At 71.6% G+C, this 53612-nt stretch carries 59 protein-coding genes and 3 pseudogenes (2 of these 62 cut by a window edge); 23 read left to right on the top strand and 39 right to left on the bottom strand.

Translation table 11 applies throughout. The features are described from left to right. The 5 genes and pseudogenes from ACGFYN_RS31195 to ACGFYN_RS31175 form a co-directional block, all read left to right on the top strand. On the top strand, positions 1 to 948 hold the 3' portion of the coding sequence (locus ACGFYN_RS31195) for a sensor histidine kinase (RefSeq protein ID WP_393869243.1). Its footprint begins 165 nt before the window's first position; the window shows 948 of its 1113 coding nt (coding positions 166–1113); its start codon lies off the left edge, out of view; its stop codon occupies positions 946 to 948. Beyond that, the gene (locus ACGFYN_RS31190; RefSeq protein ID WP_393869242.1) at positions 945 to 1385 is read left to right on the top strand and encodes a hypothetical protein; all 441 of its coding nucleotides are present in this window, start codon (positions 945 to 947) and stop codon (positions 1383 to 1385) included. Before ACGFYN_RS31195 ends, ACGFYN_RS31190 begins: the two co-directional genes overlap by 4 nt. Before the next feature lie 329 nt (positions 1386 to 1714). Next, positions 1715 to 2049: pseudogene (locus ACGFYN_RS31185) on the top strand (phytanoyl-CoA dioxygenase); the annotation flags it as partial. Between the two features lie 96 nt (positions 2050 to 2145). Further along, positions 2146 to 2589 (top strand): helix-turn-helix transcriptional regulator, encoded by a 444-nt coding sequence (locus ACGFYN_RS31180; protein WP_393869241.1) that lies wholly within the window; start codon positions 2146 to 2148, stop codon positions 2587 to 2589. Positions 2590 to 2622: 33 nt separating this feature from the next. Next, a complete protein-coding gene (locus tag ACGFYN_RS31175) occupies positions 2623 to 3057 on the top strand; it encodes a VOC family protein (protein WP_393869240.1) in 435 nt (144 codons plus the stop codon). Positions 3058 to 4324: 1267 nt separating this feature from the next. Here ACGFYN_RS31175 and ACGFYN_RS31170 read toward each other — a convergent pair. From ACGFYN_RS31170 to ACGFYN_RS31125, 10 genes are all read right to left on the bottom strand, one after another. Beyond that, positions 4325 to 4702 (bottom strand): fic family toxin-antitoxin system, toxin component, encoded by a 378-nt coding sequence (locus ACGFYN_RS31170; protein WP_393869239.1) that lies wholly within the window; start codon positions 4700 to 4702, stop codon positions 4325 to 4327. Further along, entirely contained in the window at positions 4702 to 4941 is a 240-nt protein-coding gene (locus ACGFYN_RS31165) for a hypothetical protein (protein WP_393869238.1), read from the bottom strand. Before ACGFYN_RS31165 ends, ACGFYN_RS31170 begins: the two co-directional genes overlap by 1 nt. Before the next feature lie 43 nt (positions 4942 to 4984). Further along, positions 4985 to 5755 carry a S8 family serine peptidase gene (locus ACGFYN_RS31160; RefSeq protein ID WP_393869306.1) on the bottom strand — a complete coding sequence of 257 codons (771 nt, stop codon included), beginning with the start codon at positions 5753 to 5755 and terminating at the stop codon, positions 4985 to 4987. 98 nt (positions 5756 to 5853) lie between these two features. Continuing rightward, positions 5854 to 6045, bottom strand: coding sequence for an aroma-sacti cluster domain-containing protein (locus ACGFYN_RS31155; RefSeq protein WP_393869237.1), 192 nt, complete (start codon positions 6043 to 6045; stop codon positions 5854 to 5856). A 79-nt stretch (positions 6046 to 6124) separates the two neighbouring features. After that, positions 6125 to 6313 carry an aroma-sacti cluster domain-containing protein gene (locus ACGFYN_RS31150; RefSeq protein ID WP_384254494.1) on the bottom strand — a complete coding sequence of 63 codons (189 nt, stop codon included), beginning with the start codon at positions 6311 to 6313 and terminating at the stop codon, positions 6125 to 6127. Between the two features lie 64 nt (positions 6314 to 6377). Continuing rightward, positions 6378 to 7679: an MFS transporter gene (locus ACGFYN_RS31145; protein WP_393869236.1), complete on the bottom strand. Its 1302-nt coding sequence runs from the start codon at positions 7677 to 7679 to the stop codon at positions 6378 to 6380. A 25-nt stretch (positions 7680 to 7704) separates the two neighbouring features. After that, positions 7705 to 8400: an iron-containing redox enzyme family protein gene (locus ACGFYN_RS31140; protein ID WP_393869235.1), complete on the bottom strand. Its 696-nt coding sequence runs from the start codon at positions 8398 to 8400 to the stop codon at positions 7705 to 7707. Further along, positions 8397 to 9389 (bottom strand): radical SAM protein, encoded by a 993-nt coding sequence (locus ACGFYN_RS31135; RefSeq protein WP_393869234.1) that lies wholly within the window; start codon positions 9387 to 9389, stop codon positions 8397 to 8399. Before ACGFYN_RS31135 ends, ACGFYN_RS31140 begins: the two co-directional genes overlap by 4 nt. After that, a complete protein-coding gene (locus ACGFYN_RS31130; protein WP_393869305.1) occupies positions 9377 to 10465 on the bottom strand; it encodes a radical SAM protein in 1089 nt (362 codons plus the stop codon). Before ACGFYN_RS31130 ends, ACGFYN_RS31135 begins: the two co-directional genes overlap by 13 nt. Before the next feature lie 151 nt (positions 10466 to 10616). After that, positions 10617 to 11270 carry a DNA alkylation repair protein gene (locus ACGFYN_RS31125; protein ID WP_393869304.1) on the bottom strand — a complete coding sequence of 218 codons (654 nt, stop codon included), beginning with the start codon at positions 11268 to 11270 and terminating at the stop codon, positions 10617 to 10619. A 168-nt stretch (positions 11271 to 11438) separates the two neighbouring features. Here ACGFYN_RS31125 and ACGFYN_RS31120 point away from each other — a divergent pair, with 168 nt between their 5' ends. Then, entirely contained in the window at positions 11439 to 11795 is a 357-nt protein-coding gene (locus ACGFYN_RS31120) for a PRC-barrel domain-containing protein (protein ID WP_393869233.1), read from the top strand. Between the two features lie 42 nt (positions 11796 to 11837). Continuing rightward, entirely contained in the window at positions 11838 to 12011 is a 174-nt protein-coding gene (locus tag ACGFYN_RS31115; RefSeq protein WP_393869232.1) for a hypothetical protein, read from the top strand. A gap of 83 nt (positions 12012 to 12094) precedes the next feature. Here the strand turns inward: ACGFYN_RS31115 and ACGFYN_RS31110 are convergent, their stop codons facing one another. From ACGFYN_RS31110 to ACGFYN_RS31095, 4 genes are all read right to left on the bottom strand, one after another. Then, positions 12095 to 13162, bottom strand: coding sequence for a YihY/virulence factor BrkB family protein (locus tag ACGFYN_RS31110; protein WP_393869231.1), 1068 nt, complete (start codon positions 13160 to 13162; stop codon positions 12095 to 12097). A 66-nt stretch (positions 13163 to 13228) separates the two neighbouring features. Then, positions 13229 to 13981: a hypothetical protein gene (locus ACGFYN_RS31105; protein WP_393869230.1), complete on the bottom strand. Its 753-nt coding sequence runs from the start codon at positions 13979 to 13981 to the stop codon at positions 13229 to 13231. A 74-nt stretch (positions 13982 to 14055) separates the two neighbouring features. After that, complete coding sequence (aguA, locus tag ACGFYN_RS31100) at positions 14056 to 15147, bottom strand: agmatine deiminase (protein WP_393869229.1); 1092 nt, start codon at positions 15145 to 15147, stop codon at positions 14056 to 14058. Then, the gene (locus ACGFYN_RS31095) at positions 15144 to 15836 is read right to left on the bottom strand and encodes a VC0807 family protein (protein WP_393869228.1); all 693 of its coding nucleotides are present in this window, start codon (positions 15834 to 15836) and stop codon (positions 15144 to 15146) included. The genes aguA and ACGFYN_RS31095 overlap by 4 nt, the downstream gene beginning before the upstream one ends. Positions 15837 to 15944: 108 nt before the next feature. Between ACGFYN_RS31095 and ACGFYN_RS31090 the strand changes: the two genes are divergently transcribed. After that, entirely contained in the window at positions 15945 to 16532 is a 588-nt protein-coding gene (locus ACGFYN_RS31090) for a TetR/AcrR family transcriptional regulator (RefSeq protein WP_393869227.1), read from the top strand. Between the two features lie 13 nt (positions 16533 to 16545). Here ACGFYN_RS31090 and ACGFYN_RS31085 read toward each other — a convergent pair whose 3' ends face one another. The 5 genes from ACGFYN_RS31085 to ACGFYN_RS31065 all read right to left on the bottom strand — a co-directional run bounded on the left by ACGFYN_RS31085 (position 16546) and on the right by ACGFYN_RS31065 (position 22012). Continuing rightward, positions 16546 to 17820 carry an MFS transporter gene (locus tag ACGFYN_RS31085; RefSeq protein ID WP_393869226.1) on the bottom strand — a complete coding sequence of 425 codons (1275 nt, stop codon included), beginning with the start codon at positions 17818 to 17820 and terminating at the stop codon, positions 16546 to 16548. Positions 17821 to 18065: 245 nt separating this feature from the next. Then, positions 18066 to 18998: a YbhN family protein gene (locus ACGFYN_RS31080; RefSeq protein ID WP_393869225.1), complete on the bottom strand. Its 933-nt coding sequence runs from the start codon at positions 18996 to 18998 to the stop codon at positions 18066 to 18068. After that, on the bottom strand, positions 18995 to 20506 hold the full coding sequence (locus ACGFYN_RS31075) for a hypothetical protein (RefSeq protein ID WP_393869224.1): 1512 nt from the start codon (positions 20504 to 20506) through the stop codon (positions 18995 to 18997). Before ACGFYN_RS31075 ends, ACGFYN_RS31080 begins: the two co-directional genes overlap by 4 nt. Before the next feature lie 98 nt (positions 20507 to 20604). Beyond that, entirely contained in the window at positions 20605 to 21612 is a 1008-nt protein-coding gene (locus tag ACGFYN_RS31070) for a M56 family metallopeptidase (RefSeq protein WP_393869223.1), read from the bottom strand. Next, entirely contained in the window at positions 21587 to 22012 is a 426-nt protein-coding gene (locus tag ACGFYN_RS31065; protein WP_393869222.1) for a BlaI/MecI/CopY family transcriptional regulator, read from the bottom strand. Before ACGFYN_RS31065 ends, ACGFYN_RS31070 begins: the two co-directional genes overlap by 26 nt. Positions 22013 to 22273: 261 nt before the next feature. Between ACGFYN_RS31065 and ACGFYN_RS31060 the strand changes: the two genes are divergently transcribed. The 3 genes from ACGFYN_RS31060 to ACGFYN_RS31050 are packed head-to-tail and all read left to right on the top strand — an operon-like array spanning position 22274 to position 24997. After that, positions 22274 to 22984, top strand: coding sequence for a phosphatase PAP2 family protein (locus tag ACGFYN_RS31060; RefSeq protein ID WP_393869221.1), 711 nt, complete (start codon positions 22274 to 22276; stop codon positions 22982 to 22984). Next, on the top strand, positions 22959 to 23621 hold the full coding sequence (locus ACGFYN_RS31055) for a response regulator transcription factor (RefSeq protein ID WP_393869220.1): 663 nt from the start codon (positions 22959 to 22961) through the stop codon (positions 23619 to 23621). Before ACGFYN_RS31060 ends, ACGFYN_RS31055 begins: the two co-directional genes overlap by 26 nt. Beyond that, positions 23618 to 24997: a sensor histidine kinase gene (locus ACGFYN_RS31050; RefSeq protein WP_393869219.1), complete on the top strand. Its 1380-nt coding sequence runs from the start codon at positions 23618 to 23620 to the stop codon at positions 24995 to 24997. Before ACGFYN_RS31055 ends, ACGFYN_RS31050 begins: the two co-directional genes overlap by 4 nt. A gap of 20 nt (positions 24998 to 25017) precedes the next feature. Here ACGFYN_RS31050 and ACGFYN_RS31045 read toward each other — a convergent pair whose 3' ends face one another. Further along, positions 25018 to 25908 carry a hypothetical protein gene (locus ACGFYN_RS31045; RefSeq protein ID WP_393869218.1) on the bottom strand — a complete coding sequence of 297 codons (891 nt, stop codon included), beginning with the start codon at positions 25906 to 25908 and terminating at the stop codon, positions 25018 to 25020. A 176-nt stretch (positions 25909 to 26084) separates the two neighbouring features. Continuing rightward, positions 26085 to 26591, bottom strand: a complete 507-nt coding sequence (locus ACGFYN_RS31040) for a MarR family winged helix-turn-helix transcriptional regulator (RefSeq protein WP_393869217.1) — start codon at positions 26589 to 26591, stop codon at positions 26085 to 26087. 121 nt (positions 26592 to 26712) lie between these two features. Here ACGFYN_RS31040 and ACGFYN_RS31035 point away from each other — a divergent pair, with 121 nt between their 5' ends. Beyond that, positions 26713 to 27216: a cupin domain-containing protein gene (locus ACGFYN_RS31035; RefSeq protein WP_393869216.1), complete on the top strand. Its 504-nt coding sequence runs from the start codon at positions 26713 to 26715 to the stop codon at positions 27214 to 27216. Positions 27217 to 28147: 931 nt separating this feature from the next. Here ACGFYN_RS31035 and ACGFYN_RS31030 read toward each other — a convergent pair. From ACGFYN_RS31030 to paaN, 11 genes and pseudogenes are all read right to left on the bottom strand, one after another. Then, positions 28148 to 28945, bottom strand: coding sequence for a transglutaminase domain-containing protein (locus ACGFYN_RS31030; RefSeq protein WP_393869215.1), 798 nt, complete (start codon positions 28943 to 28945; stop codon positions 28148 to 28150). Between the two features lie 95 nt (positions 28946 to 29040). Beyond that, complete coding sequence (gene paaE, locus ACGFYN_RS31025; protein ID WP_393869214.1) at positions 29041 to 30159, bottom strand: 1,2-phenylacetyl-CoA epoxidase subunit PaaE; 1119 nt, start codon at positions 30157 to 30159, stop codon at positions 29041 to 29043. Further along, positions 30159 to 30674 carry a 1,2-phenylacetyl-CoA epoxidase subunit PaaD gene (paaD, locus tag ACGFYN_RS31020; RefSeq protein WP_393869213.1) on the bottom strand — a complete coding sequence of 172 codons (516 nt, stop codon included), beginning with the start codon at positions 30672 to 30674 and terminating at the stop codon, positions 30159 to 30161. Before paaD ends, paaE begins: the two co-directional genes overlap by 1 nt. Then, positions 30668 to 31501, bottom strand: coding sequence for a 1,2-phenylacetyl-CoA epoxidase subunit PaaC (gene paaC, locus ACGFYN_RS31015; RefSeq protein ID WP_393869212.1), 834 nt, complete (start codon positions 31499 to 31501; stop codon positions 30668 to 30670). Before paaC ends, paaD begins: the two co-directional genes overlap by 7 nt. Positions 31502 to 31510: 9 nt before the next feature. Further along, positions 31511 to 31804 (bottom strand): 1,2-phenylacetyl-CoA epoxidase subunit PaaB, encoded by a 294-nt coding sequence (paaB, locus tag ACGFYN_RS31010; RefSeq protein ID WP_365588838.1) that lies wholly within the window; start codon positions 31802 to 31804, stop codon positions 31511 to 31513. Further along, on the bottom strand, positions 31801 to 32787 hold the full coding sequence (gene paaA / locus ACGFYN_RS31005; RefSeq protein ID WP_393869211.1) for a 1,2-phenylacetyl-CoA epoxidase subunit PaaA: 987 nt from the start codon (positions 32785 to 32787) through the stop codon (positions 31801 to 31803). Before paaA ends, paaB begins: the two co-directional genes overlap by 4 nt. An 82-nt stretch (positions 32788 to 32869) precedes the next feature. After that, positions 32870 to 33679: an enoyl-CoA hydratase/isomerase family protein gene (locus ACGFYN_RS31000; RefSeq protein ID WP_393869210.1), complete on the bottom strand. Its 810-nt coding sequence runs from the start codon at positions 33677 to 33679 to the stop codon at positions 32870 to 32872. Continuing rightward, positions 33670 to 34484 (bottom strand): annotated as a pseudogene (locus tag ACGFYN_RS30995) (3-hydroxyacyl-CoA dehydrogenase family protein). The gene ACGFYN_RS31000 and the pseudogene ACGFYN_RS30995 overlap by 10 nt, the downstream one beginning before the upstream one ends. Then, positions 34481 to 35230, bottom strand: a complete 750-nt coding sequence (locus ACGFYN_RS30990; RefSeq protein ID WP_393869209.1) for an enoyl-CoA hydratase/isomerase family protein — start codon at positions 35228 to 35230, stop codon at positions 34481 to 34483. The pseudogene ACGFYN_RS30995 and the gene ACGFYN_RS30990 overlap by 4 nt, the downstream one beginning before the upstream one ends. After that, complete coding sequence (locus ACGFYN_RS30985; RefSeq protein ID WP_393869208.1) at positions 35227 to 36450, bottom strand: thiolase family protein; 1224 nt, start codon at positions 36448 to 36450, stop codon at positions 35227 to 35229. Before ACGFYN_RS30985 ends, ACGFYN_RS30990 begins: the two co-directional genes overlap by 4 nt. Next, complete coding sequence (gene paaN, locus ACGFYN_RS30980; RefSeq protein WP_393869207.1) at positions 36450 to 38141, bottom strand: phenylacetic acid degradation protein PaaN; 1692 nt, start codon at positions 38139 to 38141, stop codon at positions 36450 to 36452. The genes ACGFYN_RS30985 and paaN overlap by 1 nt, the downstream gene beginning before the upstream one ends. A gap of 117 nt (positions 38142 to 38258) precedes the next feature. Here paaN and paaI point away from each other — a divergent pair, with 117 nt between their 5' ends. From paaI to ACGFYN_RS30965, 3 genes are read left to right on the top strand one after another with little or no spacing between them, the layout of a single operon-like run. Next, the gene (paaI, locus tag ACGFYN_RS30975; protein ID WP_393869206.1) at positions 38259 to 38690 is read left to right on the top strand and encodes a hydroxyphenylacetyl-CoA thioesterase PaaI; all 432 of its coding nucleotides are present in this window, start codon (positions 38259 to 38261) and stop codon (positions 38688 to 38690) included. Continuing rightward, positions 38687 to 40033, top strand: a complete 1347-nt coding sequence (gene paaK / locus ACGFYN_RS30970; protein WP_393869205.1) for a phenylacetate--CoA ligase PaaK — start codon at positions 38687 to 38689, stop codon at positions 40031 to 40033. Before paaI ends, paaK begins: the two co-directional genes overlap by 4 nt. A gap of 25 nt (positions 40034 to 40058) precedes the next feature. Beyond that, complete coding sequence (locus ACGFYN_RS30965; RefSeq protein WP_393869204.1) at positions 40059 to 40694, top strand: TetR/AcrR family transcriptional regulator; 636 nt, start codon at positions 40059 to 40061, stop codon at positions 40692 to 40694. 11 nt (positions 40695 to 40705) lie between these two features. Here the strand turns inward: ACGFYN_RS30965 and ACGFYN_RS30960 are convergent, their stop codons facing one another. Further along, positions 40706 to 41575 (bottom strand): LysR family transcriptional regulator, encoded by an 870-nt coding sequence (locus ACGFYN_RS30960; RefSeq protein WP_393869203.1) that lies wholly within the window; start codon positions 41573 to 41575, stop codon positions 40706 to 40708. A gap of 70 nt (positions 41576 to 41645) precedes the next feature. Here ACGFYN_RS30960 and ACGFYN_RS30955 point away from each other — a divergent pair, with 70 nt between their 5' ends. Beyond that, positions 41646 to 42242: a short chain dehydrogenase gene (locus ACGFYN_RS30955; RefSeq protein WP_393869202.1), complete on the top strand. Its 597-nt coding sequence runs from the start codon at positions 41646 to 41648 to the stop codon at positions 42240 to 42242. A 95-nt stretch (positions 42243 to 42337) separates the two neighbouring features. Here the strand turns inward: ACGFYN_RS30955 and ACGFYN_RS30950 are convergent. Continuing rightward, positions 42338 to 42796: pseudogene (locus ACGFYN_RS30950) on the bottom strand (SAM-dependent methyltransferase); the annotation flags it as partial. A gap of 192 nt (positions 42797 to 42988) precedes the next feature. On the opposite strand from ACGFYN_RS30950, the gene ACGFYN_RS30945 reads away from it, so the two are divergent. The 3 genes from ACGFYN_RS30945 to ACGFYN_RS30935 are packed head-to-tail and all read left to right on the top strand — an operon-like array spanning position 42989 to position 44536. Beyond that, entirely contained in the window at positions 42989 to 43351 is a 363-nt protein-coding gene (locus tag ACGFYN_RS30945; protein ID WP_393869201.1) for an ArsR/SmtB family transcription factor, read from the top strand. Further along, on the top strand, positions 43335 to 43871 hold the full coding sequence (locus ACGFYN_RS30940; RefSeq protein ID WP_393869200.1) for an SRPBCC family protein: 537 nt from the start codon (positions 43335 to 43337) through the stop codon (positions 43869 to 43871). The genes ACGFYN_RS30945 and ACGFYN_RS30940 overlap by 17 nt, the downstream gene beginning before the upstream one ends. Beyond that, positions 43871 to 44536, top strand: coding sequence for a dihydrofolate reductase family protein (locus ACGFYN_RS30935; RefSeq protein ID WP_393869199.1), 666 nt, complete (start codon positions 43871 to 43873; stop codon positions 44534 to 44536). The genes ACGFYN_RS30940 and ACGFYN_RS30935 overlap by 1 nt, the downstream gene beginning before the upstream one ends. A 67-nt stretch (positions 44537 to 44603) precedes the next feature. Here the strand turns inward: ACGFYN_RS30935 and ACGFYN_RS30930 are convergent, their stop codons facing one another. The 3 genes from ACGFYN_RS30930 to ACGFYN_RS30920 are packed head-to-tail and all read right to left on the bottom strand — an operon-like array spanning position 44604 to position 47016. Continuing rightward, on the bottom strand, positions 44604 to 44942 hold the full coding sequence (locus ACGFYN_RS30930) for an STAS domain-containing protein (RefSeq protein WP_393869198.1): 339 nt from the start codon (positions 44940 to 44942) through the stop codon (positions 44604 to 44606). Then, positions 44939 to 46213, bottom strand: coding sequence for a PP2C family protein-serine/threonine phosphatase (locus ACGFYN_RS30925; protein ID WP_393869197.1), 1275 nt, complete (start codon positions 46211 to 46213; stop codon positions 44939 to 44941). Before ACGFYN_RS30925 ends, ACGFYN_RS30930 begins: the two co-directional genes overlap by 4 nt. Then, positions 46213 to 47016, bottom strand: a complete 804-nt coding sequence (locus ACGFYN_RS30920) for an alpha/beta fold hydrolase (protein ID WP_393869196.1) — start codon at positions 47014 to 47016, stop codon at positions 46213 to 46215. Before ACGFYN_RS30920 ends, ACGFYN_RS30925 begins: the two co-directional genes overlap by 1 nt. Positions 47017 to 47121: 105 nt before the next feature. Here ACGFYN_RS30920 and ACGFYN_RS30915 point away from each other — a divergent pair, with 105 nt between their 5' ends. Then, positions 47122 to 47631, top strand: a complete 510-nt coding sequence (locus ACGFYN_RS30915; protein WP_393869195.1) for an NUDIX hydrolase — start codon at positions 47122 to 47124, stop codon at positions 47629 to 47631. Positions 47632 to 47652: 21 nt separating this feature from the next. Here the strand turns inward: ACGFYN_RS30915 and ACGFYN_RS30910 are convergent, their stop codons facing one another. Together ACGFYN_RS30910 and ACGFYN_RS30905 are read right to left on the bottom strand one after the other, a co-directional pair. Then, positions 47653 to 48345, bottom strand: a complete 693-nt coding sequence (locus tag ACGFYN_RS30910; RefSeq protein WP_393869194.1) for a DUF899 domain-containing protein — start codon at positions 48343 to 48345, stop codon at positions 47653 to 47655. A gap of 67 nt (positions 48346 to 48412) precedes the next feature. Continuing rightward, positions 48413 to 49216 carry an AraC family transcriptional regulator gene (locus ACGFYN_RS30905; RefSeq protein WP_393869193.1) on the bottom strand — a complete coding sequence of 268 codons (804 nt, stop codon included), beginning with the start codon at positions 49214 to 49216 and terminating at the stop codon, positions 48413 to 48415. A 54-nt stretch (positions 49217 to 49270) separates the two neighbouring features. Between ACGFYN_RS30905 and ACGFYN_RS30900 the strand changes: the two genes are divergently transcribed. The 3 genes from ACGFYN_RS30900 to ACGFYN_RS30890 form a co-directional block, all read left to right on the top strand. After that, positions 49271 to 50263 carry a zinc-binding dehydrogenase gene (locus tag ACGFYN_RS30900; RefSeq protein ID WP_393869192.1) on the top strand — a complete coding sequence of 331 codons (993 nt, stop codon included), beginning with the start codon at positions 49271 to 49273 and terminating at the stop codon, positions 50261 to 50263. Between the two features lie 127 nt (positions 50264 to 50390). Next, complete coding sequence (locus tag ACGFYN_RS30895; RefSeq protein WP_393869191.1) at positions 50391 to 52088, top strand: stealth family protein; 1698 nt, start codon at positions 50391 to 50393, stop codon at positions 52086 to 52088. Between the two features lie 13 nt (positions 52089 to 52101). After that, positions 52102 to 53612 carry the 5' portion of a stealth conserved region 3 domain-containing protein gene (locus ACGFYN_RS30890; RefSeq protein WP_393869190.1) on the top strand. The gene runs 334 nt beyond the window's last position, so 1511 of the gene's 1845 nt are visible here — the first part of the coding sequence; its start codon is at positions 52102 to 52104; the stop codon falls past the right edge of the window.

Raw genomic sequence — 53612 nt, 5'->3', positions numbered from 1 at the left:
TTCGTCCTCACGCTCCCCACGGCCCTGGTCGGCGACGCGGCTCTCGCCACGCTGATCGCGCTGTACACGCTCTCCTCGCTCAACCGGCACCGAAGCGTTCTCGCCGGCTGCGCGGTGACCTTCGCCGTCTGTGACTTCCTGCCCTGGCCCTGGAGCGAACTGGAGGTCGGTGAGCTCTCCGAGACCTACAGCCTCGTCCACCTCACCTACACCTTCGCGACCGCGGCCGCGCCCGTCTTCCTCGGCCAGCTCGTCCAGGCCCGGCGTGAACTGTCGCTGCGGCTCGCCGAGATCTCGGAGGCGCGCGAGCAGGAACAACTCCTCACCGCGCAGGCCGCCTTGGCCAAGGAACGCGCCCAGCTCGCGCGGGAGATGCATGACGTCGTCTCCCACAAGGTCAGCCTCATCGCCGTGCAGGCAGGGGCGCTCCAGGTGGGCAGTCCCGACGCCGAGGCGAGATCCACCGGGGCCACGATCCGCAGGCTCAGCGTGCAGACGCTGGAGGAACTACGGCACATGGTCGGCGTGTTGCGTGCCTCGGGCAGCCGCCCCACCGAACTCACGCCCCAGCCCTCGCTCGCCGACCTGGACCAGCTCGTCGCGTCCAGCGGCATCGAGACCCAACTGGAGACGGTCCTGCCGGACGGCCTTCCGCCCACGCTGCAGCGCGCCGTCTACCGCACGGTCCAGGAAGCCCTGACCAACGTCCGCAAACACGCGCCCGGTGCCACCGCCACCGTCCGCATCCACCAGCGCGACGGCACCCTCCGGATCACCATCACCAACACCGCACCCACCCGCCCCGCGCTGCCCCTGCCCGGCGCCCAGCACGGCCTCGTCGGCCTGCGGCAGCGCGCCGAACTCCACGGCGGCACCGTGACCTCCGGTCCGACCACCGACGGCGGCTACGAGCTCCGTCTGGAACTGCCCGCCATCAACTCGCCGTGACCGCAGCCGTGTTCCAAGATGGGCGCATGCAAGCGTCCGAGAACGACAGTGAGCCTCCAGCTCGCCAACTGCCCGATGATCTCCGCTCGGTCGGCCCCGGCTGGCATCCGCTGCTTCTACGGCTGCACGAGCGACTCGTCGCCGTCGAACCGGGCTACCGGGTCGAGCGCGTCACGGAGAAATTCGGTGCGGCCCGTATCGAAGTGACGACCACGCACGCGGAGTTTCGCGACCTGATCAGCGACGCCGAGCAGGAGTCGGCGACGACGTGCGAATTCTGCGGCGCGCCAGGACGCCCTCGGCGACGCAGCGACGCCGACAGGGGCTGGATCAAAGCGGTGTGCGACAGCTGCCATGTTCCGTGGTCCCAGCACTTGATCCTGATCGGCCACGGCGAGGTTTGGCGTAAGCCTGCTCGGCCCCAGTCGGCCGGCTAGTGGTCTGCGATCCCTGGACGTGCCGCGCTCCTGGCATGGCGGCGTGCCCAGGCCTCCAGTCGGCGTCCTCCGAGTCCTGGGGGACGTCGCCCTGCGTGCCGCTGCAGCAGTAGGCACGGGTCAGCACGCCGCCATCGGCCCTGGCTCAGACGTGCTCCTCTCCGATGCGATCGTCCAGTCCATGACCCGGCGGTCGTGCAGACCGAGGGAGTCGGCGGCATCCTGCGGTGTGGCGTTCCGGAATCAGGCGGGTGTTGTCGTGGTCGAGGTCGTGTGCGACGAAGACGGCACAGGGCCTGCCGAGTGCGTCGAAGGCGTCCAGGGTGGCGACCGCCGACATCCGCCGTATGGCCAACCTGCTCCAGGTGTCCTCCGCCTTCGGGCGCGCCATGGAGACGGTGGACGCGAGGCGATGGCCGACGCCCTCTTCCCGGTCCTGCTGCGCCGCAAGGCCGAGGGGCTCTCGCAGGACTGGCTGCGCCGGGTGGTCGCCGCCACTGCCGAGGGCTACCCCCTCCCCACCAACCTCGACCTCGCCCCGCCCGTGGACGGCCTCGCCCCGCTCTCCCAGGCGGACACCGTCTGGCAGGCCCTCACCGAGGACTGGGCACCCGACCGGCTGCGCCAGGAACTCCGGGCCGGCGCCAAGCGACGCCACGGCTGACAGGGACCCGTTCCTCATGGGAGCGGGCCGGGCCGTCACGCGGCTCGCTCCTGAAGCCCCTCGCGAGGACGGCACACGAGAACCGGTGGCCGCACAATGGGTCTTGTGGCCCAGGTACCGATCGCCCGTCATCTGCTCCGTGCCAAGGATCTCGCGGACGCCCGCTACGGGGACGCGCTCACCGTGGCCGACATGGCCGCGGCCGCCTCGCTGTCGCCGGCCCATTTCAGCCGGAGCTTCAAGGCCGCGTTCGGCGAGTCCCCGCATCAGTACCTGCTGACCCGCCGCCTGGAGAGGGCCGCGTCGCTGCTGCTGGCGACCGACTGGACGGTGGCCGAGGTCGGGGTGGCCGTCGGCGCACAGAGCATCGGTTCGTTCACGACGAGTTTCCGACGGATGTACGGGGTGACGCCGCAGGCCTACCGGGCGGCCCATCCGCCGGCGGCACGGCATGTGCGCGTCCCCCGCTGTGTGGCGATGGCCTATGCGCGGCCGCAAAACCGCACGTTTCGAGAAGACACGACCCCGCCGGCTGCCTAGCGTCGTTCCCAGGCAACCGACCGAGGAGCGGCCATGACCACCATCAAGATCGCCAACGCGCAGTTCTGGGTGCACGACCAGGACGAGGCACTCGCCTTCTACACCACCAAGCTCGGCTGGGAGGTCAGGGCGGACGTGACGATGGAGGCATGGAGCTTTCGCTGGCTGTGCGTCGCCCCGCCCGGGGACGGTCCGGCGCTCGTCCTGATGCCCGTGCCGGGACAGCCGATGCTGGACGAGGCGGGCAGCGCCCAGCTCTCGGACCTGGTGGCCAAGGGCGCGGGCGGCACCTTGTTCCTGGAGACCGACGACTGCAAGGCCGCCTACGACGAACTGTCCGCCCGCGGCGTCGAGTTCAACGACCCGCCCACGACGCAGCCGTACGGCATCGACACCTCCTTCCGGGACCCGTCGGGCAACAACATCCGGCTCACCCAGGTGCTGGAGTTCGATCCGGAGCGGCACTGACGGGGAGGCGGACCCACCCAGGACCGGCCCCGCGTGGCTCAGCGGCACGGGGACCGTCACGCCAAGAGGACCGGCTGAAGGCGATGGCCCACCGGCTGGGCTCCGACGAGTGCCAAGTGCCACGCGGGGCATCCACGGCGTCGTCGGGCGCGGTGACCGGACCGGAGACGAGGACGGGACCGGGGCGACGACGGGACCGGTAGACGGCGGGACCGGTAGACGGCGGGACCGTGCTCCGGTAGCCCGGCTCGCCCGTCGTCAGCATGTTCAACACCGGCACACCGGCCAGGTGCGGGCGCTCGCGATGGAGATCGCACCGCAGCGCGTGGACACGCCGCACCCTGGCCGGATCGGTGACAGTCCGGAACGGCGCCACGTCCCCCGCCCGCCACGCTGGGCCCGGACCCCGAACGGCGGCCGGTGGCCATGGCCGACATCGCCGACGCCACCGATCTCCTGCTCCGCAAGCACCGGCATCAGCGCCCACGACCAGCACATCGAGGGCGGATTGCCGGTCACGTGACCTCGCGCATCACCGAGCACGAAACCGAAAAGGTTCAGCCGACCGAGGAGATGCCTGGCAACTGGCGCCGATCGGCTGCCTGTTGGTCACCCGGGCGGCCATGCACCTTCGAATCCTATTGTCTCGCGCCACTTTTGACGGCGAATGTGCTTACGGCCCATTTTCTGGGAAGGATTAACAGCGGCCGCCGCCTGATGTCGGCGATGACGGCGGCCGCTGTGCGCGAGGGCTCGCGCCGTCCCCTGGCGCGAGGACCCCGCGCGGGAACATCCTTGCGGCTCCAGGGGCCTGCGGGATCAGGCCCCAGCTCGAACTCAGCCGCGTGGACGAAGGTCGGGGCCCGCTGAAGGCTCGAGTGCGGGACGAGGTGGGCTCCGACCACCCGAAATGCGGGACACTGCTGGCTGCCCGAGGGCTGGGGGCACGGAAGGCGTGGGTTCCTCCCTTCCGGCAGCCTAGAACGATGCGGCTGTCCGGCGACACCCCGCGATTCGGCCCTCGGCGGCCAAGACTGCCCTGGCCGGAGCTGCCGATGGTGCTCGGGCGCAGGCCAGACGGGATTCTCGACGCCCGGCGTCCAGTTCTGTCGCAGAAAACAACAGTTCGACGAAGCAGGCGATGTCGTCACCGCCCTGCCGCACCGGCGCCCGGCACGTGACCCACCTGGCTCGCGCAGTGCACACCCGTCGCCAGTCCGCCGGCGTCCTCGACCTGTGACGGTTCTGGACCGGTGACCGGTCCTGGTCAGCCGGTCCGGGGCCAGGACTGCATCTGGGCGGCGATCCTCGCTGCGGTGCACGAGGAATCACGCAGCAGGTCGCGCAGGGCGACGGCGTCGTCCCGGGTGGGCTTGAGCGGGATTCCGGACGCCTCCAGGTACATCACACCGGTCGCGGCGGCGACAGCCATGTTCGAGCGCTCGAGCCAGCGGCAGCGCCCGAGGATGTGCACCAGCGCGGCCGCCCGGGCGTAGGGGCCGCTGTAGACGGGGGTGTCGAGCAGTTCGGCACGGTGGCAGGCGATCGCGGCCACGGGCACGCCGTAGTCCTCGGGCGCCGGATCCCCCGCCCCTGCCGCTTCCGCGACCTGAAGGATCCACGGAACGTCGATGTACAGATCCATTACGCGGCGTGCGCCCCCGGGGAGCGGCGGTCGGCCTCCTCGGCCTCGTCGAAGACGTCCTGGTGCTCGTCCAGGAACCGCCGTGCCGCGTCCACGCCGCGCTGCCGCAGCCCGTCGACGTCCTCGCGCACGAGCGCGGCGATGTAGTCGCTGACGCTCATGCCGCGGTCCTTGGCCCGGGCCGTCGCCAGCTCGGCGATCTCGTCGTCGACGCGCCAGCCCCGCTGAGTCTTCGCCATGCCCGGATGGTACCAGCTGGTACCAGCGGTGGCCCGGCCTCGATCACCGAACCGGCTCCCGGTCAGGGCTCACGTTCGCCGACAGGAGCTGCAGCATGCTCCTGACCTGGAACGGAGCGAGCCCCGGGTAGCGGGAGAGGATCAGCGCGCACAGGCCCGTCAGGTGCGCCGCCGCGAAACTGTTGCCGCTGCAGAGGCGGGTGCCGCCGCCCGGCCAGGGGGCGAGCACGTCCGTACCTCGGGCGTAGAACTCGACCGGAGGACGGGGGTTGTAGAGGATGTGCCGTGGGTCGGACAGGGCGTGGCTGCCGGCCGACAGGACCGAGGCGAACCGCCAGGGGAAGCTCTCGATACGGCGGTTGTTGGCGGCGGCGACCAGCAGGGTGCCGCCGAAGCAGGCCCGGTCCGCCAGGTCGTGGAGTTCGTCCCGCAGCTCCCGTTTGGTCGTGGACAGGCTGAGGTTGACGATGTCGAAGCCCTGGTCCACCGCCCAGCGCAGCCCCGTGAGCAGGGTCTGTCCGGTGCAGGAGAACCCGGCGCCGAGCACCCGCAGGCTCACCAGGGAGCACTCGGGCGCCAGCGACCGTACGACACCGGCGCAGGCGGTGCCGTGGCCGTAGGCGTCGCCCGACTCGTCGGTGACGACACGGAGTTGACCGTCCGGACCGGGCGTCACAGCATGCGCGGCGGAGAGCGGGCCCACCAGCGGATGGTCCGGCTCGACCCCGCTGTCCATGACGCAGACGCGCACGCCCGCGCCCGAACTTCCCTCTTCCCAGGGCGCCCTGATCTTCTGGGGCCATGGGCTCGGCAGGGACTGCTCCGCCTCGGTGAGGTCGGTGGCTCGCCAGGACAGGCCGGGCCGCGCCGTCGTGTGGACGGCGCGGCTTACAGCGGATGCGTTCGCCTCCACTACCAGACGATCACGCCGGTGGCGACGCCCTCGACGTGGGCGGTGACCTCGCCCTCGATGCGGTCCTTGATGGTGTTGAGGACGGCCACCTCGGCCTCGGACAGCGTCGCGATCACGTTCAGCTGCGCCTCGGTGGCGTGGTCGAGGTCGTGTCCCTTGTCGGTGAGTGCCTGAACGGCGTTGAACGACATGATGGTTTCCTCCTGGATGAGTTGTGCCTACGGAGCCGCACCGGGCGGCACGGCCCAGGTCGCGCGGGGAGGACGCCGTCTACCAGACGATGACTCCGGTGGGCTCCTCCACGTGGGCGGTGACCTCGCCCTCGATGCGCTCCTTGACGGAGTTGAGGACGGCCACCTCCGCCTCGGACAGCGTCGCGATCACGCTCAGCTGCGCCTCGGTGGCGTGTCCGAGGTCGTGGCCCTTCTCCGTCAGTGCCTGAACAGCGTTGAACGACATGGTGGTTCGCCTTTCTGGACGGGACTGTTCTGCTCCGGAGCCGTGCCGGCCGGCACGGCCCAGGTCATGAGGGGGAGCCCTCGGACGCGGGCTCCGCGGGGGCGGGCGCATGGCCCTGTGGGTGCGGTCCTTCGGTCGGCTCGTCCTCGGGGTGGCGCCACAGGCAGACCGCGCCGAGCAGGGCGAGGCCGGCACCGGCGCCGGTCAGGACCCAGCCGATGCCGACCCGTGCGGCCAGTGCGGCGCCGGCGAGCGGGGCGGCGAGCTGGAGGGCCGTGGGCACGACAAGAGCGACGGTGCCGACCCGGCCGATGAGTTCCTGCGGGGTGTCGCGCTGGACGATGTAGCCGAAGACCACGAGGATCCCGGCCGAGCACAGCCCGATCCCCACGGTGACGGGGAGCCAGGACAGTGCCGGGGCCCTCACGCCGCTGGTGGCCGCCGCCCCGACGGCGGCCACCAGCGTCCCGGTCGCCGCCAGTGAGGCGCCCAGGATCACGAAGGGGCTTCGGTCGCGCCCGAGCCGGGCGACCAGCACGCTTCCCACCGCCGCGCCCACGGCGACCGAGGCGACGACAGCGCCGTAGTACGAGCGTGGAACACCCAGGTCGAGCAGGAGCAGCGGGGAGAGCGTGTCGAACATCAGGACGAGGAAGACGGTGGCGGACAGGGCGGCGACGGCGATCCGCAGGGTGCGGCCGGCGCGTACGAAGGCGAGGCCTTCGCGGAGCTCGCGGAGCAAGCGCCCGCGCCAGGTGCCCGTGGGCTGCGAACCCGGTTGTGGCGTACGGGGCTTCAACCTCAGCCGGGACAGGATGAGTGCGGAGAGGACGAAGGTCGCCGCGTCGGCGGCGAAGGCACCGTGCGGACCGGACAGCGCCAGGATGACACCGCCCAGGGCAGGCCCGGCGATCTTGGTGGTCTGGGTCGCGAGCGTGTTCAGGGAGGTGGCGGCCAGCAGCGACTCCTCGGGAACCGTGCTCTTGAGCGCCGACTGCTGGGCCGGGGTGAACAGGGTGCCGACAACGGTCTTGGCGGCCAGCAGGGCGAGCAGGACCGGCAGGTCGGGCGCGACGAGGTAGCAGAGCACCAGGCCGGCCCGGACCAGGTCGCAGCCGATCATCGCGGCCTTCTGCGGCAGCCGGTCCGCCCAGACCCCGGCGATCGGGGCGACAACCAGCCACGGCAGGGCGGCGGTGACCGCGACGGCGGCGAGTCCGCCGGCCCCGTCCCGCCACTGGTAGGCGACGAGCGAGACCAGGGCCACGTAGTCGATCCAGTCCCCGAATCCGGACAGTGTCTGCCCGGTGAAGAGCAGCCGGAACTGACGGTGTGTCAGCACGGCGAAGGCTCCGGTGCTCCGCATGACCACCTCCAGGCCGCTCGGCGGCTCAGGCCGGCTGGGACGTGCGGACGGGGGCGATGATGTCCTCGAACAGCCCCGCTGTCGCGTGCAGCGTGTGCAGGGCGCTCACTCCGAGGGCCGATCGGTGCCCGTCGGTCAGCGGCAACCGGTCGATGGTGCGCATCAGTTCGTCCCGGTGCCGTACGTCGAGCGCGGCGTGCCGGTGCAGGGTGCGGAAACCGTCCGCGGGGAACCCGGTCCGCTCCGCCAGCACGGCGGTGAGGCCGGGCGAGGGCGGATAGCCCTCCAGAACGGCGATGTGGCCGAGCAGGCAGACCGGGTGGTGGTGGCGGATCCAGTAGTACTGGGCGCCGACCAGGTTGGCCACCGCGGCACCCGGCATGCTGCGCAGCGGTGCGTCCGGGTCGCTGCCGATCGCGGCGAGGTCCTGGCGCAGCCATTCGTCGTGGCCGCGTTCCTCACGGATGTGCCGGGAGAGGTACTCGGCGGTGCCGGCGGCCACCGGGTCGGTCGCGGCGAGCAGTTGGGAGCGTTCCAGGGCGAGTTCCATGAGCGGGACGGTCGCGCGGATCGCGGTGTGCAGGGCGCACAGATAGCGCGGGTACAGCTCGCGCAGGTCCGGGGAGTTCCACAGCCGGGCGGACAAGGTGTACAGGTTCGGCATCAACAGCTCTATCTTCGCCCGCAGTTGTGCGCTGTTGCCGGACGCGGTCTGGCTCATGCGGGTGTCCCCTTCGCGAGCAGCGGTATCGAACGCAGCAGCGGGTCCTCCTCGTCCGGGCGGACCCGGCGCGCCATGGCCCAGCACAGGCCGCAGATGTCGGAGAAGCCGCGGTCGGCGAGGTCACGGAACTTCGGGTGCAGGGTGAGCGGGCCGCCGCCCGCCTCCGCCAACGCCCGGTAGAACGGGTGCTGTCGGAAGCCCTCGACGGCGTCGGCGACCTCGGCGCCGGAGCCGCAGTCGCGGCGCAGGAGCGCGGGTCCCGCGCCCATGACGACGGACTCGTTGCAGCAGACGGTGACGCGTCCGTCGTAGCGGACGACCGGTGAGATGACGGAGTCGCAGATGCCAAGGGTGCGGCCGGGCCGGCGGGTGCCGGGTTGGAAGATCCCGCCGCCGCGGCCGTGTGCCAGGCCCTGGGTGGGCACCACCTCGGCGTGCCGGGGCCAGGTGTCGCCGAAGGCGAGTGTGAGCAGTTCCCGGGCCCGGTCGGCGCCACCGTCCTCGTCCACGACCTGGACGACGACGGGGAGTTGGTGGGCGCCGATGGTACGCGCGGCGTTGACGAAGCGTTCGGCGCCGGTGCCGGCCTCGTGGTAGGCGTCGGTGCTCAGGTACACGCAGCGGCAGCGGTCGAGCACGTCGTGGATCCAGCGGGGTGCGTCGGGCGCGGCGGCCCAGATGCCGCTGGTGTAGACGACGACGTCCTTGCCGGCCTCGGCGAGGCGACGGGTGGCGAGGGTGAGGCCCCGGCGTTCGACGAAGGGTTCACCGCCGGAGATACCGACCATGGTGCGGTCGGGATCCTGGCAGAGCTGGTCGACGATCGACTCGAACAGGGCGAAGTCGGTGATGCGGGGGCTGTCGGGCCGCGAGTCCACCGAGCAGTGGGCGCAGCCCACCGGGCACCGGTCGGTGATGAACAGCAGGGCGCTGGCGCCCGGGGTGGTGCGGATGCGGCTGATCTCGTCGTGGCTCAACCGGTGCATGCGAGACCCTCCTGCCCGGTCCGATGGCCGAGGGCGACCAGGTCGGCGTAGCCCTCGACGGTGAAGTGGCGGGCGAAGGACATGGCTCCGGCGTCGGCCATGGACCGGGTGACCAGCTGCTCCACGACCGCGGTCGACGGCTTGCGGACGAGTTCGCGCACCCCGGGCCGGATGTCGGGGCTCTTGGAGAGCGTGTAGCAGGTCTCGCAGTAGCCCGCGTCGCCGCAGCCCGCGCCCACCCGGTCGGCCAGATAGCGCGGTCCGAAGGTCCGCAGTGCCCGCACCATCGGCGATTCGAGGGTGCGCCGCCTGATGGTGGCCCAGTCGTCGCGGGCGATGTGGCCGAGGTAGAGATGGGCGGGCAGCGGCACCTTGCCGTCCATGACGTCCTGGTTGCCGCAGGCGGTCACCTGCCCGTTGAAGCCGACGACGGGCCAGCCGGCCAGGCTGCACGGCTCGGCCGCGACCGGCTGGGGCAGCCCGGGGTGGCTCACGAACCACTCACGGGCGCGTCCCACGGAGGCGAGCGGCACGACGAGCATCGGCACCTGGTCGTCGAACTCCTGCCGTACGGCGCAGGTGATGTCGGCCAGGTAGGGGTCGTCAGGCCCGAGCCCGACGAGCTGCAGGCTCACGTCCTGGCCGGCGTCCAGGAGTTCGTGCAGTACCCGGAAGACGGCCGCCCGTGAGACCTCCTCCTCGTGGAAGACGTCCAGGCTGGCGGAGAAGTGGTCCACCGCGTCGATGGCCGTTCTGACCGCCGCAGGGATGCGCGCCCTGCGTGCGAAGAACAGCCCCGACAGCAGGTGCGTACGCGCGCCGACGGCGCGGGCCCGCTCGGCGACGGCCCGCACCAGAGTCGGGCGCAGCAGCGCCTCGCCGCCCGAAAGGAGGACGAAGTCGGGATGAGCGTCCGCGGTGAACGTGTCGGCGAACCGCGTGAACATCTGCGCCGGATACTCCTCACTGTCCATCAGCGACTCGGTGGAGCAGTGCCGGCAGTGCAGGGGGCAGCGCCGGGTGAGCCCGATCGACACCGCGGCCGCCGGCACGGACCTGTACTCGAGGATCTCCATCAGATGCACGTGGTCGCCCCTTCCCAAGGACATCGGGCGGCGGCCGTGTCCCGGCCGTGCCCGCACCGTCAGGAAGGAGCCTGGTGTCGCCGACGGGGCGTGTCGCGTGCTGTTCCGCTCAGCGGACCGGAGCCGGAGCGGCCCCGCCCGGTCAGGCCACGGTCCCGCCCTGCTGCCGGCGCACCATCTCGGCGATCCAGACGGGGGCGAACGGAGAGGTGCAGCCCGGGGGCGTCGGATAGTCCTTGAGCACCCCCCGGCGCTCACCGATGCCGATCGCGCGCTTCCGGTACTGGGCGTGCTCGATCCCGATCTGCGCCAGGCAGTGGTCCATCGCCCACTGCAGGCGGTCCGGGGCGTCCTTCATCTCCGCCTCGATGACGTCGAGCAGCGCCGGAAGGTCGAGTCCCTCGGGCTTCTTGGCCACACGTTCCGTGGTCAGCGCCCAGCCGGCGCTCGCGACCACCGGATCCGCGTCCGCCCACCAGGCGAGCCGCAGTTCTTCGGCGTGCGGGTTCTTCTTCACCACGTGGTTGACGAGCCAGTCGTGCACCTTGGGTGAGCGTGCCTCGCGCAGCATGGCGTCCAGCTCGTCACGCCCGAACGCCTTCGGGCGGCAGATCAGGAGCGCCAGCAGCTGCGCCGCGGTGTCGTCCGCCGTCCAGAGCCCGCGCGCGAGGTCCTGCTGCGTCTTCAGCCGCTTCGCGAGCGCGCGCAGCCTGGTGAGGTTCACGCCGTGATCGTCACCGTGCCTCTCGTTCACCACGCGTGCCTTCGGGTCCTCGAGCGCGGCCAGTTGGGCCATCACCTCGGCGACCGTAGCCCCGCCCGGCGTCGTCGTCCCGGCCACTTCAGCCTCCCGTACGTCACGCGGACCTGACCCTACGACGGGCCGCCGGCCGTCCACGCCGGGGCGGCCTCCGGCAGACATCAGTAGCGTGATCAGGGGGTACCCCTCTTGTGGAGGTTACTGATGTTCGAGGCAGGCGACATCCGTGAATGGCGTGGTCACGACGTGGTCGACGACCGCGGTCACAAGATCGGCGTGCTGGAGGCGATCTACGTCGACACCGCGACCGACCAGCCGTTCTTCGCGACGGTGACCGTGGGGCTGCCCACCCGTCGGCGCCTGGTCTTCGCACCGCTCACCGGGGCGACCGTCGGACCGGGTTATCTCAAGATCACCCAGCCCAAGGACATGGTCAAGAAGGCCCCCTCGATCGACGTCGACGGTGAGCTGCCCGCCACGGACGAGCCGGGGATCTTCGCGCACTACGAACTCGAGTACGCGCCGGGAGCCGGCGGTGAACGCCGTCTCGGCCGTCGCTGAACCGCCGAAGCCGCAGACGCGGCGAAGCCGCTGGGAGAGCCGATGAGCCTGTTCCTGTTCCTCGTCCTCGTGGCCGTCATCCTGGGCATCATCGGGGTTGCCGCGCACGGCCTGTTCTACCTGCTGATCATCGGCGCCGTGGTGCTGCTCATCGACCTCGCCTACGTCGCCATGCGCTTCCGCCGCGGCGGACGCAAGCACCGCGTGGCCCGCTGACCGCCTCGGCCCGGACGATCACGAAGGGCGCCGGCCGAAGCCGGCGCCCTCTCACGTTCCCTCCGGGCTCAGTCGTCCCGGACTCAGATGTCGTCCTCCAGGCGGCGGACGTCCTCCTCGTCCCACGTCCGGGTGTCCCGGGGCTGGGTGTAGGGCTCGGCCTCGGGCGGCAGCCCTCCCGCGATGGCCCGCTGCCGTACGGTCTCCGCGTCGAACTCCAGGCCCAGCAGGATCGCCAGGTTGCTGATCCACAGCCAGACGAGGAAGACGATGACGCCGGCCATGGTGCCGTAGGTCTTGTTGTACGAGGCGAAGTTGGCGACGTAGATCGCGAACCCGGCGGATGCGGCCAGCCAGATCAGCAGGGCCAGCAGGCTGCCCGGGGTGACCCACCTGAAGCCCTTGACCTTGGCGTTCGGAGTGGCCCAGTACAGGATCGCGATCATCACCGTGACCAGCAGCACCAGGACCGGCCACTTGGCGATCGCCCACACGGTCAGCGCGGTGTCCGCGATCCCGAGCGTCTGCCCGACCTGACGGGCCAGCCCACCGGTGAAGACGACGATCAGCGAGCTGATGACCGCCATCACCAGGAGCACCACCGTCACGCCGACGCGCACCGGAAGGATCTTCCAGACCGGGCGGCCCTCCGGCATGTCGTAGACGGCGTTCGCGGCGCGGATGAAGGCGGCCACGTACCCGGACGCCGACCACACCGCCAGCACGATGCCCACGATGGCCATCACCGAGCCGGTCCCGGAGTTGTTCTGAAGCTGTTCGACGGCGCGGGTGATGATGTCGCGCGCCGAGCCGGGGGTCAGCTTCTGGACGTTCTCCATCACCTTGTCGGTGGCCGACTTGCCGGTGATGCCCAGCAGGGAGACCAGGACCAGCAGGGCCGGGAACAGGGCCAGCACTCCGTAATAGGTCAGTGCCGCGGCCCGGTCCGTGAGCTCGTCCTCCTTGAACTCCTTCACGCTGCCTTTGAGTACGGCGACCCAGGCGCCCTTCGGCAGCTTCGTGGGGGTGTCGGGAGCGGCCTCTTCGACCTGCTGGTCCGGCCCCGCCTCATCCGGTGACGGCACCCTGGCAGCCGGGTCCTCGTCACGGTCGTCCTGAACTTTCCGCCCTGGGAGATGCAGCTTCGCCATAAATGCCGGGTAACCCCGCGGCGCACGCTCAAGCCACTGTCTGTCCGAGCACTCCGCCGGCCAGCCTCATTTACTTTCCTGGTCGGCCCCGGGCCGGGGTCGGTCGGGCGGATCCACGGTGAACACGGTGATCCACTCGGCGTCCGCGGCGTGATGGCCGAGGCCGGCCAGGGCCTCGGAGACGGCGCGCATGTGCCCGGCGCCGTAGACGACCGCGATGGTGAAAGGGCCTGTCCGTCCCGCATACGCCCGGTCGAGGCCGGTCAGGGTGTCGATCAGCAGCCGGTCGCGGCGCCGTAGCACCAGGTCGTCCAGGCCGGGCCAGAAGTCGGCCACGGCCTCCTCGCCCTCGCTGATCAGGTCGTCCACCGCGAGGTGCCGGGCGAGCCGGCGACGTGTCCCCAGCAGCCGCATGCCGGCCGTCATGGCCGGTACGACCGTGGCCACGAGCGCGCGCTCCTTCAGTGGCAACCGCCGATGTCCGTCCTGGAATTGGGCGCCGGTCATGTCCGGGCGGACCACCGGCAGCCCGAGCGAGTCGAAGTCGATGTCCTGCACCACCAGCCCCAGGCGTTCATGGCCGTCCAGCCGCCGGTACGACGCGACCAGGGCGTCGGCGCCGGGCGAGCCCTCCCCGATCCCCTCGGCGATCACCAGGTCGCAGTCGCGCCGCAGCCGTGCCGCCACTTCCCGGTAGAAGGCGGCCTCCCCCAGATGAACCATCGGGAAGAGCTGGAAGGCCAGTCCGGTTCCCGGCCGCTCGAACCGGATGACCGCCGATCGCACTCCGGCCGGCCCGGTCACCTCGATGAACTGCACAGCCGCCCCCTCCCCGGCCGCCCCTCTCCCCCACCACCACGCGGGCAACCCCTCCGGCAGTCGCCCTCGCCCCGTCAGCGTCGCTGCGGGCTGGGCATCTGCTGCGTGGCGTAGTGGATGTTGCCGCCGCCGAGGAGGAGTTCGCGCGTGGGAATGCCGACGACGGTGTGGTCCGGGAAGATCCGGGCCAGGCGTGTGAGCGCCTCGTCGTCGTACTCGGGGTCGAGCAGCGGCGCGAAGAGGTGGTCGGCGGTCAGGTAGAAGTTGGCGTACGAGGCGGCGAGCCTGGGGAGTTGGGGGTTCCGCGCGCGCACGATGTGGCTGTCCGTGCCGCGTATCTCGTCCTCGGTCGCGTGGAGCGGGCCGGGCAGCGGCAGTTTCTCCACCCGGAGGGTCCGGTTCCGGGCGTCGGTCGCGTCCCGCAGCTGTTCCAGGGCGCGCGCACTGCGGTCGTACTGTGGGTCGCGCGTGTCGTCGGTCCAGGTCAGGCACACCAGCCCGGGGGCGGCGAAACAGGCCAGGTTGTCGACGTGGCCGAGCGTCGCGTCGTCGGTGAGGCCGCGGTCGAGCCACAGGGTCCGGGTCACGCCGAGGTAGGCCGCGAGGAGCCCTGCCATGGCGGTGCGCGTGGGGCCGGCGTTGCGAGCGGGGTCGAGGAGGGTCTCGGCGGTGACCAGGGCCGTCCCCTCTCCGTCGACGTGGACGGCTCCGCCCTCCAGCACGAGGGGGGCGCGGTAACGGTCGGTGGCGGCGAGGTCGAGCACCTTGCGGGCGTAGTGGTCGTCGGAGGCCCAGTACGGGTAGCGGTCGCCGTAGCCGTTGAAGGCGAAGTCCACTCCTCGTCGGCGGCCGGTGTCGTCCAGGACGAAGGTGGGCGCGATGTCGCGGGCCCAACCCAGCCGGCTGGTGACCTCGACGACCCGGACACGGGAGTCCAGCGACGACCGGGCGTGGGCGTACTGGTCGCCGGTGACCGTGACGGTCACGTCCTCGCCCGTCTCCACCACGGCGTTGGCGAGGGCGGCCAGCGTGCGCTGGGCGGGGCGGGCTCCTTCGCGCCAGACGTAACCGTTCTGCGGCCACACCGTCCAGCAGCCGTCGTGCCGCTCCCACTCCGCGGGCATCCGGAAGCCGTCCTCGGCTGGTGTGGTGTCGAGCGTCCTCATCGGGCACTTCCCGAGAACTGCTCGGCCACGGCCGGTGCGGGCGAGAGCCCTGGCGCCTGTGCCCGGGGTGCGGGTGCGGTCGTAGAGGCGCGGGCCGAGATCCTCCGCCGGTACAGGATCATCCAGGCGACGAGGGGAGTGAGCACCACGAACTCCAGCGGGGGCGTGATCGCGGCGGCCGTCGGGACCGGCAGGGTGCACACGAGGAGGACGCGGGCGAGTGCTTCGGCGGTGAGTCCGGCGCCCAGGACCAGGGTCTGCGTCAGATGCGCCCGGCGCAGGCGAGGGTCGCTGAGCGGGTGGCCGTGCAGCTTGCGCGCCAGATAGGCGGTGGCCGGGGTGGCGCTCAGGCAGCTGGCGAGGAAGACCAGTCCGGCGAGGGCGCTGACGAGCGGGTCGCGCAGGAGTAGCAGACGGGGCTGCGCGGTCGCGGCGGCGAAGGCCGCCGACAGGCCGTACATGAGCAGCATGGCGCAGGCGAGGCCGTCGGCACGGCGGTCGTGCAGCGCCCCGGCGACGAGCCAGACGGCGGCCACGCCCGTGGCTGCCAGGAGCGCGGGCAGCGTGTGGAGGCCGGCGAGGACGCAGCCGTAGTACGCGAGGGAGGCGATGCCCAGGTCGAGCGCCAGCCGGCTCGCACGCGCCAGGCGTCCGAGCCGGTGCGGGCGGGACGATTCCGCTTCTTCCATGGCTTCTCCTGATCCGGCCGCCCGGAGTGATGCCGGTGGACGGCCTCGACGAGTTTTTAGCTTGACCGTGCTAAATAAACCGTAGCATGGCCGTGCTATAAAAAACGTATGCCGAAGATCGTGGACCCCGCCGAGCGGCGGCGTGAGGTGGTGGAGGCCGTCTTCCGGGTCGTGGCTCGTGGAGGCATTCAGCAGGCGACGCTGCAGAACGTGGCCGGGGAGGCCGGGCTCGCCGTCGGCTCCGTGCGGCACTACTTCGACAGCCACCGGGAACTGCTCGGTGCCGCCGCCCGCGAGATGGTGAAGCGGGTGGAGGCACGGGTCCGGGCCCAGCTGGAAGTGCTGCGCCCCGAGGACGACCCGCACGAGGTGGTCGAGGAGATCGCGGGCCAGTTCCTGCCGCTGGACGCGGCGCGGGCGGACGAGACCGCGGTCTGGCTGGAGTTCGCGGTGGCCGCCCGTACCGATCCGGCTCTGGGCTCGATCGCCGTCGAGCTCCATGACGGGCTGCGAACGGTGACCGGCCGGCTGCTGCACCGCCTGGACGTGGCGGACCCGGTGGCGACGGAGCACTTCGCCGCCGTACTGGACGGCCTCGCCTTCGACGCCACGCTCCATCCCGAGCGGCTGCCGCCGGAAACGGTACGGGCGGTGCTGCGGCGCCATCTCGCACAGCTGACCGCAGCCGGCCCGTAGCCAAGAGGACCGGCTACGCCCGCTCCCCCGGCGTCGCCGACGGCGGCGCGAATTCGGCCGCTCGGCTCGTGTCCTGGTCCGCCGTGGCGAGCGCCGCTCCGGCCGGGCCCTCTCCGGCGGACGAAGTGATCACTTCGGAGTGCCTGCTGCCCCGGTCCATGAGGCCGCCCGTGAAAGCGATACCGAGGCCCGCCACGGCGAGGGCGGCGCCGACGAGACTCGGCGAAGCCCAGCCCCAGCCCGCGGAGATGGCCAGTCCGCCCAGCCACGCACCGCCCGCGTTGGCCAGGTTGAACGCGGAGTGGTTGGAGGCCGCGGCCATGGTCGGGGCGTTCTTGGCCTTGGCCATCAGCAGCATCTGGACCGGCGTGGTGATCAAGGCGCCCATGGCGCCGATGAAGGTGATCGTCAGCAGCGCCGCGACGGTGCTGTGGACCGCGAAGTAGAAGGCGACCAGGCCCGCCGCGAGCAGGGCGAGTCCCGCGTACATCGTGGGGCGCAGGGCGCGGTCCGTGAGGGGGCCCGCGATGAGCGTGCCGAGCGTCATGCCGACGCCGTAGAGCGCGAGGACCAGGGTGGTCGAGGAGTCGGAGATGCCGGTCAGGTGCGTCAGCATCGGGACCAGATAGCTGTAGACGGCGAAGAAGCCGCCGAAGCCCACCACCGCGGTGGCGAGTCCGATCGCGACCTGCTTGTTGCCCATGGCCCGCAGCTCGTGCCGGATGCCCGACTGCCGGCCCCGCGGCTGGTGCGGGACGAACAGGGCGAGCGCGGCGAGGGCGACCACGCCGATGACGGCGACGGCGCCGTAGGCGGACCGCCAGCCGAGCTGCTGGCCGAGGGCGGTGCCGGCGGGGACGCCGATGATGTTCGCGACGGTCAGTCCGAGGAACATCCTCGAGACGGCGCGCGCGGCCCGTTCGGGCGCGACCAGCCGGGAGGCGACGACGGCGCCGACCCCGAACAGCGCCCCGTGCGGCAGCCCCGCCAGAAAGCGTGCGGCGAACAGCAGGCCGAAGTTGGGTGCGAACGCCGACGCGACGTTGCCGACCACGAACAGGCCCGACAGGAGCAGCAGCAGCTTCTCGTGCGGCACGCGCGCGCCGATTCCGGTCAGGACGGGGGCACCGACCACCACACCGAGCGCATAGGCCGACACGAGGTTGCCGGCATGGGGCACCGACACACCGACCCCGTCGGCGATCTGGGGCAGCAGCCCCATCGTGGCGAACTCGGTGGTGCCGATGCCGAAGGCGACGACAGCCAGGGCCAACAGAGCCAAAGGCATGGTGCGGGGGAACCTTTCAACGAATGCGTCCAAGGACAAGGGAGCAGTGGCCGAGTTCGCCGAGTTCCCACTCGGCACCACGGCCGGCCGCGACGAGCACCATTGCCCAGCGCACCCCCAAACAGGGCAAGCCCACAAACAGTGCAGCAGCGCCGGGTCACCACGCATTCCAAGATCCAGTCACACTTTGGCGTGACCTGTATCACGCGGCGCTCGGCGCATGCCCGCGGGGCGGCCCCGCCGCCTCACACCAACTTGCGGCGCGCCAGAACCGCCAGCACCACGAGCCCCGGCACCAGCGGCAGCCAGGTCGTCAGGAGCCGGTAGCCGAGGACGACCGAGACGGCCATCGGGCCCGGCGCTCCTACGCCGACCAGGGCGAAGGTGAGCGCGGCGTCCAGGGAGCCGAGGCCGCCCGGTGTGGGCAGCAGTACGGCGGCGCTGCTCGCCGCGAGGTAGGCCAGCGCGACCTTGGCCGCGGGGAGCGGCAGTTCCAGGGCGTGCGCGACGGCGTAGACGGTCAGCGCGTGCGAGGCGGCGAACGCGATCGAGCCGCCCCACAGTGCCGGGGCCCGACCGGGGAGGGCGTGCACCGTACGGACTTCGGCGACCGCCGTGCGCAGCAGCGGGCCGATGCGCCTGCGCAGTGGCGGGAGCAGGAGCACACCGGGCAGCAGCGCGAGGAGGGCGGTGGCGGCGGGGAGGTGCGGGAGGTGGATGAGGCCGGGGCCGGCGACCAGCAGTCCGCCGATCAGCGCGGCCCTGGTGATGGTGCCCGCGGTCGCCTTGAGGGCGAGCGCGGTCGCCGTGGCGGCCGGAGTGAGGCCGCAGCGGGTCAGGAAGCGCCAGTTGACCGTGCTCGCGCCGAGTCCGGCAGGCATGACGTGGTTGGCGGCGGAGGCCGAGAACTGCGCCGCCAGCAGCCGGGCTCTGGGCAGCGGCGCGGCGACCGCGCCCTGCTGGGTCAGGGCCGCGCACACCCACGTCGCGCACGCGGCCGTGACGGCCAGCAACAGCCAGCCGCGGTCCGCGACGGCCAGGTGATCCGTCCCGCTGTCGAGGACCTGCCGGTGGCGGACGGCCAGCGCCGCACCGATGAGCAGCACCAGCAGGGTGACGGCGGTGTGCAGGTAGGCACGCCGGCCCGTCCGCCCGGGCGCCAGGGAGGGGACGCTCATGCACCCAGCCCGTTCCGGGGGCCGGGGGCGAGGTAGGCGTCCACCCGTCCGGCCAGGTGGACCGGGTGCCAACTTCGGGCGTAGGACGGCGGCTTGGCGCCGTCGGCGGTCAGGACGGCGACCGGCTCCTGGCGGGCGGTGCTCACGAGGGCGGCAGCGGTGGTGTTCTCGTTGTGGCCGCCGGTGTCGGCGGACGCGCAGCCGGTGTAGAAGGCGATCGGGACCGGGGGCGCGGCCGCGTCGCTTCCGGTGATCAGGCATGGCGTCCGTACGCCGTCGCGGTGCAGGCGCTCGGCGATGCGCGCCCAGCTTTCGTGGCTTGCGGTCGTGCGGTCGACCACGTGCCCCAGCACGACCGCCTGGATCGCCAGATGCCCGAGGAGGCCGATCGCGACCGCCGCCACGACGAGCGGGCGCAGGCGGCCGCGCGGCACGGTCACCAGGTGCACCAGCGCGACGGCGACCGGCAGCGACAGCAGTGCGTAGACGGGAAGCAGGAAGCGAGGCGCCGCGTAGCCGATCAGGAAGAGGTAGGGGACGGCGGCCGACACGGCGCAGACGCCGGGCAGCACCACGGGCGCGGCGCGGCGCGCCCGGACGGCGACCACCAGGCCGAGCACGGCCAGGACGGGCAGCGCGAACCACCACAGGGTCACGGCCGTGTTGGGCATCGCCCCCGCGCACGGGCGGCACAGGGTGCGGCCGCCTAGGCTGCGCAGCTGATCACCGACGGCGTTGTTCCAGCCGAGTCCGCCCTGGATGCGCGAGCCGTCGGACAACCGCTGGGCGAGACCGCCGAAGCTGACGTACGCCTCCACCACCCATTCGCTCGCGCCCGCCACCAGCCCCGCGGCCAGGGCGAGCAGCAGCCGTCCATGGCGCCATCGCCGTACGGCGACGAGGGCCACCAGAAGCGGAAGGCTCACCCACACCGCGTCCGTCGGCCGCATCAGCGCCATCAGGGCCGCGCCGGCCCCGAGCCCCCAGGCCGGGGCGGACCGGGTGCGGTCCGCCTGTGCGCGCAGGAAGCAGCCCACCGCCGCGAGCGCGGCGAACGCGACCCAGAGGTTGGGCATCGCCTGCGGACCGTAGAACAGCGTCACCCACAGCGAGGCGGACAGCGCCCCGGCCAGCGCCAGTACGTGGACCGGGAACAGGCCGCGCCACGCGCGCAGTGCCAGATACATGCCCAGGCCGGACAGCAGGGCGAGATACACCCGCAGCAGGGTCGTGGACGACGACCACGAGGTGACCGGAGCCACCAGCAGGGAGACCCCGCGCGCTCGCGGGGCACTGAAGAACGCGGCCGGGGCGTGCCCGCTGACCTGGCTGATGTAGACCGTCTCGTCCCAGCCGAGCCCCAACGTCGGCCGCACCAGGACCAGTTGGGCCACCGTGAAGGCGACGGCCACTGCCGCCAGCCATGGCTCTTCTCCCCACTTCCACCGCGCGACGGCGCCCGGCGGCCGGGCGGAGCGCGGTGGCGCCATGTACTGGGTTCCGGTCATCGCCCCAACCTCACCTACTACAAGACGTAGAGACATGGCCACTCTACATGCCGTAGTAGATGAACCGAGGGTGGAGCACGTCCGCCGGGGTCAGCGGCTCAGCGCGTCGGCCGGCCGGCGTCGCTCCGGTGAAGTTCCACCGACAACGCGCTCGCCGTGCCGGTGTGCGTCGCACAGTGCGCCGACTGGGCCCGGTCCAGCATCTGATCGCTGTCGGAGGCGGCGTTGACCAGGCTCGCGCAGCACACCGCCAGCAGCACACCGCCCGCCACGAAGGGCAGCCTGCGGCGGGCGGGCGGCGGGCCAAGCAGGGCTCGCACCCGCTGCGGTACCGATCCGCCGTTGGCGGCCAGCACGGGACGGCGGGAGGCGGCGGACGCGAGAGCGGCACGTCCGACGGCGTGCGCGACGGCCCTGCGGTCACCGACGCGCCGCGCGGCCTCCTCGTCGGCCCAGCGCTCCAGGACGAAGCCGCCCGCGGTGGCCAGCGGCCGGAGCAGCGGGTTCAGCGCCGCCGCGAGCCGCCACAGCGCCTGGAAGAGATGGTGGCGGCCACGCAGATGCGCCCGCTCGTGCGCGAACAGGGCGTCACGCTCGACGTCACCGAGACAGCGCAGCATGCCCCGCGAGACCACGACGCGCCCCGGCGCCCCGGGGAGCGCGAAGGCCATCGGGGCCTCGTCGTCGACGACGGTCAGCTCCAGGTCGCCCGGCAGCCGGGCACATTCCCGCCGCGCCCAGAACAGGTGCCTGACCTGCCGTACGGCAGCCACGACCAGGGAGACGACACCCGCGGTCAGCACCAGGGCGCTGCCGGCCGCGACGCCGAAAGAGACCGGATCCTCGGCCTGGAGCACGGCCACGGACCAGCGGCCCTCCTCCGCGATCTCCGGAATCTGGGCCACACCGGTGAACGCCAGCAGGGCGAGCGCGCCCGCCCAGCCGACCGCGGTCACGAGCGCGATGCAGGCCAGCGCCCAGGCGGCGGGGCGGGGCGGCAGCCGGCGCGCCATGGCGGGCGCGAGAACCGCGACGACAGCCGTCACGATGAAGGGGATGTAGACGCTGATCAGCACTGATTCACCGCTTCCTGCGGTCGCGCTCACTCTCGTCCGGTACGCCGTGCCCGGTCAGCAACTGCTGGAGCACGTGCTCGTCCTGCTCGGACAGTTCGGAGACGAACCGGGCCAGCACCGCCTCGCGGTCGGAGCCGCCCTGCAACAGCGAGTGCATGCGCTGGGCGGTGTGGGAGGCCTCGTCCCGTATCGGTTCGTAGGCGTATCCGCGGCCCTCGCGGCGCCTGACGAGCATGCCCTTGTCGTGCAGCCGGGACAGGATGGTCAGGACGGTCGTGTACGCGAGATCACCCGGCAGCCGGTCCCGGACGTCGCGCGCGGTCTGCGGCCCGCCGACGGCCCAGAGCGCGGCGAGCACATCGCTCTCCAGTTCGCCGCGCGCTCTCCTGCCGGACGCCCCGCGGACCTCGTCGTCCTCTCGGTACTCCACCGTCTGCCTTCCTTCGCGACCTCTCCGCACAGGTTACCCCGCACTTTCTACTGGTTGTAGGAGGTATCTTTCGGGCTTCGGGCCATGAACCACCGCATCTCGAGGAGCCGTGCGGCCCACCTTCGGGAACGTCCCGGTCGCGTCGATCGTCTACAGTTCTGTAGACCGTCTACTTCTCTGTAGACCCCGTGCGCCGCTCTGGACATCCGTCTCCATCCGTCGGCCACGTCGCATCGTTCCCGAGGAAGGAGCCTGGGCCGCATGAACCGGCGTGACACCGCAGACCTGGCCGGCAGCGTCGCCCTCGGCGCCTGGGCGGCGTTCGCGGTGCTCGCCGCAGTCGTGGTGGGCAAGCAGGGCGTTCCCCTGTGGCCGGACAGCGGTCTGCTGGACTGGTCGGTCGGCCATCGCCCGGTGGTGGCCCAGGCCATGGCCCGCGGGGTGACCGACACCGGGACCGGAGTCGTCCCGTACGCGCTGGTCCTGCTGAGCGCTCTGGCCGTCGGACGCACGGCGAGACACCGCCTCACACTCTCCCTTCTCGGCCTTGCCTGTCTGACGGTGGGACAGGCGCTGCGCTACGGGGTGATGGCCCTCGTCCACCGGGCCCGTCCCGCGGGCGCCGACTGGGCCACGCACGCGAGCGGCTGGTCGTTCCCCTCGGGGCACACCACCACGGCCGCGATGACCGCCGGGCTGCTGATCGCCGCGGTCTCGTTGCGCGCCCCGCGCGGTGCCCCCTTGCTGCGGATCACCATCGGGTGCTGGGCCCTCGCGGTCGGCCTCTCCCGCATCTACCTCGGCGTGCACTGGCTCACCGACGTCCTCGGAGGCTGGCTGCTCGCCACCGGCTGGCTTGCCATATGCCTGTGGGCGATGGCCCGATGGCTGCCCGCCTCGGTGCTCTCGGGCACGGCCCCCACGACCCCCGATCCGGCGGAGGACCATGCGTCACAAGATCCTGATCGTTGAGGACGATCACGCTCTGCGTGACGTACTGCGCCGCAGCCTGTCGGACGAAGGGTTCGAGCCAGTGCTCGCCGTCGACGGCGCCACCGCGCTGCGGCTGGGCACCGACGGTATCGCCGCGGTCGTCCTGGACATCGGCCTGCCCGACGCGGACGGCCGGGACGTCTGCCAGGCGCTGCGCGCCAACGGCTTCACAGCCCCGGTCATCTTCCTGACCGCCCGCCACCACCTCACCGACCGCCTGTCCGGGTTCTCCGCGGGCGGCGACGACTACCTGCCCAAGCCGTTCCACCTCGCCGAACTCATCGCCCGGCTGCGGGCCACACTCAAGCGCGCCGCGCCCTCCGCCGTCGCGAAGAACGGAGACCTGATCCTCGACGCGACCCGCCACCGGGCCAGCATCGGCAAGGTCGAAGTCGACCTCTCCCCCACCGAGTTCCGGCTGCTCGGCACGCTGGTGGCGGCCAACGGCGACCTGGTGCGCCGCCGCGACCTCGTCCGGGCCGCCTGGCCGGACGGCGCACAGGTCAGCGACAACACACTGGACCAGTACCTGAGCAGACTGCGCCGCAAGCTGCGCGAAGCCGGCAGCGACCTGAGCCTGAACACGGCACGCGGGATCGGACACCGGCTGTCGTGAACCGTCTTCTGCGCAGTCTCGCGCCCCGCACCCTGCGAGGCAGGCTCTCGCTCGTCGCGCTGACCACCGCCGCGCTGGTGATGGCCGCCCTGACGCTCATATTCAACATCGTGATGAACCGTCACCTGCAGCACCAGGCGGACGACGAGCTGCACAACCGTGCGGCCGCGGTCGCCACCACCATCGACACGAGGGGCCCTCGGGTACGGGTCGTCGAGTCCGACAACGACCGCCTCCTCGACTCGAACGTGTGGATCTACGCCGGAACGCATCTCCTGGAGAGTCCGCCCGCGACGGCCGACGACGGATCGCTGGCCCGGGCCGCCGGCCGGCTCGCCGCGCAGAGCCACAAGGCCTGCACGGACATCGAGGCCCAGAGCCCCGATGTCCTACGGCTCTGCTCCCAGCCCGTGCCCGGTCACCACGGCAGCGGTGCCACGGTGGTCACAGCCCTCGATCTCGCCCCCTACCGCAATTCGGCCGAAAGCCTGCTGCTGGGCTCGCTGATCCTGGACGCCGTCATGCTGGCGTGCACGTACGCGCTGACCCGCCTGGCAGTCGGCCGGGCGCTGCGGCCGGTGCGCACCATGACCGACCAGGCCACGCAGTGGAGCGCCGTCGGTTCGGACGAGCGCTTCGGCGCCGCGGAGCATCCGGCCGAACTGGCCCGCCTTGGCGGCTCGTTGGACGCCCTCCTGGACCGTATCCGCGCGGTGCTGCGCCACGAGCAGCAACTGACGGGCGAGCTGTCCCACGAGCTGCGCACCCCGCTCACCCGGATCGTCATCGAGCTCGACTGGTGGCGTTCCCGTCCCCGCTCCGCCGCCGAGACCCGCGCCACTCACGAGGCGATCAGCGAGGCCGCCCAGTCCATGCGCACCATCTGCGACACGTTGCTGAACGACGCCCGTGAATCCGCGCAGAGCGCCACCGGGGCCCCCGGCTCCGCCGCCGTCGCACCCGTCCTGCACCGACTTGTCGACGGCCTCGGCGCACAGGACCAGGTGAAGACGGTCGTCGACGTACCGGATCCGGACCTGGAGGCGGGCGTCGCACCCGCGCTGCTCGAACGCATCGTCAGCCCGCTGCTGACCAACGCCGTCCGCTACGCCAGCTCCACCGTGACCGTGGCCGCGCGGCACGTTCCCGGCGGCGTGCGGATCGACGTGACGGACGACGGTCCCGGCGTGCCGGAGGCGTTCGTCGACGACCTCTTCCAGCCCGGGCGCCGCGCCGACCTCGGCGACGGGCACGACGGCGCGGGCCTCGGGCTGCCGCTTGCGCGACGCCTGGCCCGCGCCGTCGGAGGCGAGGTGGTCCATGATCCCGGCCACACCTCAGGAGCGCGTTTCACCGCCGATCTGCCTGCGGGGTGAGCGCAGGCCAAGGCCCGCTCTCAGTCGGCCCGTTGGGTGACCGGCTCCCGCTCGGGCAGCCGCTCGGCGGCGGTCTTGCGTTCCTGGATCTGCGCATAGGCCATCAGGGCGAGAAGGACGGCGAGCAGGACGGCCGACGAGCCCGGCGTCCCGAGGTTCATGCCGCCCTTGTCGACCGGCTTGGTCAGGAAGTCGCCGGCAGTGGCTCCCAGCGGGCGGGTCAGGACGAAGGCGATCCAGAACAGCAGCACGTTCGGCACCACGGGTGCCTTCATCAGCGCGACCAGTACGGCGAGCGCCCCCGTCACGAGCAGCGCGCCGCCCGCGTAGCCGAGGCCGGAACTGTCGGACAGGAAGTCGCCCATGGAGGTGCCGAGCGTGTTGGAGACGAGGATCGCCGACCAGAACAGGGCCTCGCCGCGGAAGGCGACGATGTCGCGGATCTGGAAGGTCATCCCGCTCAGCTTCCACACGGCGAAGATGACCAGCAGGATCGAGACCAGGATCCCCGCGCCGACCGGATAGCCGAGGCCCAGGCCCTGCGGCCCCCAGCCCAGCGAAGTGGAGCCGCCCGAGAGGTACTTGGCGCTGGCGTCGCGGTTCATGAAGTCGGACGTCGTGGTGCCGGCCATGCTGGTCGACAGGATCACGGTCCAGTAGAAGAACGGGTTGTAGTGGCGGGAGCGCAGTTGGACGACCAGCGTCACCACGAAGATCAGGAACAGGGCGACCGTGGTGAGGAAGTAGCCCAGTTTGAGGGTCTGGGAGAAGAGGTCTCCGGCGGTCTCGCCCAGCGTCGTCGCGGCGATCTTCATGATCCAGAAGGCCAGCGTCACTTCGGGCAGTTTTTTCATCACCGACTTCCGCGCGCTCGCGGCGTCGAGGTCGGTGAGGACTTCCGGCTGTCGCAAGGTGTGGGGCTCCTTGTGAGGTCGAACAGCAGGGCGCCCGGCCCTCGTGACGGGGGCCAAGCGCCCCGAGCTGGGCGACCACGGACCGGCGATCGCCACACATGATCTTGGCAGCGTCTACCTGAACGCATCCTGAACGCCTGGGCCTTCCGCTCGACCGGCCACCCGGCCGGCCCTCATCTGCCGGTGGTGTCCCCCAGGCTCTCCAGCATCTGCCGCAGGCCCTCGGCGGTCTTCTCCACCAGATCGCGGTCGACGCCGGCGAGCAGGCGGGCGTAGTCGGCGAGGTGGTCGGCGAAGGCGGCCCGGGTGACCTCGTGCCCGTGCTCGGTGAGGCGGATCTCGACGGTGCGCCGGTCGTCGCTCTCGCGCACCCGCTCGACCAGGCCCTTGGCCTCCATCTTGTCGATGCGGTTGGTGATGGCGCCGGAGGTCACCATGGACGCCTTGAGGAATGTCCCCGCGGTGAGGGCGTAGGGGGGTCCGGAGCGCTGGAGCGTGGTGAGCACGTCGAACTCGCCGTGCTCCACTCCGTGCGCGGCCGCCGTGGCCCGGGCGGACTTGTCGACGACCCGGGCCAGGCGCTGGATCCTGGCGAGGAGTTCCACCGGCCAGAGGTCCGCCACCAGATCGGGGCGCTCCTCGGCCCACTGACCGATGATCGCGTCGACGACATCGCTCATCTCCACCACTTCCCTCGACGGACATCCTCTCAACGTTAAGATACTTGACGTTGAGGTAGCCAGACTGCTTTTATCTTAACGTTGAGATTATCAAGGCTGAGGGAACCTCGAGGAGACACCAATGACGTCTGCGCTGAATCTGCCGCCCGCCGTGGTCCTGACCCGCAAGGCCGAGGCCGAGACGACCGCCGACCCGAGCACCGTGATGACGCTCCTGGCCGACTCGGACGGCACCTCGGGGGGCTTCACCACCTACCGGTCCACCTTCGCGAAGGGCGCGGTGGGGGCTCCGGCCCACTTCCACACACGAGCGTCGGAACTGTTCTTCGTGATCGGCGGGGCGCTGCAGGTCCTGGTGGGCGAAGAGGTCACCGTCCTGAAGGAGGGCGACTTCCTCGCGGTGCCTCCGCACACCCCGCACGCCTTCGCGGCAGCGCCGGACAGCGAGGCGGACGTCCTGTTCGTCTTCACCCCCGGCATGGCCAGGTTCGACTACCTGCGCCTGCTCGGCCGGGTGATGCGGGGCGAGGCGGACCCGAAGGAGATCGCCGAGTCCTCCGAACGCTTCGACAACCACTATGTCGACAGCCCGGTTTGGCAGGCGACCCTGGAGGGCTCCGCCTGACCTACTCCGCGACCGCCGGACCGCTACCGCGCGGCGCACGGCGTCCGAGGACCGGCTCGGCGTGGTCCTCGCCGTCGGGAAGAGTGCCTGGCCGCGCGGGGGCGAGGAATGTGCGTCGCGGGAGTCGGGTGCGGCGCGCAGCCCTGACGGCTCCGCCCGACCGCCCCCGACCGCCAGACACCTACCGCGCGGCGCCCGAGGACCGGCTCGCCGATGGTCGTCCCCCGTCAGGCAGAACGTCTGGCCACACCAGGCGAAGAGTTCGTCGCGGGAGCCGAATGCGACGGGCAGCCCTGACGGCTCCGCCCGACAGCCCCCGACCGCCAGACACCTACCGCGCGGCGCCCGAAGACCGGCTCGGCGATGGTCCTCGCCGTCGGGCGGAACGTCTGGCCGCGCCGGCGACGAACGCGTCACGCGAGCAGAAGGCGGTGGGCAGGCCTGGAGCGCTCCGCCTGCCCCGGCCCCGCGACCGTCAACGCCCGCCACGCGGCGCCCCAGGACCGGTTCGGCGATGGTCCTCGCCGTCGGCCGACGCGCCTGGCCGCGGCCGACGACGAATGCATCACGCGAGCCGAAGGCGATGGGCGGCCCTGGAGCGCTCCGCCTGACCCGGCCCCGCGACCGTCAACGCCCGCCGCGCGGCGCCCCGGGACCGGCTCCGCGATGGTCCTCGCCGTCGGCCGACGCGCCTGGCCGCGGCCGACGACGAATGCATCACGCGAGCCGAAGGCGATGGGCAGGCCTGGAGCGCTCCGCCTGACCCGGCCCCGCGACCGTCAACGCCCGCCGCGCGGCGCCCCAGGACCCGCTCCGCGATCGCCCTAACCGTCGCGCAGAGTGCTTGGTCGTGCGAGGCGACGAGTGCGTCACGTGAGTCGAATGCGGCACGGAGCCCTGGAACGCTCCGCATGACCGGCCCCCGCGACCGCTAGACGCCCGCCGCGCGGCGTCCCAGGACCGGCTCCGCGATGGTCCTCGCCGTCGGGCAGAGGGTCTGGCCGTGGTGGGTGAAGAGTTCGTCGCGGGAGTCGAAGTGGCCGAGGTCGGCGAGGACGTAGGCGGAGAGGTCGCAGGTGGCGCCGGAGGCCGGGCAGAGGGTTGAGCCGTCCCAGTCGATCGCCGTCCTGGAAAGTGCCTCGAACAGCGTCTCCGCACCGGAGTTGGTGAAGCCGCCGCCGGCCTCACCGCTCAACTCGTCCAGATCGCCGAAGAGTTCCGATACGGGCAGCCAGGGCGCCGCGGGATGGTCGGTGACAGACAGGCCTGCGAGGAGGAATTCCGGCCAGGCGAGCACCACTTGGTGCGGGACGAGGCGATGCAGCCGGGGGAACCGCGGATACCAGAACGTCCCGTCCACCAGCAGCCCGCGCACCCGCGTGGGCACCCCCGACGCCCGCGCCACGGATTCCAGCACGGCCAGCCGCTGGCTGCACGACCCGCGGCCGCGCCGCAGCACCTGCGACACCGGCCGCGCGTCCTCCACCGAGTACACCGGCCGTACGGTCGCGGCGATGCATCGGTGGGCCTGACGCAGAGCCGCCATCCGGTGGGCCGGATCCGCCGCGTCTCCCGGGCCGACCGCCAGGTCGATCCGCCGTAGCAGCGAAGCGACCTGCGGATGCCGCCAGTTGAGGATCGGCGTCGGGGCCGTGCTCCCCGCGGCCCTCTCGTGATCGGCCGAGGCCGCGCGCACGCGGCCTCGTGGCATGAGAAGCGAACTCGTCATGGCGTGGCCCCCTCGACCGGCGATCCCAGCGACACGACGCATCATGCCAGAGGTTTTGAACACGTTCAACAACTGCCCGGGCGGGCAGCCGCACCTCAGGAGTCGTAGTCGACGGTCAGGGTGTCGGAGCAGGGGAAGGTCTGGCAGGTCAGCACATAGCCGGCGTCGACCTCGGCGGGTTCCAGCGCGTAGTTGCGCCGCATGTCCGCCTCGCCCTCGGTGACCTGGGCGCGGCAGGTGCCGCAGACGCCGCCCTTGCAGGCGAAGGGCAGGTCGGGGCGGACGCGGGAGGCGGAGTCCAGGATGGAGGACTCGCGGGAGAGCGCGGAGGTGGTGGTGCGGCCGTCCAGGACGATGGTGACCTCACTGACCGGACCGTCGGCCTTGCTCTCCTCGTGCCGCACCGGAACGAACGGCTCCTCGCCGGCGAAGAAGAGCTCCTGGTGGACCCGGTTCTCGGGCACTCCCAGTCCCGTGAGGACCTTCTGGGCGTCGAGCACCATGCCGTGGGGGCCGCACAGCCACCAGTGGTCGGCCTCGGAGACGTCGACCAGGCCGTCGACGAGCGCGGCGAGCCGGTCCGCGTCGAGGCGGCCGGTCAGCAGGTCGGCCTCACGCGGCTCCCGGGACAGCACGTGCGCGAGCTGGAAGCGGGAGGGGTAGAGGTCCTTCAGGTCGGCCAGCTCGTCGGCGAACATCACCGAGTCCGTACGGCGGTTGCCGTAGAACAGGGTGACGCGCGAGCCCTCGTCGGCGGCGAGGACGGACTCGGCGATGGAGACCATGGGCGTGATGCCCGAGCCGGCCGCGATGAGCACGTGGTGTCCGGGCGTGGTCAGGTCGGGAGTGAAGACACCCACCGGGCCCATCACGTCGACGGAGTCGCCGGGCTTGACCTCGCTCACCAGCCAGGAGGAGAACAGGCCGCCGGGGACCACGCGGACACCGATCCGGGGCCGGGAACCCGCCGGGGAGCAGATCGAGTACGAGCGCCGCTCGTCCCGTCCCTCGATCTCGCGGCGCAGGGTGAGCGACTGCCCCGGCTCGAAGGCGAACTCCTGCGCCAGTTCCTCGGGCACGTCGAAGCTCACCGCGACGGCGTCCTCGCACAGGTGCTGCACGTCCGCGACCCGCAGGGTGTGGAAGGCCGGGCGGCGGCGGGCCCGCCGCGCCGGCGAGGGAGCGGCGGCCTCGGTGGCCAACAGGTCCTCCATCAGATCTCCTTGACGTACTCGAACGGTTCCTGGCAGGCGCGGCAGCGCCACAGCGCCTTGCAGGAGGTGGCGCCGAAGCGGGAGGTCTCCTCCGTGTCCGTCGCTCCGCAGCGCGGGCAGGGCACCACGCGGCGGGTCGGGGACAGCAGGAGCGGCACCGGGCCGGCCGAGGGGCGCAGCGCCGGCCCGGGCGGCGCGATGCCGTGCTCTGCGAGCTTGCGGCGGCCCTCCGCGGTGATCCAGTCGGTGGACCACGGCGGGTCCAGGACCGTGCGGACCTCCACCTGCTCGTAGCCGGCGCCCTTGAGCCTCGCCGCGACACCGGCGCGCATCTCGGCCATGGCCGGGCAGCCCGAGTACGTCGGCGTGAGGGAGGCGACGACCGTGCCGTCGGCGTCGACCGTGACGTCCCGCAGCACGCCGAGGTCGGCGAGCGTGAGCATGGGCAGCTCGGGGTCGGGCACCTGCTCGGCGACGTGCCGGGCACGCCGGTCGGCGGTGAGCGTGGTCACCATGTCGCCTCCGGATGCGCGCGGGCCACGCCCTGCAGTTCCGCCAGCAGCGGGGCGAGGTGCTCGGAGTGGTCGCCTTCGCGTCCACCGCCGGCGGTCGGCTGCGGCACGTCGGGCAGGTTCAGGCCCGCGGCCTCGGTGACCTGCTCCAGCACCGCGAGCAGCGCGGTCCGGGCGTCGTGGGCGGCGAACAACTCGCCCAGGTGCGCGGTCACTTGGTCGAGGCCGGCCTGCATGCGCCGGTGGGACTCGTCCGTTCCGTCGCCGAGCCGGACGGCCCACTCCGCCGCGTACTGCCGGTGGTAGGTCAGCTCCTTCACGCCCTTGGCGGCGATCGCGGCGAGCACCGGGTCGGCGGAGCCGGCGAGGCGCTCGAAGTGGGCCAGGCGCCAGCTGGAGAGGACCAGCAGCCGGGCGATGGAGAACGCGAAGTCCCCGTTGGGCAGTTCGGCCAGCGTCACGTTGCGGAAGTCGTCCGCGTCGCGGAAGTAGGCGTAGGCGTCCTCGCCGCGCTCCGTGCCGTCGACCTGGCCGCAGCGGGCGTAGAGCAGCCGGGCCTGGCCGAGGAAGTCGAGGCCGATGTTGGCGAGGGCGACCTCCTCCTCCAACTCCGGTGCGCGCGTGGTCCATTCGGCCAGCCGCTGGGCGGTGACGAGGGCGTCGTCGCCCAGCGCCAGGCAGATCGCGGCCAGTTCCGCACGGTCGACGTCCTCGGGAACGGCCGTGCTGACGCCGTGCAGCGGGTCCTCGAACCCGGTGCCGAAGGCCCAGCGGGCGTCACTGTCGTCGTGTCCCTCGGCGAGGGTCATGTAGACGTGGTCGTCACTCATGCCCTGCTCCTAGATGTGGGGGACGTCGTCGGGGATGTCGTAGAAGGTGGGGTGGCGGTACACCTTGTCCGCGCTCGGCGCGAAGAAGGGGTCCTTCTCGTCGCGCGTGGAGGCGGCGATGTGCTCGGAGCGCACCACCCAGATGCTCACGCCCTCGTTGCGGCGGGTGTAGAGGTCACGCGCGTGCGTGAGCGCCATCGCGTCGTCGGCGGCGTGCAGCGAGCCCACGTGGACGTGGTTGAGGCCGCGCTTGCCGCGCACGAACACCTCGTACAGGGGCCAACCGTGCTTGTCGGAGGTCATGCCACCGCTCCCTTCGCAGCGCGGGCCGCCTGCTTGGCAGCGTGCGCACTGGCCGCTTCGCGCACCCAGGCGCCTTCTTCGTGAGCGGCTCGTCGCCGCTCGATCCGTTCGGTGTTGCAGGGGCCGTCGCCCTTGATGACCCGCATGAGCTCGGCCCAGTCCGGCGTGCCGAAATCGTGCCGGCCACGCTCCTCGTTCCAGCGCAGCTCCGGGTCGGGCAGGGTGATGCCGAGCTTCTCGGCCTGCGGGACGGTCATGTCGACAAATCGCTGACGGAGCTCGTCGTTGCTGTGCCGCTTGATCTTCCAGGCCATCGACTGCGCCGAGTTGGGCGAGGCGTCGTCGGGCGGCCCGAACATCATCAGGGACGGCCACCACCAGCGGTTCACCGCGTCCTGCACCATGTCCCGCTGGGCCTCGGTGCCACGCATCATCGTCATCAGCAGCTCGTAGCCCTGCCGCTGGTGGAAGGACTCCTCCTTGCAGATGCGCACCATGGCGCGCGCGTACGGCCCGTAGGACGAACGGCACAGCGGCACCTGGTTGCAGATGGCCGCGCCGTCCACGAACCAGCCGATCACGCCGACGTCCGCGAAGCTCAGCGTCGGGTAGTTGAAGATCGACGAGTACTTCTGGCGCCCTTCGATCAGCCGCTCGGTGAGTTCGGCACGGTCGGCGCCGAGGGTCTCGGCCGCCGAGTACAGGTACAGGCCGTGTCCCGCCTCGTCCTGGACCTTGGCGAACAGGATCGCCTTGCGGCGCAGCGACGGTGCGCGCGTGATCCACTCGCCCTCCGGCTGCATGCCGATGATCTCCGAGTGCGCGTGCTGCGCGACCTGCCGGATCAGCGTCTTGCGGTAGCCCTCCGGCATCCAGTCGCGCGGCTCGATCCGCTGGTCGCGCTCGATCGTCGCCTCGAAGTGCTCCTGCAGCGCGGGCGGAGCGCCGTCGGGGGCCGACGCGTCGGCCTGCTGTGCCGTCATCCGTATCACCAATCCCAACCGACCGTTCGTTCGGTCCATGATATGCCGAGAATCCAGGGTTTCGGCAAGTGCCTAAGCGTGATCAGTTCCCGGCGAAGGCCGACGGCCGTCCGTCGAGGAAGGCGCGCACGGCGCCCCGGTGGTCCTGCGTACGCCCGAGCCGCTCCTGCGCGGCGGCCTCCGCCTCCAGCAGTACGGGCAGGTCGGAGCCCGCCGCGGCCCGCAGCAGCGCCTTCACCTCGCCGTACGCGGCGGTGGGGCCGCCGGCCAGGCGCCGGGCCAGGATCAGCCCCTCCTCGGCCGCTGTGCCATCCGCCACGACGCGGTGGACCAGCCCCCACCGCTCGGCCGCCTCGGCGTCGAAACGATCACCGAGGAGCATCAGCGCCGCCGCCCGCGACGGGCCGACCGCCTGCGCCAGCGAGCCGCTGAGCCCGCTGTCGGCCGCCAGGCCGATGCCCGTGAAGGCGGTGGCGAAGCGTGCCCCCTGGGCGGCCACCCGGACGTCGGCGCACAGCGCGAGGCCTAGACCGGCGCCGACGCAGGCGCCCTCGACGGCCGCGACGACCGGCTGCGGCAGCGCGCACAACTCCGTCACCAGCGGGTTGTACTCCTCGCGCACGATGGCGAAAGCCGACTCGGCGCGGGACTCGAGGGAGTGGGCGTGCTCCTTGAGGTCCTGGCCGACGCAGAAGTGCCGGCCCTGCGCGGACAGGAGAACCGAGCGCACCCGGTCGCCGTCGTCGCGGATCTGCCGTACGGCGGCGTGCAGTTGGCGGCGCAGGGCCGCGTCGAGGGCGTTGCCCGCCGACGGGCGGCGCAGCTCGACGACCGCCACACCGTCGCTCAGGGTGTAGCCGACGGTGCCGGCGTCGGCCTGGGTCACGGCCATGCGTAGAACCCCTGTCCGCTCTTGCGGCCGAGTTCGCCGCGGGCGACCTTGTCGCGGAGCAGCTGTGGCGGGGCGAAGCGCTCGCCGAGGGTGGTGTGGAGGTGTTCCGCGATGGCCAGGCGTACGTCCAGGCCGACCAGGTCGGTCAGCCGGAGCGGGCCCATGGGAGTTCCGCCACGCCCTCCTCGACCATGCGGACCGCCTCCAGTCCCAGCGCGAGGCCGAGGCGGCTGCTGGCGAATCCGGGCGAGTCGTTGACGACGACGTCCTTCTTGCCGAGGCAGTGCGTCCAGGCGAGGGCCGCTTCCACGGTCGCGGGCTCCGTGCCGGGTGCCACCACGATCTCGACGAGTTCCGAGGCGGGCACCGGGTTGAAGAAGTGCATGCCCAGGAAGCGGCCGGGCCGGGTGAGGGCGGCGGCGAGCTCGGTGACGGACAGCGAGCTGGTGTTGCTGGCCAGCACGGTCGTCCCGCTCACCACCGCGTCGGCCGCGGCGAGGACCCGGGCCTTGAGCGCGGGGTCCTCGGGCACGGCCTCGACGACCAGGTCGGCGTCCTTCGGCAGGGCGTCCACCGACTCCACGGCGCCGACCCTGGCGAGGATCCGGTCCGCGGGCTCGGGCAGCCGGTCCCGTTCGGCGGCCCGCTTCAGTCCCGTCGCCACACGGTCCAGTGCGGCGGCGGCCGCCTCGGCGCCGCTCTCCACGATCGTGACGGCCGAGCCGGCTGTCGCGTACGACTGGGCGATGCCGGCGCCCATCCGGCCGCCGCCGATCACCGCGACGACTGCGGGTGCGCTGCTCATGCTCGGCTCCTCTTCTCCAGGAAGCGGGTCATCCGGTCCCTCTTGTCCTCGCCCTCGAACAGCACGGCCTGCGCCAGGTCGTCGGCCACCGGATGCGCACCGGGCGAGTCGACGACCAGCTTGGTCAGACGCAGGGCGGTGGCCGAGGATCGGCCCATCCGGTCGAGCAACGCGTGTGCCGCGTCGAGCAGTTCGTCCGCCGGTACGACGTCGATGACCAGGCCGGCCGCGAGCGCCGCCTGTGCGTCGAGGTTGCGGCCCGCGAGCAGCACCTGCTTGGCGACGGACTCCCCCACCAGCTCCGGCAGCCGCCAGCAGGCGCCCGCGGCGGCGAGGATGCCCAGGCCCGGCTCCGGGTTGCCGAAGACTGCGTCGGGTCCGGCGATGCGGATGTCGCACGCGTACGACAGCTCCGCGCCGCCACCCAGGGCCCAGCCGTCGACGGCGGCGACGGTCGGCAGGGGCAGGCGCCGTACCCGCTCGAAGAGGCGGCTGTTGATGCCCTGAAGTGCTTCGTTGCGGCCGCGTCGCAGCAGTTCGGCGATGTCTGCGCCGCCCGCGAAGACCCGGCCGTGGCCCGTGAGGAGCAGCAGGCGCGGTTCGCGTTCCAACAGGCCGCAGACGTCGTGCAGTTCGTCGATCATGCGGCCGCTGATGGCGTTGCGGGCTTCGGGGCGGTGGAGGGTGACGATCACCCGGTCGTCGCGCTCCTCGACCAGGAGCGTCTCGTAGGCCTTGTCGCTCATACCCGCTCCACCAGCATCGCCACGCCCTGGCCGACGCCGACGCACAGGGTGGCCAGGCCGCGGGCCGCGTCCTCGCGCTCCAGGCGTCCGAGCAGGGTCAGCAGGATGCGGGCGCCGGAGCAGCCCAGCGGGTGGCCGAGGGCGATGGCGCCGCCGTCGGCGTTGACCTTGTCCTCGTCCAGCTTCAGGCGGCGCATCACGGCGAGGGCCTGCGCGGCGAAGGCCTCGTTGAGTTCGACGGCGCCCAGGTCGGCCGTCTGCCAGCCGGCCCGGGCGAGGGCCTTCTCGGTGGCGGGCACCGGTCCGAGGCCCATCACGTTGGGCTGGACCCCGGCCGAGGCGGAGGTGACGATCCGGGCCCGCGGGGCGAGTCCGTAGCGTTCGACGGCCGACGCGCTCGCCACGATGAGGGCCGCGGCCCCGTCGGAGAGGGGCGAGGACGAGCCGGCGGTGACGATGCCGTCCTTGCGGAAGATGGTCCGCAGGCTGCCGAGCTTGTCCAGCGTGGTGGCGGGGCGCGGCCCTTCGTCCCGGGCGACCTCGCCGTCCCGTACGGGGACCGCCACGATCTCGCGGTCGAAGCGGCCCGCTTCCTGGGCCGCGACGGCCCGCTGGTGGCTGCGCAGCGCGAAGGCGTCGGAGTCGGCGCGGGTGATGCCGTCCAGGGCCGCGACCTCCTCGGCCGTCTCGCCCATCGACAGCGTGACCTTGACGGCCTCGGGCCCGGCGCCCGCGGGTACGCCACGGTCGGCGGCCGTGAAGCGGGGGTTGGTGAAACGCCAGCCGAGCGAGGTGTCGTGCACCTCTCCGGGCTTGGCCCACGGGGTACCGGGCTTCGCCATCACCCAGGGGGCGCGGGTCATCGACTCCACGCCGCCGGCGACGACCAGGTCGGCCTCGCCGGAGCGGATCGTGTGGGCGGCCGAGGCGACGGCGGTCAGCCCTGAGGCGCACAGCCGGTTGACCGTGTAGCCGGGGACGGTGTGCGGCAGCCCGGCCAGGAGCACCGCCATGCGGGCCACGTCGCGGTTGTCCTCGCCGGCCTGGTTCGCGGCACCCAGGATGACCTCGTCCACGGCCTCGGCGGGGATGCCGGCGCGGCGTACGGCCTCTCCGACGACGAGGGCCGCCAGGTCGTCCGGACGTACCGATGCCAGCGCGCCGCCGTAGCGGCCCTGCGGGGTGCGGGCGCCGTCGATCAGATAGACGTCTTCGGGCATCAGGCGGACTCCTCGATGGGGGCGGTCACGGGGCGGCGGGACTGCAGTACGGCGAAGCGGCCGGTGACGAAGGCGGCGTCGGACAGTGTGGCGCTGGCCGCGGGGTTGGCCGCGCTGCCGTGGAAGTCGCTGAAGGCGGCGGACTGGTTGACGAAGACCTGGCCGGTGAGGTTCTCCGACAGGTGCACGCCCGCGTCCAGGGCGGCCTCCTCGGCGGCTGCCAGCACCGCGTCGTCGGTGGAGTGGACGGCGGCGGTCAGGGCTCCGTGCGCCCGCACGGTCTCGCGGAACAGGTCCAGGCTGTGCCGGGTGGAGTCCGTGCCGATCACGAAGGACACCGGGCCGAACCACTCCGTGGTGAAGACCTCGCGATCGGTCTCCGCGTCCAGGCGGGCGACCAGCGGCGTGCGGACGTCCGCCTCGGCGTACTCGGGGTGCTCGACGGGCTCCGACGCTCGCACCGTACGGCCGACGCCGGCCGCCTCCTTCAGCCGGTCGCGCACACCGTCGTTGACGATCGCGCCCAGCGTGCCTGCGGCGCGCGCGGGGTCGGAGTGCAGCCGGTCCAGGGCGGCGGCGAGGTCGGCGGCGAACTCGTCGGCCGTGCGCGGACCTTGGTCGGTGGTGATGCCCTCGCGCGGGATCAGCAGGTTCTGCGGGGTGGTGCACATCTGCCCGCTGTAGAGCGACAGCGAGAAGGCCAGGTTGCCCAGCAGACCGCGGTAGTCGTCGGTCGAGTCCAGGACGACGGTGTTGAGGCCGGCCTTCTCCGTGTGGACGGTGGCCTGGCGGGCGTTGGTCTCCAGCCAGTCGCCGAACGCGGTGGAGCCGGTGAAGTCGACGATCCGCACGTCCGGGTCGAGGGCGAGCGTGGCGGCGGCCTTGCCTCCCGGGGCCTCGGTGACCAGGAGGACGAGGTCGGGGTCGAAGCCGGCTTCGCTCAGCACCTCGCGGGCGATGCGGACGGTGACGGCCAGGGGGAGCACGGCTCCCGGATGCGGCTTGACGAGGACCGGGTTGCCGGTGACGAGGGAGGCGAACAGTCCCGGGTAGCCGTTCCAGGTGGGGAAGGTGTTGCAGGCGATGAGCAGCGACACTCCGCGGCCGACCGGGGTGAACTTCTTGTCCAGGACGTGGGCGTCGCCCTTGCGCTGCGGCTTGCTCCAGCGGGCGGTGGCCGGGTGCTTCTTCTGCTCGGCCCAGGCGTAGGCGACGGCCTCCAGGCCGCGGTCCTGTGCGTGCGGGCCGCCCGCCTGGAATGCCATGACGAACGCCTGCCCGGTGGTGTGCTGCACGGCGTGGCCGATCTCGAAGCTCGCCGCGTTGAGGCGGGCGAGGATCTCCGCCGCGACCCCGGCCCGGGTGTCCGGCCCGGCCGCGCGCCAGGCCGCCGTGGCGTCCTTCGCCGCGGCCACCGCCGCCTCCGGCGTCACGCGGGGATAGCTGATCCCCAGCGGGAAGCCGTACGGGGAGTGCTCCTCGGGCGCCACGCGCCCCTCCCCCGGGTGTCCGGGCAGGTCGAACGGCCTGCCTATCTGCTCGCGGAAGGCCGCCTCACCGAGGCGGGCGGCGTCCTCGCCGTACACCGACTTGCTCGGCGACTCGGGATAGGACGTCCAGTGCTCACGGGACTCGGTCGCGGTCACGGCCTGTTCCAGCAGGTCACGGTGTCGGGTGAAGAAGTCGGGCACCTCGGGGACTCCGTTCGGCAGATGGCTCGCCTCTTGACAGGCAACGGGGCGGCTTGATTACTTGGCCATGCCGCACGCTAACCGAATGTTCGGTCGGGAGACAAGGTGGTGTGAACCATGACGGAAGCCGCGCAATCGGCTCCGGCACCCGCAGAGCGCATGTTCGCCGCGGACGAGGCCTCGCAACGGCTCGGCATCGAGCTGCTCGAGCAGGGCGAAGGCACCGCCGTGCTGCGCATGACGGTGACGAAGGCCATGGTCAACGGCCACGGCATCGCCCACGGCGGGTACGTGTTCCTGCTCGCCGACTCCGCCTTCGCCTGTGCCTGCAACAGCCACGGCCCGGTCACCGTCGCGTCCGGGGCGGACGTCACCTTCGTCGCCCCGGCCTACGAGGGCGACGTCCTGACGGCCACGGCCGAGGAAGTCACCCGCTTCGGTCGCAGCGGCATCTACGACGTGAGCGTGAGGCGCGGTGACGCGGTGGTCGCGGTCTTCCGCGGCCGCAGCCGCACCATCCGCGACACGCAACCTGAGGAGCCGCAATGATCAGCGACATGAAGACGTCGGCGGACGCCCCGGCCCGCCGCGGTGAGCCCCTTCCGGCGGACCTGCTGGACGACGCCGAGCGGATGACCCGGCCGGAGGTGAGAGACCTCCAGCTGACGCGTCTGCGGCAGACTCTCCGGCACGCCTACGACAACGTCGAGCTGTACCGCAGGAAATTCGACCAGGCCGGCGTGAAGCCCGAGGACTGCCGGACACTGGCGGACCTGGCGCGATTCCCCTTCACCACCAAGGCGGACCTGCGCGAGACCTACCCCTTCGGGATGTTCGCCGTCCCCATGTCCGAGGTGCGGCGCATCCACGCCTCCAGCGGCACGACCGGACGCCCGACGGTGGTCGGCTACACCGAGAACGACCTGTCGAACTGGGCGGACCTCATCGCCCGTTCCATCCGCGCCGCCGGCGGCCGCCCGGGCCACAAGGTCCACATCAGCTACGGCTACGGCCTGTTCACCGGCGGCCTCGGCGCGCACTACGGCGCCGAGCGGGCCGGGTGCACCGTGATTCCCGCCTCGGGCGGCATGACGGCCCGGCAGGTGCAGATCATCCAGGACTTCGAGCCCGACATCATCATGGTGACGCCGTCCTACATGCTCACGCTGCTCGACGAGTTCGAGCGCCAGGGCGTCGACCCGCGCTCGACCTCACTGAAGGTGGGCATCTTCGGCGCCGAGCCGTGGACGGAGGAGATGCGCCGCGAGATCGAGGAGCGCATGGACATCCACGCGGTCGACATCTACGGCCTGTCCGAGGTGATGGGTCCCGGTGTCGCTCAGGAGTGCGTGGAGACCAAGGACGGACTGCACGTGTGGGAGGACCACTTCGTGCCCGAGGTCGTCGATCCCATCACGGACGACATCCTCGCCGACGGCGAGAGCGGTGAGCTCGTCTTCACCTCGCTCACCAAGGAAGCGCTGCCCGTGATCCGTTACCGCACACGGGACTTGACCCGGCTGCTGCCCGGCACGGCTCGCACCGGATTCCGCCGTATCGAGAAGATCACCGGCCGTTGCGACGACATGATCATCCTGCGCGGGGTCAACGTCTTCCCGACCCAGATCGAAGAGGTCGTGCTGCGCACGCCCGGCGTCGCCCCGCACTTCCAGATCCAGCTCAGCACACGCGGCCGGATGGACCACATGACGGTCCGCGTCGAGGCGCGGCCGGACGCCGCTCCGGAACAGCGCGCGGCGGCGGCGAAGGCCATCACCAAGGGTGTCAAGGACGGCGTCGGAGTGAGCGTGGAGGTCGTCATCGTGGAGCCCGAGACCCTGGAGCGCTCCCTCGGCAAACTCCGCAGGATCAAGGACGAACGCCGGTCGTGACGCGATCTCCTGCCACGACGACGCCGTGAGCGCCACGCCCCCGGGGCAACCTCCACGACGCGGGGATCGACCCGCCTACGACCGTGACTCCCTGCTGGAAGTCGCGGTCGAGGTCTTCAACGAGCGCGGCTACGACGGCACGGGCATGGAGGAACTGGCCCGCCGCCTGGGCCTCAGCAAATCGAGCATCTATCACCATGTCTCCGGCAAGGAGGAGTTGCTCGCCCTCGCGGTCGCCCGCGCCCTGGACGCCCTCTTCGCGGTCCTCGACGAGGCGCCGGGCCCGGACAGCACCGCAACGGCCCGCCTACGGCACGTCGTTCGCGGCAGCGTCGAGGTGCTCTCCGCCGAACTCCCCTACGTCACCCTGCTCCTGCGCCTCCACGGCAACAGCGAGACGGAACGCCGAGCCCTCGCGCGACGCCGCGAGTTCGACGGCCGGGTGGCCGAACTGGTGGCAAGTGCCGCGGCGGAGGGCGAAGTACGCGACGACATCGACCCGCATCTCGCGAGCCGCCTGCTGTTCGGCGCGGTCAACTCCCTTGTCGAGTGGTACCGGCCGGAGGGGGATCTGCCGGTGGCGACCGTGGCCGAGGCGGTGACCGTCATGTTCTTCAACGGGTTGAGCACCGAGCGAGTCGACGGTTCCGCCACCGCGTAAGGGCTACGGCCTCACGATCGGCTGCCGACCGTGTGCTGCTGGGCTAGGTGCAGGAAGGCCTCGGTGGACGGGTGGGTCGGGGTGGTCGGCCAGGCCAGATAGACGGTGACGGGGGCCGCGTCGGTGAGCGGGAGGTAGTGGACGCCGGGGTGGGGGTGGTGGTGGATCGTGCCCTCGGTGGTGACGCCGACGGCTTCCCCGGTGGCGATGACCGTGAGCCACTCGTCCACGCCCGGAACCCGGACGGTACGGGGAACCTGGTCTTCGGGCCACAGCTCCACGCCGGAGGTGGCGGCCGTGGAGCAGAGCGCGACCAACTCCCCGGTCAGGTCGGCCAGGTGAACGTTTTCACGCTCGGCGAGGGGGTGCCCCTCGGGTACGGCCACCATCCGCTGCTCGTGGGCCAGCACCCGGTGGGCAAGGCCGGAGTCGTCGGCGGGCCGGGTGCGCAGGACGGCCAGGTCCGCCGCCCCGCGCCGGACAGCCGCCTCGGGGTCGTCCAGGCGGCGCACCTTTACCGGGGTGTCGGGGTGCCGCTCGCGCCAGGTGCGCAGCAGGGGCACCGTCTGCCGCCCGAGCGCGGCCCAGGCGAAGGCGAGACGCAGCGGCCGGGACTCCGCCCGGCCGGCTGCTTCGGCCAGGGCGTCGTCGAGTTGGGCGAGGATGCGCCCGGCCTGCTCCCACAGGCGCTGCCCGGCCTCGGTCAGCGCGAGCCGGCGCGTGGTCCGCTCCACCAGACGCACCCCCAGCCGGCGCTCCAGCTGCTCCAAGGTGCGGGAGAGCGCGGGCTGGCTGACGCGCAGCGCGAGCGCGGCGCCGGTGACGGTTCCCTCCTCGCCGATGGCGACGAGGGCCCGCAAGTGCCGCACCTCCACATTCATAACTGCCAAGCATAAGTGCTTCACGCACGGCATTTCCCTCGCCCACCGGGCCCGCCGTAGCGTCGCAGGCATGAAGATTCTGCTGATCGGGGCCACCGGCAAGCTCGGCACCGCCGTCAACAAGGAACTGGCCGTCCGCGGCCACGACGTGATCACCGTCGGGCGCACCGCGGGCGACGTGCGCTGCGACATCACGGACCCGTCCCGGACGGCCGAGCTGTACGGGCAGGTCGGCCAGGTGGACGCGGTGGTCAGCGCCGCGGGCGACGTGCCCTACAAGCCGATCGCCGACATGACGGCCGACGACTATCAGGCCGCCTTCACCGGCAAGGTGTCCGCCCAGATCGAACTCGTCCGCCAGGGCCTCCCCCACGTCGCCGAACGCGGCTCGTTCACCCTCATCACCGGCATCCTCGCCCGCGAGCCCATCCCCACCGGCACCGCCGCCTCGATGGCCAACGGCGCCCTGGAGGCCTTCGTGCGCGCCGCCGCCATCGAGATCGCCCCGCAGCGCATCAATGCCGTCAGCCCCAACGTCTTCACGGAGAGCCTCGCGGACTACGGCGACTACTTCCCCGGCATGGGCTCGGTCGACCTCGCCCAGGTCGCGCAGGCGTACGTCCGCTGCGTGGAGGGCGGGCAGACGGGGCAGATCTACGCCCTGTAGCGAGCCGGACCACGCGTCCAGCTGGCCTTGCGCGCCACACCGCCGTAGAACCCCACGTCCTTCGACCCTGCCGACGGCGGACCGTCCGGCCGCCGGACCGCGACCAGGAACAGCGCGACCGGCTCGCTGAAATCGATGACGCGGCGGACCTCGCGGTGGTCGACGACGGCGCGCGGATCCCCTACGTCGGCGAGCACGATGCCGGTCGCGCCCATGTCGCTGAGCAGCGCGTCCGCGTGTGCCTTCACGACCGGGTCGTTGTCGACGTAGGCGAAGCGCACGTCCGGCGCCGGCTCCTGCGCCGTCTCGTGGATGTTCGGGGTGGCTGGCAGGCCGGTGCCAACGTCGAGGATCTGGCGGACGCCGGCGCCCACGACGTGCCCGACGGCGCGCCGCAGAAAGGCACGGGTGGGCCGCACCGGCATGCGCGCCTCGGGCGCCCGGGCGGTGAGGGCGCCGCCGGCCTGGCGGTCGACCTTGACCTCGTAGTGCTCCTTGCCGCCCAGCAGGTAGTCGTAGATGCGCGCCGGGTGCGGTCTGCTGACGTCGGTCACGTCCCCGTCTCCCGTCGGCGACCGCGCGGTCCGCTTCGGGTGCGCCCGCCCCGCTCACCGCGGAGCTCTTCGAGGACGAGGGCGTGATCGACGTGGCGACGACCGCCGAGGTCGACGACTGGCTGTCCGGCCGCCCGCACAAGACGGGTGACGGAGCGTTGACGCATGCCGATATAGGCATATGATGACGCCATGGCACGAGCGGCGACGACCTCGGACACGTTCAACGCGATCGCCGAACCGCAGCGGCGGGAGATCCTGGTGCTGCTGCGGGGCGGCGAGCGGCCCGTGACCGACCTGGCCCAGGACCTGGGGATGACCCAGCCGCAGGCTTCCAAGCACCTGCGGGTCCTCCGGGAGGTCGGTCTGGTGCGGGTCCGCGTGGCGGGCAAGCAGCGGCTGTACGACCTGGACGCCCGCGGGCTGCGGCCGGTCCACGAGTGGGTGGGTGGCTTCGAGCGGTTCTGGAGCGAGAGTTTCGACCGGTTGGAGGAGTACGTGCAGGAGCTGAAGCAGGCCAGGCAGGAGGGACCACACGATGGCGACGACCGATAGCGGCGACGAGCATGCACACGCGACCGCGGACCGCGAGATCGCGATCTCCCGGGTGATCGGCGCCCCGCGGCCTCTGGTGTTCGAGGCGTTCACACGCGTCCGGCACCTGTCGCGGTGGTGGGGCCCGGAGGGATTCACCACCACGACGCGGTCCTTCGAGTTCCGCGTCGGCGGGGTGTGGGACTTCGTGATGCACGGGCCGGACGGGACCGACTACCAGGAGTGGATCACCTGGCGGGAGATCCTCGCGCCGGAGCGGATCGCGCTGCTGCACGGCGAGTCCCGCGACGACCCCAACGCCTTCGAGTCGGTCCTCACCTTCGAGCCCGCCGGCGAGCGGACCCGGATCGTGATGCGCACGGTGTTCCCGACCAGGGAACTCCGCGACGAGGCGGTGGAGAAGTACCACGCGGTCGAGGGCGGCGAGCAGACGCTGCGCCACCTGGCGGCCTACGTCGCCGAACTCACCCGGGGCGGGACCGCCGGGAACGAGACCGCACCGAAGGGAGCGGAGGACTGATGGCCGGAAAGGTGTTCTTCAGCGTGACGATGTCGCTCGACGGATTCATGGCGCCCGAGGCCGTGCCCGTCGAGTACGTGTTCTCGCCCGAAGGCCAGAACGACCCGAGGGCCCGGCGCTGGATGACGAAGTGGTCGGAACTGCAGGCGTGGCTGTTCCCGCAGCGGTGGTTCAGGGAGAACCTCAAGCTCGGCGAGGGCGGCGAGGAAGGACTCGACAACGACGTCGCCCGGGCGACGTACGAGCGCACCGGTGTGAGCGTCATGGGTAAGCGGATGTTCGACGCCGGCGAGCTGGCATGGCCGGAGGAGGCGCCGTTCCACACCCCGGTGTTCGTCGTCACCCACACCGAGCGCGACCCGTGGGAGCGGCCGGGCGGCACCACCTTCCACTTCGTCAACGACGGCATCGAGAGCGCGCTGCTGCAGGCCCGCGAGGCCGCCGGCGAACGCGATGTGCGCATCGCCGGGGGCGCCGAGACGATCCAGGAGTACCTGGACAGCGGCCTGATCGACGAGTTCTCGATCACCCTGGCGCCCGTGTTGTTCGGCACCGGCATCCGCCTGTTCGACCGCGTGGATCCCGACCGCCTCGCGCTGGAGCAGGCACGCGCGGACGCATCGTCCCGGGTGACCCACCTGACCTACACCGTCGCGAAGCGGTAGCACGCGTTCCCGAAGTCACCATCGCCCAGCATCCGGCCCTCACACACCTGGCCTCCCGCTCCAGACCTCACGCGCGGGTGGCGACCTCGCTGTCGGGGTGCAGGGGGAAGAGCTGGTCGAGGCCGACCATGCGCAGGACGCGCAGCGTGTTGGCGGGGACGGCGGCGAGCGCGATGTCCGCCTCGGCGGCGTGGGCGTGGTTGCGGGCGGCGATGAAGGCGGTGATGCCGCTGGAGTCGCAGAAGGTCAGGCCGGCCAGGTCCAGCACGAGACGCTGCCCCGGCTTCAGGGCGGTCGCGCCGATCAGTTCGCGCAACTCGCCGGCGCTGGTGTAGTCGAGTTCGCCGTGGAACTCCAGTACCGGGCCGGTCGCGGCGTCTCGGGTGGTGATCTGCAGAGGGCTCATCGTCCGTTTTCCAAGGGGGAGTCGTGGGCCGGTATGCCGAGGGCGAGCAGGGCGGTGTCGTCGTCGAGGCCGTCCCCGAAGCTGTCCAGGAGGCCGGTCAGGGCGTGGATCAGGGCGTCCGGGGGCCGGCCGGCGTGCTCGGTGGCGAAAGCGAGCAGGGACTCCTCGCCGTACAAGGTGCGGTCTTCGTCGATACGGGCTTCGGTGAGGCCGTCGGTGTAGAGCAGGAGGGTGTCTCCGGGCGCCAGGACGGTCGTGGCGGTGCTGAAGTGCGCGTCGGGCAGCACGCCGACGAGGAGGCCACCGGGGGTGGGCAGGTAGTCGGCGGTGCCGTCGGCGCGCAGGATCAGCACCGGCGGGTGGCCGCCCGAGGCGAGGTGGACGGCGATCTCACCGGTCGCGGGGTCCGGTTCGAGCGTGCCGAAGACGGCGGTGCAGTGGCGGGGGTCGCCGCTGCCGGTGTAGCGCTCGTGGAGCACCTTGTTCAGGGTGGACAGGGCGGCCACCGGGTCGGTGTCGTGCACGGCGGCCGCTCGCAGGGTGTAGCGGGTCAGGGAGGTGACCGCTGCGGCCTGCGGCCCCTTGCCGCACACGTCGCCGAGGAAGAAGGCGAAGCGCTTGCCGTCGATCGGGAAGAGGTCGTAGAAGTCGCCGCCGAGCCGGTCCGGGGAGGCGGTGTGGTAGTGCGCCGCGGTCTCGAGGCCGGGTACGGACGGCAGGATGTCCGGCAGCAGCGAGCGCTGGAGCACGGCGAGGGCGTCCTGCAGCCGAGTCCGGTCGGCCTCCGCCTGCCGGCGCGCCTCCTCGGCCGCCTTCCGGCCGCGCAGGAGTTCCTCCTCGTACGCGCGCCGTTCCCGGGCGTCGAAGATGGTGGTGCGGATCAGCAGGGGCTCCCCGGAGCTGCTGTGCTTGACCGCGGACGAGACCAGCACGGGCATGCGTCCGCCGCCGGTCCGCTTGAGCTCCAGGGCGATGCCGCTGATCCGGCCCTGCATCTGCAGCAGTGGCGCGAAGTGCGTCTCGTGGTACAGCTTGCCGCCCACGGTCAGCAGGTCGGTGAAGCGCATCCGGCCCACCACCGCTTCGGGCTCCAGACCGAGCCAGTCCAGCAGCGTGGCGTTGATCTTCGCGATGGTGCCGTCCATCAACGTCGACAGGTATCCGCACGGGGCGCTCTCGTACAGCTCGTCGGCGCTGTCCTCGAGCAGCGCGGCGAACGCCGCGTCCGCGGTCCTGTCGCCGTCGGCGTCCGGCGGGTCGGAGCGGCACATCACCGAAGGCCCGCCAGGAAGTCCCGCAGGGCCGCGTTGGTGGCCTCGGGCGCGGACAGGTGCGGGCAGTGCCCGGTCGCGTCGAGAGTGACCAGGGTGGAGCCGGGGATCGCCTCGTGGACGAAGGCGCCGACTTCCCGGGGAGCGATGGCATCGTTCGTGCATTCCAGAACCAGCGTCGGGACCCGCACGCCCTTCAGGTCGTCCCGTGAATCCGACAGGAACGTGGTCCGCGCGAAGACGTGTGCCATGTCCGGGTCGGTGGCACAGAAGCTGTTCTTCAGCTCGTCGCCGAGTTCGGGCCGCTCCGCGTTGCCCATGATCACCGGCGCCATCGCCGCCGACCAGCCCAGATAGTTCGACTCCAGCGACCCGAGCAGTTCATCGATGTCCTCGGCGCTGAAGCCGCCGCGGTAGCCGTCGTCGTCGAGGTACCGCGGCGAGGGGGCGATCATCACCAGGGCGCCGATCCGCTCCGGCGCCCTGTCCGCCGCCAACACGCCGATCATCGCGCTGACCGAGTGGCCCACGAACACCGCGTCGCGCAGATCGAGGGCCTCGCAGACCTCCACGACGTCCCGGGCGTACCCGTCGAGCGAGGAATACCTCTCCGGCGAGAACGCGGACGGATCCGCGCGGCCCGAACCCACGTAGTCGAAGAGCACGACCCGGTGGTCCTCGGCCAGGGCGGGCACTGTCAGCCGCCACATGTTCTGGTCACACCCGAACCCATGAGCCAGCACTACGGTCGGTCCCTCCGGGTTGCCCGTGACGACGACGCTGTTCCTGCGAAGGATGTCCATGCCATCCAGTCTCTCAACCCCCGCCCGCCACTCCGACACGCGCCCTCCACCCGGCAATATCGTGCTGGTCAGGAAAGCTTCTCCCCCCTACGAAAGGGCACCCTGTTGCACGCGCATCCACCCCATGCCGAGAGCGGCCGCATCACGACCCGGCCCCGCACCACCCAGCCTCCGACGCCGCACGCGGCGGTGGGCGTCGGTGTGATCGTGATCCGGGAGGAGGGTCTGCTGCTGGGGCGGCATCGGCTCGGGACGCTGGAGTTGCCGGGTGGGACCGTGGAGCCGTACGACGGGTCCTTCGAGGCGACCGTCGTGCGTGAACTGGCCGAGGAGACCGGTCTGTCGGCGCGGACCGACGACGTCACGCTGCTGGGGACGCTCGTCGATCATGTCGGCGACGTCGTGCGGATCACCGTCGGCGCTGTCGTCCGGTCGTGCCAGGGGCAGCCCTCGACGCAACCGGACGAGAGCGTGGGCGGATGGGAGTGGTGGCCGCTGGACCGGCTTCCTCGGCAGGATCTTTTCGAGTGCAGCGCCCAGATCCTCGCGCACTGGCGTCCTGACCTGCCCATCGACCATCCGCCCGCGCACTTCACGCCCTACGCGGCAGGCTGATGCGGCGTGCCGGCCGGCGGCTCACTCGCCGCCGCCGGGGCCGTAGACCGCGGCGATGTCCTTCGACCCCGCCCACCGGCTGTACGTGGGCGACTGGGGCCAGCCCTCGGGCGAGTCCTGCCATTCCTCCTGGCGGCCGTAGGGCAGGAGGTCGATGAGGGCGAAGGAGTGGCTGAGCTGCTCGGTGCCGCGGCCGTTGGTGTGCCAGGTGCGGTAGACGGTGTCGCCGTCGCGCAGGAACACGTTGACCGCGAATCCGCCGTCGGGCGGTGCGCCGACGTCGGTCCCGAAGGAGCTGTCGGCGGTCGAGTACCAGGTCATCCTGTTGCCGACGCGCTGCTTGTAGGCGAGCGCCTCCTTGATCGGGCCCTGGGTGACGATGACGAACCGCGCGTCGTAGTTGTCCAGGAACTCCAGTCGGGTGTACTGCGAGGTGAACCCGGTGCAGCCCGGGCACTGCCATTCCTTGCCGGCGAACCACATGTGGTTGTAGACGATCAGCTGCGACTTGCCTTCGAAGACGTCCGCCAGCCGGACGGGTCCGTTCTCGCCTTCCAGGACGTAGTCGGGCATCTCCACCATGGGCAGCCGGCGGCGCTCGGCGGCGATGGCGTCGAGCTCGCGCGTGGCGGCCTTCTCGCGGGCTCGTAGGGCGTCGAGGCTGCGCTCCCAGGTTGCGGCGTCGACGACAGGTGGCACGGCGTGGGTGGTCATGGGTCCCCTCACAGAGCTCGTACGCAGTTCGGGTTGTCCGGGGGTAGACCGCACTCGTCACCGGAACTCATCGGTCGCGCTCGGAGCCGTTTCGGTAGCGGCCGGGCGTGGTGCCGATGACCTGGGTGAAGGCCGCGATGAAGCTGCTGGGGTTCGCCCAGCCACAGGCATGGGCGACGCGTGTCGTGTCGTGGCCGTCGGCGAGCAGGACGAGTGCGTGGTAGATGCGGAGCTGCGTGCGCCATTCGTAGAAGGTCATGCCGAGTTCGTCGTGGAACAGCCGGCTGAGGGTGCGGCCACCGGCCCCGATCGTCCGGCCGAGGCCGGCGAGCGAGGTGTTGTCCGAAGGGTTCGCGCGCAGTATCCCTGCGATGGCCCGCAGGCGATCGTCCTGTGGTTCCGGCAGTTGCAGGGGCTGCTCGCGCGCTTCGTGGAGTTCGTCGACGAGGACGCGGCGCAGGCGTGCGTGCGCCGCACGGTCGTAGCTGCGCTCGGACCCGTCGCGAAAGCGCGGGCCCGTGAGGGTGAGCAGTAGTTCGCGTACGAGATCGGAGGCCGTGAAGACGGCGGGACGACCGGGGACGAGCCGGGTCAGGGAGGCGGGCAGGAAGAGGATCCGCATGTCGGTGCTGCTGTGCGCGCGGTGGTGGTGCGTGAATCCGGCCGGGATCCACGCGACGCGGTTGGTGGGAACGATCGACGTTCCGCGTTCGGTGTGGACGGACAGGACGCCCTGGGCCGCGTACACCAGGTGCCCGCGCGGATGGGAGTGCAGCGAACTCGTGCCGCCGGACGGCCACAGGTGCGCCCCGCCGGACGGCCATATCTGTGACGTCCAACCGGATTCGGGAAGTTGGCGGCCAACGGGCATGACTTGGCATCGTACCGGTGGCAGGCCACACCGGCAGCTGGCGACAGTGGATGCATGACGAAGACGATGCGTGCGGCAGTCTGTGTCGGGGCGGGCGGCCCCGAGGTGCTGGAGATCCATGAGCGGCCCGTACCCGCGGTGCGGGCGGGCTGGAGCCTGGTGCGGGTGAAGGCCGCGGGCCTGAACCGGTCGGAACTGCGGACCCGCCAAGGACACTCCCCCGGTGTGCGGTTCCCGCGTGTGCTGGGCATCGAATGCGTGGGAGTCGTGGCGGCCTCGACCGATCCGCTGGTGCCGGACGGGACGGCCGTCGCGGCGGTGATGGGCGAGATGGGCCGGTCGTTCGACGGCGGCTACGCCGAGTACGCGTTACTGCCGAACGCGCTGCTGATGCCGATCACCACCACCTTGCCGTGGGATGTCCTGGCCGCCCTCCCGGAGACCTACCTGACGGCGCAGGGCTCGCTGGACGCTTTGGGGGTCGCGCCCGGTGGCAAGGGGCGGCTGCTCATCCGTGGCGGGACGTCGTCGGTGGGGATGGCGGCCGCGTCGATCGCGCGCGGCTGCGGACTCGAGACCGCGGCCACGACTCGGCAGCGGGGCAAGGTCGCCGCGCTGACCGCGGCCGGCGTGGACCACGTGCTCCTCGACGAGGGCGGGTCGCTGGAGACTCCCGTGCGCGCGCTCTGGCCCGAGGGTCCCGATCATGTGCTGGACCTCGTCGGGGCGAGCACGGCGGTGGACTCGCTGCGTCTGGTCCGTCGTGGTGGAACGGTATGTGTGTCGGGTTCTCTCAGTGGGTGGGTGATCCCGGATTTCGAGCCGATCGCGATGATCCCGTCCGGCACCAGGCTCACGTCGTTCCACAGCGACGACTTCAAGGGCGGCGCGGGCGCGGCGGTATTGCAGCGGATCGTGCGGGACGTCGAGGCGGGCCTCCACCGGCCGTACGTGGACCGGGTGTTCGGCCTGGACGAGATCGTCGCGGCACACACGTACATGGAGAACGACGAAGCCACCGGAAAGCTTGTCGTCATGGCCGAATAGCACGGCAAGTAAAGAGCGCGCTATGAGCAACGTTAATTTTCGGAGATATCTCGTACAACCTTTCGCCACATGCGGGGGTCTCGTTAACGCAAGTGTGTGTTGAGGTAGGTGAAGAGGAGCTCAGAACGTGACCGTGCGCTCATTTGCCCGGCGGATGCGGCCCCGAGTCGAGCGGAAGGCCGCCGAGCGGGTGTGGCAGCTGCGCACCATGCGGCGGCGCCGGCAGGCCGCGGTCACCGACCCGGTCCTGCGCCCGGTGGCGGTGCGCGGCCAGCAGCTCTACGGGCGGGTCGTCTCCGCCTTCACCGCGGCCGATGCCACCGCCTCCAACCTCGGCCTGGTCGTGGCCGCACTGGAGCAGGAAGGAATCCCCTACTTCCTGCTGCCGGCCGCGCGGACGCGTCACACGGTCGGCGTGAACGCCGTCGACCGGGAGCGGTTCCTCACCGCCCTCGAGACGCAGAACGCGGGCAAAGCGGTGTTCATCGGCAGGCCCCTGCCCGGCGGCATGCTCCGCCACCCCGCGCTGTTCATGGACGGCGTGCTGCCGACCCCGCTCCGCACAGCCCCCACGCTGCGGATCGGCGAGAACCACCTGGGGCCCAAGGGCCAGTTGCTCTCCGGGCCGGAACTCGCCTGCGACGTCGAGTTCTGGGAGGACGGGGCGCAGCTCCTCGCCTCCGCCGACGGCCCTCGGCGGCTGGCCAAGGTCCAGCCGCAGGCGTCCGAGGACGTCTTCGCCGAGTCACTGATCTCGCCGCGCAGCAACGGCATCGCCGACGTACTGCCGGTGTCCGAGCAGAAGCCCGCCACCGTGCAGGTGGGCGACCGGGAGCTGCCGACCTTCGCGCCCTTCACCCGGCCGACCGTGAACGACGTGACCTTCCCCGTCGACGTCGTCTACACCTGGGTCGACGGCGAGGAGCCCGAGATGCGGGCGAAGCGGGCCCGCTTCCAGGACCGGGGCACCGCCGAGATCCTGGACAAGGAGACCAACGCCTCCCGCTACACCAGCCACGACGAGCTGAAGTACTCGCTGCGCTCGCTCGCCATGTACGCGGACTTCGTGCGCCACATCTACATCGTCACCGACGGCCAGAAGCCGCACTGGCTCGACGACCGGGCCGAGGGCATCACCGTCGTCGATCACCGGGACATCTTCCCGCCGGACGTCCTGCCGGTGTTCAACTCCCACGCCATCGAGACCCGGCTGCACCACATCGAGGGCCTGTCGGACCACTACCTGTACTTCAACGACGACGTGTTCGTCGGCCGCCGCGTCACCGCGGAGCACTTCTTCCACGGCAGCGGGCTGATGAAGGTCCCGGTCTCCCCCCTCAAGATCGGCATCGGCAAGCCGCACGCCGAGGAGACCGCCACCAACTCCGCCAGCAAGAACGTCCGTCGGCTGCTGATGGAGAAGTTCGGGCGCATGACGACGAACAACTTCATGCACACCCCGCTGCCGCAGCAGCGCGAGACCCTGCAGACGCTCGAGGAACTCTTCGACGAGGACATCCGCCGCACCACCGCGTCCCGCTTCCGCTCCCCGCAGGACATCGCCCTGACGGCCCCGCTGCTCTACCAGTACGCGCTGATGACCGGCCGCGGTGTGCCGGGCAGCTTCAGCTTCCGGTACGTCAACATCAGCCGCCCGGACGCCGAAGCGCGCCTGGACGACCTGCGCCGCAACCGCCGCTTCGACTTCTTCTGCCTCAACGACGTCGACGTGCCGTCGGAGGAGCGCGAGCAGGTCGGCGTCCGCATGGGCGAGTTCCTCGACCATTACTTCCCCTTCCCCAGCCCCTTCGAGAAGCGGAACTGACGGGGCCGCGGGCATGGAAATCCGCCACCACTTCACCGGTCCCGCGGGCCTACGAGCCGTCTGGGAGCTCCTGGTGCTCCTCCGGCTCCAGCTCTCGGCCCGGCTGTGGACCCTGCGTAGGGCCCGGGCCCGGCGGCGCCTGCGATCCGCCCTCCCCGGACTGCGCCGGATCACCCTCGGACCGATCCGGCTGTACGGCCCCACGGTTGCCGCCTACACGGCAGCGGACGCCGCCGAAGCCGACCTCGAGCGGGTGTGCACCCTGCTGGAGTCGATCGGGGTCCCGCACTTCCTCGTCCCCTCCGACGACGGCAGTGCGTCCCGGCCGGTGGTCGGCGTGGAGGAGACATACCGCGAGGAGGTCCTCGCCCGTGCGGCGCAGCGCTTCGCGCACACCGCGGAGTACGTCGGCGGGTTCGGGCGGGACGGCACCGTGACGCGTGCGGTGCTCTGGGCCGACGGCAAGTTGCCCCGGGCACTGAGGCGGGCGGCCGTGCTCCGCACCGGCCTGCTGCGCCTCGGCCCCGAGGGCCAGGTGCTCAGCGGTCTGGAGGCGGGCTGCGACATCGAGTTCTGGCGCCGCGGCCGGGACCTGGGCACTGCACCGGGCTCCGATCCCTCCTGGCTCACCGTGCCCGCCCGCCAGCTGGAGGACGTCTACGGCCCGGCGCTCGTCGCTCCGCGCCGCAACCCCGTCTCGGAGGTCCTGCCCGCGACGGCGCAGCAGCCGGCCACCGTGACCGGCCCGCGCCGCAGCGTGCCGACGTTCGCGGCCTTCGCCGAAACGGGCATGGACGAGGTCCGCTTCCCCGTGGACGCCGTCTACACCTGGGTCGACGGGGACGACCCCACCATGGCCGCGAAGCGCCGTGCGTACCAGGAGCTCTCCGGCAACCTCATCGCCCCGCGCGAGACCGGTGCGTCCCGCTACACCAGCCATGACGAACTGCGGTACGCGCTACGGTCGTTGGACATGTACGCCGGGTTCGTCCGGCACGTCTACCTCGTGACCGACTCCCAGCTCCCCGACTGGCTGGACCCCGAGGCGGAGGGGCTGACGGTCGTCGACCACCGGGACATCCTCCCGGCCGAGGCGCTCCCCGTCTTCAACTCCCACGCGATAGAGAGCAGGCTGCACCACATACCGGGCCTGTCGGACCGCTACCTCTACTTCAACGACGACGTCTTCATCAACCGCCCGGTGCGGGCGCAGCACTTCTTCCACGGCAACGGGATCGCCCGCATCCCCCTGTCCCCGCTCAAACTCGGCCTCGGCGCCCCGCACCCGCTCGAACCGGCGCCCAACTCCGCCGGCAAGAACGCCCGCGAGGTGATCAGGCGCTTCCACGGCAGATACGTCACCCACAAGTCGCTGCACACCCCGCACCCCCAACTGCTGTCCGTCATGCGGGAGATGGAGGATCTCGGCATCGAGGAGCTGGAGCACACCGCGTTCTCGCGGTTCCGCTCGACCTCCGACGTCGCCCCGGCGTCCACGCTCCACCACCACTGGGCGATCGCGAC

The organism is Streptomyces sp. NPDC048419 (assembly GCF_043200415.1).
Classification (GTDB): Bacteria; Actinomycetota; Actinomycetes; order Streptomycetales; family Streptomycetaceae; genus Streptomyces.
Note: the sequence above shows the minus strand (reverse complement) of the source record. Positions and strands in the feature narration are given on the sequence as shown.

Bases quoted from the DNA above. Each gene is read 5' to 3' on its own strand.
- ACGFYN_RS31180 (WP_393869241.1), top strand. From the start codon at position 2,146: ATGGGTCTTGTGGCCCAGGTACCGATCGCCCGTCATCTGCTCCGTGCC.
- ACGFYN_RS31175 (WP_393869240.1), top strand. From the start codon at position 2,623: ATGACCACCATCAAGATCGCCAACGCGCAGTTCTGGGTGCACGACCAG.
- ACGFYN_RS31170 (WP_393869239.1), bottom strand. From the start codon at position 4,702: ATGGATCTGTACATCGACGTTCCGTGGATCCTTCAGGTCGCGGAAGCG.
- ACGFYN_RS31165 (WP_393869238.1), bottom strand. From the start codon at position 4,941: ATGGCGAAGACTCAGCGGGGCTGGCGCGTCGACGACGAGATCGCCGAG.
- ACGFYN_RS31155 (WP_393869237.1), bottom strand. From the start codon at position 6,045: ATGTCGTTCAACGCCGTTCAGGCACTCACCGACAAGGGACACGACCTC.
- ACGFYN_RS31150 (WP_384254494.1), bottom strand. From the start codon at position 6,313: ATGTCGTTCAACGCTGTTCAGGCACTGACGGAGAAGGGCCACGACCTC.
- ACGFYN_RS31145 (WP_393869236.1), bottom strand. From the start codon at position 7,679: ATGCGGAGCACCGGAGCCTTCGCCGTGCTGACACACCGTCAGTTCCGG.
- ACGFYN_RS31140 (WP_393869235.1), bottom strand. From the start codon at position 8,400: ATGAGCCAGACCGCGTCCGGCAACAGCGCACAACTGCGGGCGAAGATA.
- ACGFYN_RS31135 (WP_393869234.1), bottom strand. From the start codon at position 9,389: ATGCACCGGTTGAGCCACGACGAGATCAGCCGCATCCGCACCACCCCG.
- ACGFYN_RS31130 (WP_393869305.1), bottom strand. From the start codon at position 10,465: ATGGAGATCCTCGAGTACAGGTCCGTGCCGGCGGCCGCGGTGTCGATC.
- ACGFYN_RS31125 (WP_393869304.1), bottom strand. From the start codon at position 11,270: ATGGCCCAACTGGCCGCGCTCGAGGACCCGAAGGCACGCGTGGTGAAC.
- ACGFYN_RS31120 (WP_393869233.1), top strand. From the start codon at position 11,439: ATGTTCGAGGCAGGCGACATCCGTGAATGGCGTGGTCACGACGTGGTC.
- ACGFYN_RS31115 (WP_393869232.1), top strand. From the start codon at position 11,838: ATGAGCCTGTTCCTGTTCCTCGTCCTCGTGGCCGTCATCCTGGGCATC.
- ACGFYN_RS31110 (WP_393869231.1), bottom strand. From the start codon at position 13,162: ATGGCGAAGCTGCATCTCCCAGGGCGGAAAGTTCAGGACGACCGTGAC.
- aguA (WP_393869229.1), bottom strand. From the start codon at position 15,147: ATGAGGACGCTCGACACCACACCAGCCGAGGACGGCTTCCGGATGCCC.
- ACGFYN_RS31095 (WP_393869228.1), bottom strand. From the start codon at position 15,836: ATGGAAGAAGCGGAATCGTCCCGCCCGCACCGGCTCGGACGCCTGGCG.
- ACGFYN_RS31090 (WP_393869227.1), top strand. From the start codon at position 15,945: ATGCCGAAGATCGTGGACCCCGCCGAGCGGCGGCGTGAGGTGGTGGAG.
- ACGFYN_RS31085 (WP_393869226.1), bottom strand. From the start codon at position 17,820: ATGCCTTTGGCTCTGTTGGCCCTGGCTGTCGTCGCCTTCGGCATCGGC.
- ACGFYN_RS31080 (WP_393869225.1), bottom strand. From the start codon at position 18,998: ATGAGCGTCCCCTCCCTGGCGCCCGGGCGGACGGGCCGGCGTGCCTAC.
- ACGFYN_RS31075 (WP_393869224.1), bottom strand. From the start codon at position 20,506: ATGACCGGAACCCAGTACATGGCGCCACCGCGCTCCGCCCGGCCGCCG.
- ACGFYN_RS31060 (WP_393869221.1), top strand. From the start codon at position 22,274: ATGAACCGGCGTGACACCGCAGACCTGGCCGGCAGCGTCGCCCTCGGC.
- ACGFYN_RS31055 (WP_393869220.1), top strand. From the start codon at position 22,959: ATGCGTCACAAGATCCTGATCGTTGAGGACGATCACGCTCTGCGTGAC.
- ACGFYN_RS31040 (WP_393869217.1), bottom strand. From the start codon at position 26,591: ATGAGCGATGTCGTCGACGCGATCATCGGTCAGTGGGCCGAGGAGCGC.
- ACGFYN_RS31035 (WP_393869216.1), top strand. From the start codon at position 26,713: ATGACGTCTGCGCTGAATCTGCCGCCCGCCGTGGTCCTGACCCGCAAG.
- ACGFYN_RS31030 (WP_393869215.1), bottom strand. From the start codon at position 28,945: ATGACGAGTTCGCTTCTCATGCCACGAGGCCGCGTGCGCGCGGCCTCG.
- paaE (WP_393869214.1), bottom strand. From the start codon at position 30,159: ATGGAGGACCTGTTGGCCACCGAGGCCGCCGCTCCCTCGCCGGCGCGG.
- paaD (WP_393869213.1), bottom strand. From the start codon at position 30,674: ATGGTGACCACGCTCACCGCCGACCGGCGTGCCCGGCACGTCGCCGAG.
- paaC (WP_393869212.1), bottom strand. From the start codon at position 31,501: ATGAGTGACGACCACGTCTACATGACCCTCGCCGAGGGACACGACGAC.
- paaB (WP_365588838.1), bottom strand. From the start codon at position 31,804: ATGACCTCCGACAAGCACGGTTGGCCCCTGTACGAGGTGTTCGTGCGC.
- paaA (WP_393869211.1), bottom strand. From the start codon at position 32,787: ATGACGGCACAGCAGGCCGACGCGTCGGCCCCCGACGGCGCTCCGCCC.
- ACGFYN_RS31000 (WP_393869210.1), bottom strand. From the start codon at position 33,679: ATGGCCGTGACCCAGGCCGACGCCGGCACCGTCGGCTACACCCTGAGC.
- ACGFYN_RS30990 (WP_393869209.1), bottom strand. From the start codon at position 35,230: ATGAGCGACAAGGCCTACGAGACGCTCCTGGTCGAGGAGCGCGACGAC.
- ACGFYN_RS30985 (WP_393869208.1), bottom strand. From the start codon at position 36,450: ATGCCCGAAGACGTCTATCTGATCGACGGCGCCCGCACCCCGCAGGGC.
- paaI (WP_393869206.1), top strand. From the start codon at position 38,259: ATGACGGAAGCCGCGCAATCGGCTCCGGCACCCGCAGAGCGCATGTTC.
- paaK (WP_393869205.1), top strand. From the start codon at position 38,687: ATGATCAGCGACATGAAGACGTCGGCGGACGCCCCGGCCCGCCGCGGT.
- ACGFYN_RS30960 (WP_393869203.1), bottom strand. From the start codon at position 41,575: ATGAATGTGGAGGTGCGGCACTTGCGGGCCCTCGTCGCCATCGGCGAG.
- ACGFYN_RS30955 (WP_393869202.1), top strand. From the start codon at position 41,646: ATGAAGATTCTGCTGATCGGGGCCACCGGCAAGCTCGGCACCGCCGTC.
- ACGFYN_RS30945 (WP_393869201.1), top strand. From the start codon at position 42,989: ATGGCACGAGCGGCGACGACCTCGGACACGTTCAACGCGATCGCCGAA.
- ACGFYN_RS30940 (WP_393869200.1), top strand. From the start codon at position 43,335: ATGGCGACGACCGATAGCGGCGACGAGCATGCACACGCGACCGCGGAC.
- ACGFYN_RS30935 (WP_393869199.1), top strand. From the start codon at position 43,871: ATGGCCGGAAAGGTGTTCTTCAGCGTGACGATGTCGCTCGACGGATTC.
- ACGFYN_RS30930 (WP_393869198.1), bottom strand. From the start codon at position 44,942: ATGAGCCCTCTGCAGATCACCACCCGAGACGCCGCGACCGGCCCGGTA.
- ACGFYN_RS30925 (WP_393869197.1), bottom strand. From the start codon at position 46,213: ATGTGCCGCTCCGACCCGCCGGACGCCGACGGCGACAGGACCGCGGAC.
- ACGFYN_RS30920 (WP_393869196.1), bottom strand. From the start codon at position 47,016: ATGGACATCCTTCGCAGGAACAGCGTCGTCGTCACGGGCAACCCGGAG.
- ACGFYN_RS30910 (WP_393869194.1), bottom strand. From the start codon at position 48,345: ATGACCACCCACGCCGTGCCACCTGTCGTCGACGCCGCAACCTGGGAG.
- ACGFYN_RS30905 (WP_393869193.1), bottom strand. From the start codon at position 49,216: ATGCCCGTTGGCCGCCAACTTCCCGAATCCGGTTGGACGTCACAGATA.
- ACGFYN_RS30900 (WP_393869192.1), top strand. From the start codon at position 49,271: ATGACGAAGACGATGCGTGCGGCAGTCTGTGTCGGGGCGGGCGGCCCC.